The organism is Bradyrhizobium sp. USDA 4472 (genome assembly GCF_054058595.1).
In genome coordinates, this window is sequence record NZ_JBSSAM010000001.1 from 4817852 (window position 1) to 4872780 (window position 54929).

Consider the following 54929-nt stretch of genomic DNA (forward strand, 5'->3'; position numbering starts at 1 on the left):
GTGCGATCATCCGCGACGATGGCGCTGATCGTGTGCTCGGCCTCCGTCCAGGGGACATGATGAAGCAGCCAGGAGCCGGGCGGTTCCTGGGAAAAATCCGCGGTCGCCGCAGAAGGCACGGATGACAGATCGATCAGCCGATCCTCGACGGCGAACGGCACCTGGTCGGCACTGTGGCGGCAGGAGATCGCGACGACCTTGCCGGCCTTCTTGACGCCGAGACGTTCGCGGTCAGCAGCAGTCGCGGTGCGCTGCTTGCGGCTGATCAACTCGTAGCCATAGCTGCGGCCGAGCGCGGTGATCTCGGCGCGGATGTCGGCAATCTTGAGCACTGCCGACTGATGCTGCGGCCTTCGCACGAAGGAGCCGGCCCGGCGCCGCCGCTCGATCAGGTCGGCCTGCGCGAGCTCGGACAGCGCCTTGTTCACGGTCATGCGCGAGCAGCCGTAGCGGGCAACGAGCTCATGCTCGAACGGAATGCGATGGCCCGGCGGCCATTCGCCGGTCAGGATGCGCTTCTCGATGTCGGCGCGAATGCGCTTGTAGAGCGTCGGCTTATCGGCCGTCTCGGTCGAAAGGCTCATGCGACGAGCCTCCGCACTGCCGCCTTGAAGCGCTCGCGCGCAGCTTGGCGCCATTTATGCCGGCCGCCCTCGACGACCTTGTTGCCGCCGGCCCAGACGCAATCGATCGCGGTGCTACCAGCGGCGAAGATCCAGCCGTCAATCACGGCGTCGCGCGCCCGTCCTGCCAGCGACGGGTGCGAGCCGTCGAGCGTGACGATGTCAGCACGTGCACCAGGGGAGAGACCGACTGCTGGCTGTGCCATGGCCTGCGCGCCGCCTGCGACGGCAGCGTCGAACAGCGTGCGACCGGTCGAACGGCCCGCGCCGCCCGACAACACGTTGCGCGCGCGATGCTTGAGCCGCTGGCCGTATTCAAGCTGGCGCAGTTCATCGGCGGCGCCGACCAGCACGTTGGAATCGGTGCCGATGCCGAACGATCCGCCGGCCTCGAGAAATTCGCGCGCGGGAAATATGCCGTCGCCGAGGCTCGCTTCGGTGATGGGGCAGAGGCCCGCCACCGCGCCGGTCTTCGCCAATGCGCTGACTTCCTGCTCCGTCATGTGCGTCGCGTGAATGACGCACCAGTGCCGATCGACCGGCGCGTGCTCCAGCAGCCATTGCACCGGACGCCGCCCCGACCAGGCCAGGCAATCCTCGACTTCCTTCACCTGTTCCGCGGCATGAATATGCACAGGGCCGCCATTGGCGAGCGGAATGATCGCCGAGAGTTCGTCCGGCGCCACGGCGCGCAGGCTGTGCGGGGCGACGCCGATATTGGCGCCGGGCAGTTTTGCGATGGTCTTGCGTGACGCAGCCATGAGCTTGGCGAACTGATCGACCGAACAGATGAAACGGCGCTGGCCGTCATGCGGCGCGGTGCCGCCGAAGGACCCATGCGCATAGAAGCTCGGCAACAACGTGAGGCCAATGCCGGAGGATTCGGCCGCTTGCGCAATCCGCGCGGCCATCTCGGCGGGATCGGTGTAGGGCGAGCCGTCGCGGTCGTGGTGGAGATAATGGAATTCGCCGACGCGGGTAAAACCCTGCTCCAGCATCTCGACGTAAAGCAGCGTCGCAACGGCCGTCACGTCATCGGGCGTCATCGCCAGCGCGAAACGATACATCGTCTCGCGCCAGGTCCAGAAGGTGTCGGTCGAGTTGCCGCGCAACTCGGCAAGTCCCGCCATGCCGCGCTGAAAGGCGTGGCTGTGCAGGCTCGCAAGCCCCGGCAGCGCGATGTCGTGGCGCTCGTCGCCGCTATCAGGCGCCACATCAGGCGTCACGTCCGCAATCGCGCCGGCGGTGATCACCACCTGCACGTCAGTGGCCCAGCCCGAAGGCAGGAGCGCGGAGGCGAAATGCAGTCGGGACATGATGACACGCCGGCTGGACAGAACCGTCTTACGATTATATGTCTAGACATATAAGTCAAGCATCCCACGAAGGGACCGTCGCATGACACAGCGCTTCGACCGGATCTGGCATAACGCCCGGCTGGCCACGATGCGGGCCGATCGTCCCGATCTCGGCGAGATCGAGCATGGCGTGATTGCCATGCGCGGCGGCTACATCGTCTATGCCGGCGCGGCGGCGGATTTCCCTGACAATGCCGACGCCATCCAGCGGATCGATTGCGAGGGGCGCTGGATCACACCGGGGCTCGTCGACTGCCACACCCATCTCGTCTATGGCGGCAACCGGGCCCAGGAATTCGAGTTGCGCCTGAAGGGCGCGAGCTACGAGGAGATCGCGCGCGCCGGCGGCGGCATCGTCTCCACGGTCGCCGCGACACGCAAGGCCAGCGAGGCCGAACTCGTCGCAAGCGCGCTGCCGCGGCTTGATGCGCTGATCGGCGAGGGCGTCACGACGATCGAGATCAAGTCCGGCTACGGCCTCGACGTCGAGACCGAGATGCGGCAGCTTTCTGCCGCGCGCAGCCTCGGCCGTCAACGGAAGGTCGCGATCCGCACCTCCTTCCTCGGCGCGCACGCGCTGCCGGTGGAAGCCGATGGCGACAAGGATCGCTACATCGATCTCGTCTGCAAGGCGATGCTGCCTGCGGTGGCACAGGCGGGGCTTGCCGATGCCGTCGATGCCTTCATGGAAGGCATCGCATTCTCGGCCGAGCAGACCGCGCTTGTGTTCGAGGCGGCAAGGTCGCTCGGTCTGCCCGTGAAGCTTCATGCCGATCAGCTCTCGAATCTCGGCGGCGCGGCACTCGCTGCAAGATTCTCCGCGCTCTCGGCCGATCATCTCGAGCATACCGACGAAGCCGGCGCCGCTGCAATGGCGAAGGCCGGCACGGTCGCCGTGCTGCTGCCTGGCGCCTACTACTTCATTCGCGAGACGCAAAAGCCGCCGGTCGAGGTCTTCCGCAAGCATGGCGTGCACATGGCGCTGGCGACCGACTGCAATCCCGGCAGCTCGCCGCTGACCTCGCTGCTGCTTGCGATGAACATGGGCGCGACGTTGTTCCGGATGAATGTCGCCGAATGCCTCACGGGCGTCACCCGCGAAGGCGCGCGGGCGCTCGGCGTGCTCGACGAGACCGGCACGCTCGAGGCCGGCAAATGGTGCGATCTCGCAATCTGGGACATCGAGCGTCCCGCCGAGCTGGTCTATCGCATCGGCTTCAATCCGCTGCACCGCCGCGTCTGGAGGGGCCAGTGACGGAGCCGGGCGCCGCGATGGTCACCATCAAGGGAACGGTCAGCCTCGACGATCTCGCGCGCGTGCTGGAAGGCGCGCCCGTCGTGCTCGATGTCGCATTCTGGCCGCGTGTCGAGGCGGCTGCGGCGATCGTCGCGAACGCTGCTCAGGCGGCTGCCCCGGTCTATGGCATCAACACCGGCTTCGGGAAGCTGGCCTCGAAGCGCATTCCCCCCGAGCAGACCGCGCTGCTCCAACGCAATCTCATCGTCTCGCATTGCTGCGGCGTCGGCCCGGCGACGCCCGAGCCGATCGTCCGGCTGATGATCGCGCTGAAAATCATCTCGCTCGGGCGCGGCGCCTCCGGCGTGCGCCGCGACGTGATCGAGCAACTGCAGGCCATGCTGGCGCAACGCGTGTATCCGCTGGTACCGCAGCAGGGTTCGGTCGGCGCCTCCGGCGATCTCGCCCCGCTCGCGCATATGACCGCGGTGATGATCGGCGAGGGGCAGGCGATCGTCGATGGCAAGACGGTGTCCGGCCGCGAAGCACTCGCTGCAGCCGGTCTCGCACCGCTGACGCTTGGCCCCAAGGAGGGGCTCGCGCTGATCAACGGCACGCAGTTCTCGACCGCCTACGCCATATCAGGCGTGCTGCGCGCATTTCGCCTCGCCCGCGCGGCGCTCGTCACCGGTGCGCTGTCGGTCGATGCCGCGATGGCCTCGACCGCGCCGTTCCGTCCCGAGATCCAGGCGCTGCGCGGTCATCCCGGCCAGATCGCCGCGGCCGCGACGCTGACCGCGCTGCTCGATGGCAGCGACATCAGGTTGTCGCATCTCGAAGGCGACGAGCGCGTGCAGGATCCCTATTGCCTGCGCTGCCAGCCGCAGGTCGCGGGGGCCGCGCTGGATCTGATCACGCAGGCTGCGCGCACGCTGATCGTCGAGGCCAATGCCGCCACCGACAATCCGCTGGTTCTGGTCGAGACCGGCGAGATCGTCTCCGGGGGCAATTTCCATGCGGAGCCGGTGGCCTTTGCCGCCGACACGATCGCGCTGGCGCTGTCGGAGATCGGCGCGATCAGCGAGCGGCGTATCGCGACGCTGGTCGATCCGGCGCTGAACTTTGGGCTGCCGCCGTTCCTGACGCCGGACCCCGGCATCAATTCCGGCTTCATGATCGCCGAGGTGACGGCGGCTGCACTCTATGCCGAGAACAAGCAGCGCGCCGCGGCCTGCTCGATCGACTCGACGCCGACCAGCGCCAACCAGGAAGACCATGTCTCCATGGCGGCGCATGCCGCGCGGCGGCTGTCCGACATGGCCGACAATCTCGCCGCCATTTTGGGCATCGAGCTGCTGGTCGCTGCCCAAGGTATCACGCTGCGCGCGCCGCATGCGACCAGCGGGCCGCTCGCAGCCGTCATCGCCGCGCTCCGCGAGCAGGTGCCTGCGCTTGGCGCCGATCGATACATGGCCGGCGATCTCGCCGAAGCCGCCGCGCTGATCGAAGCCGATGCATTGCCGTCGGCGGCGCTCGCCAGGCTTTCAACCGATCCGTTTCCGAGACTGAGCTGAAGAGGTCCGCATGAACCGCCGACTGGACAATGACCGCACCGTCCGCGCCCCCCGAGGCAGCGAGATCAGCGCCAAGAGCTGGCTGACGGAAGCGCCGCTGCGCATGCTCATGAACAATCTCGATCCCGACGTCGCGGAACGCCCGAGCGAGCTCGTCGTCTACGGCGGCATCGGGCGCGCCGCGCGCGACTGGGAGAGCTTCGACCGGATCACCGCGGCGTTGCGCAAGCTCGAGAACGACCAGACGCTGCTGGTGCAATCAGGCAAGCCGGTCGGCATCTTCCGCACCCATGCCGATGCGCCGCGCGTGCTGATCGCCAACTCCAACATCGTGCCGCATTGGGCGACGCTCGATCATTTCAACGAGCTCGATCGCCAGGGCCTGATGATGTACGGGCAGATGACGGCGGGTTCCTGGATCTATATCGGCAGCCAGGGCATCGTGCAGGGCACTTACGAGACCTTCGTCGAGGTCGGCCGTCGGCACTATGGCGGCAGCCTCGCCGGCAGATGGATTCTCACCGCCGGCCTCGGCGGTATGGGCGGCGCGCAGCCGCTGGCGGCGACGATGGCCGGCGCCTCGATGCTCGCCGTCGAATGCCAGCCGAGCCGCATCGAGATGCGGTTGCGCACCGGCTATCTCGACCGCCAGTCCGCAACGCTCGATGAAGCGCTCGCGATCCTGGCCGAGGCCGCGGAGACGAAGAAGCCGGTCTCGGTCGGCCTGCTCGGCAATGCCGCCGAGATTTTCCCGGAACTGGTGCGCCGTGGCGTCAGGCCCGACATCGTCACCGACCAGACCAGCGCGCACGATCCGATCAACGGCTATTTGCCGAAGGGCTGGACGCTCGCCGATTGGGAAGCAAAGCGCGCCTCCGATCCGAAAGCGGTGGAGCGTGCGTCGAAGAGCTCGATGGTCGAACACGTCCAGGCCATGCTCGATTTCCACGCGCAGGGAATCCCGACGCTCGACTACGGCAACAACATCCGCCAGATGGCGCAGGACATGGGCCTGACAAACGCCTTCGCGTTCCCCGGCTTCGTGCCCGCCTATATCCGTCCGCTGTTCTGCCGCGGCATCGGTCCGTTCCGCTGGGCTGCGCTCTCGGGCGATCCCGAGGACATCTTCAAGACAGACGCCAGGGTCAAGGAGCTGATGCCCGACGACAAGCATCTGCACAACTGGCTCGACATGGCGAGAGAGCGGATCAAGTTCCAGGGCCTGCCGGCGCGGATCTGCTGGGTTGGTCTCGGCGATCGCCATCGCCTCGGCCTCGCCTTCAACGAGATGGTCGCGCGCGGCGAGTTGAAGGCGCCTGTCGTGATCGGCCGCGATCATCTCGACTCTGGCTCGGTGGCAAGCCCGAACCGGGAAACCGAGGCGATGAAGGACGGCTCGGACGCCGTGTCCGACTGGCCGCTGCTCAACGCGCTCCTGAATTGCGCCAGCGGCGCGACCTGGGTCTCGCTGCATCATGGCGGCGGCGTCGGCATCGGCTATTCCCAGCACGCCGGCATGGTGATCGTCGCGGACGGCACGCCGGATGCGGCCAGGCGCATCGAGCGCGTGCTCTGGAACGATCCGGCCTCCGGCGTCATGCGCCACGCCGATGCAGGCTACGACATCGCGATCGACTGCGCCCGCGACAAGGGCCTCGATCTGCCGAGCCTTTCGAAGTAGCGCCGCCTCACGCGACGACCTTGGCGTCGGCGCCGTCGAACCGCTCGCGTTCCTTCGCGAGATACTGCTCGATCGCCGCGCCGGGCATCGGCTTTGAGAAATAATAGCCCTGCACGAAATCGCAGCCGAGACGGCGCAGGCTGTCGAGCTGGGCGCGGGTCTCGACGCCCTCGACGACGCAGGCGATCTCCATGTCGTCACACAGGCCGGTGAGCGATTTGACGATCTTGTGGCTGACGGGATTGTCGTTGATGTCGGCGACGAAGCTGCGATCGATCTTGAGCTTGTCCAGCGGCAGGCGGTGCACATGGCTCAGCGACGAATAGCCGGTGCCGAAATCGTCCAGCGAGATGCCGCAACCCATCGCCTTGAGCGCGGCGATCGACTGCTGGGCGCGCACGAAATCGAAGGTGACGGCGGTCTCGGTGATCTCGAAATCGAGCCGGCGCGGAGCCACGCCGCTCTTCTCGATGATGCCGATCAGCGCGAGGATTCCGTCGGGCGAGCAGATGTCGTGGGCCGAGAGGTTGAACGAGAGGCGGGTGTGCTCAGGCCAGGCCTTGGCGGCCGCGAGCGCGCGCACCAGCAGCGACTGGGTCAGGGGGCGGATCAGCCCGATGCGCTCGGCGGCCGGGATGAAATCGGCTGGCGAAACCCAGCCGAGGCGGGGGCTCTGCCAGCGAGCCAGCGCTTCGAAGCCTGCAGTATGCTCGCTCATGGCGTCGACGATCGGCTGGAACGCCAGCTCCATCTCGGTGTCGAAGTCCAGGGTGCGCAGCAGGTTTTCGATCACGCCGCGGCTGCGGATCTCCGCCTCCAGCTCGCTCGAGAAGGTGACGGTGCGGCCGCCCAGACGGCGCTTGGCATGATTCAGCGAATAATCGGCGCATTCATACAGAGCCTCCGCCGTCGAGGCCGAGCGCGGGTACAGCGCAAAGCCGATCGAGCAGGACAGGCCGGTATGCGCCGTGTCGAGCTGGTAGGGCAGCTTGACCTGCTCGCCGATGCGCTCGCCGAGCCGCGCCAGATCGGCGTCCTCGGGATCGCCGCATACGACGACACCGAACTCGTCGCCGCCGAGCCGCGCAAACTCGACCCTTTGCGGCCCAAAGCCCTCGCAGACCTCGCGGATGCGGCGGCCGGCCTCGATCAACACGCGGTCGCCGACGGAATGGCCGTAATTGTCGTTGATCGGCTTGAAGTCGTCGAGGTCGATGATGCCGACGGCGATGCCGACGTGCCTGCGCTCGGCATCAGCAAACGCGCTCGACAACTCGGCGAAGAAGCGGCGGCGGTTCGGCAGCTCGGTGAGGGAATCCAGGTTGGCGAGGCGGAAGTTCTCGTCCGACAGGGCCTGCGTCGCCGCCTGCTGCGTCAGCAGCGATTTGCGACTGGCGACGAGATCGGCGAAGTCGCGATAATAGATGAACAGCACCGTCACCATCGCGCCGGAGACCAGCAGGTTGTTGACTGCGATCGCCTTCAACGTCGGTTCGCCCGTGGCCCAGAAGAACAGCACATAGGGAACGTCGACGACCAGAGTCACGATCAGGGCCGCCGAACGCAGATGCATCAGCGAGAAGATGCAGCCGATCACGGTCACCGCCATGTAGAAGGCGATCTGGCTCTTGCCGAAGGGATCTCCGTACGGGTAGAGCGCGAATGACCAGGCGGTGAATCCGGCGCCGATCGGCAGCGTCATCCAGTTCGTGGCGCGCAGATTGCGCAGGATGTCGGCATCGCTGCGCACCAGGTGGCGCTGGCGCAGCCACCAGAATGTCCGAAGCGCCGCGAGCAGCGTCAGCGCGCTCGGCACGATCATCGTCAGCCAGTCCGGTGCGACGTTGACGTAGCTGTAGGCGACCGCGATCGTGTTGCTGATCAGGATCAGGTACAGCAGCGGGATCTGCTTGGAGAAGGCATCGAATTGCGCACGCATCAGGTCCGGGTCATCAGACACGCGGAACAGCTGCTTCGCGGCGGTGAACTGGGCTTTCAAATCGACGGCAGGCATTGCAATACGCGCCCCAAATCCCTTCAAAAACGAAGGCAATCTTGCACGGCTGGGGTAAAGACCGCGTTAGATTGGTTCCACCCGGGGAACACCAGCGCTGGTTGCAAATTGCGGCGGGTTCCTCAATCGGCGCGCATCGGTGAGGGCCTGTTAAGGATGGAAGACGGGAGCGGCGGGGATTGTCACGAATGATCCCGCATTCCAGTTACGTTTTGCTCACCATAAGCGTCCGGACGGTCGTAGCGGCGATCGCCTCGGACGATCGCCGCCCCTCGCATCTTGCCGACCTGCGCACTGCTACTTCGCAATCTCCAGCGCCGCCGTCTGCTTGGCGAGCTGCTTGTCGAAATCCTTCGACAGGCCGCTGGCATAGGTCGCAAGCTCACCCGGCTTGACGAACGGATTCGGCGTCTCGCTCTTGATCTGCTGCGCGCGCTTGTCCTGCATGCCATAGACCTCCGGGTGCGGCCCGAGCAGCACGTCGATCTTCATGGCCTTGGCCTTCGCGAAGGTTGCGCGATAGTCGTCGACGATGCCGGGATAGGTCGGCTGTCCCACCAGCCGGTTCAGCGCGACGGTGCCGCTGCAGAAGAACAGCACCTCGCGGTCCTGGCCGCCGTCTTTCACCGTCATCTCCCAGCTCGTGCAGCCGGGCGAGTGGCCTGGTGTCGCGTGTGCCGTCAGCGTGGTCTCGCCGAGCGTGACCTTGTCGCCTTCCTTCACCGTGCGATCGACCTTGACGGGCGGAAAGCTGAGATCGGCGTTCCTCTCGTCGCCCGGATAGTAGCCGCCTTCGAGCAGCGGCTTGTCGCGCTCGCCAGCCACCAGCTGTGCGCCGCTCTCCTGCTTGATCTCGGCGAAGCCGCCGGTGTGGTCGAGATGGGCGTGGCTGTTCAGGATGTATTTGATGTCGGCAACCTTGAAGCCCAGCTTGGCGATGTTGTCCTTGATCATGCCTGTTGACTGCGGCATCGCGGTGTCCATCAGGATCAGGCCCTGCGAGGTCTTGATGATGTAGACGGCGATGCCGTCGGTGCCGACGTAATAGATGTTGTCGATCAGCTGGAACGGGTCGAACGGCGCGGTCCATTTCTTCATGACGACCGCCATGAAGTCCTTGATCGATTGCGCCTGCGCAGCTGGGTGCGAGGAGCGCCAGCGCACACAGCGCCGCCGCGAGCTTTTTCATGGATTGCCTCCCGATGTCATGTCGTTGCGACCGCGGCCGAGCTCCGCTGATCGACCGGCAGCACGCTAGTTGTTGCGTGGCGCGGCAGCAACCGCCTCGCGTTCGAAAAATTCCGCGTCATGCGCGGAATAACGGTCGCTGCCCGATGTGAGCATGACAGCTATTGGCGCCCGGCCCGAGCTTCGACCATCGCGCCGTTGAAAGAATCAGGCGAGAGCGGCCTGGCGTTCCCGCACCGGCTCGCGGGTGCGATCCGTGCCACGCGGCTCGGCGAGCCGGGTAAAGCTGCGCTGGCCGGCATGTACGGGGGCCTCGACGATGACGCCCTCGCAGACGATCTGTCCGCCCAACATCCTGAATTCGAGCTTGTCGTAGCGCGGCATGCTCTCGCCAGGCTCGGGCGGCAGCAGCCCGATGCGTCCCTGGATGTTCAGCGTCGCTTCGCCGGTGCCGTGAAGCCGCGGATTCCACATCCTGATCCCGGTCTCGGTCCAGCGCTGGCGGATCAGCGCGGCGCGATCGGCGGGCTCCACGATCTTTGCGCGACCCTTTGGCGCGCTGGAAATCTTCGGAGTGGGCAACGCAGGAGCCGGCTCCGGCTCGCCATGCATGACGACATCTGGCGCGCCGGCGGCCGCGTTCTCGGCTGCGATGAGCGGGAGATCGTTTGAGACGACCGGCTCGATCTCCGCCGCGACGCCGGGAGCGGGCTCGCTGTCGATGCTGGCTCCGATCACGACGGGTGCGGCCATCTCGGAACCGTCAATGTCGTCCGCGACGAGGGAGGTCTCCTCGAAGGCGTCCGGCTCGATCTCCACGGCAACGGTCGATAGCGGCTCATCGTCCGTGACGAGATCGGACGCCTCGATTGGAGTCTCCTCCATCTCGACAGGCGTATTCAAAACCTGCTCTGCGAGGACTGGCTCAACCTCGGCCGGCAGTTCCGCAGGTGGATCACTGCTGACGGGCTCATCGGCGTCGACGACTTCGATTGCGGCAGACAAGACCGGTGCCTCGTCCACGACCGCCTCGATGACTGCCGGCACCTCGGCGGAGGAATCTTCGGCAACGCTGACACCAGCAGGCGCTTCTGACAGGCCATCCGCGATCACCGCGATCACGGCGACGGCAGAATGCTCCCCGACCTCAGACGTCCCGGCTTCAAGGTCGGCCACGCAAGGCGGCTCGGCGCTGATTGTGTCACGTGCTGGAGTGGCTTCCGCGGCGACGGCCGGCTGTTCATCTGCGGCGCTGCGCGCCGCGTCGATGCTGCTGCCGTGCGGCAGGGGCCGAAGCCGGTTGAACGCCCATTTCACCGCGGGAATGCGGCTCAGCAACGATATCAGTCTCGAAAGCACCAGGAGTTGTCCAAGAGGTAGGCTGCCGTAGGCAATCGCTGATTCGCCAGCAATGTGAAAAACTGCCCCGCCCGTCACATCTCTGTCAATCTGGGCGAGACCAATTGCAGAACATCTGCACAGCCTCACGCGTCCCGAGCATTCATTCCCAATGCAACGATGCGAGCGGATCTTCGTCGCGTGTAGGCAAGCGCGTCGGCGCGGGGGGCATCGCAGCATGCTCGGTCTTGCGAACATGCGGATGCGGCAGCGCATGCCTCTGGACGAGGACCATCGTGAGCGCTTCGCCTGCGGCGGGCCCGCCGCCCCACGCGCAGGCGGTGCTCGAGCATTGTCCGGGCCAGGCCTGCGCCGGCCCGGCGATGGCAGGCGACAGCATGAGCCGCAGGGCGGTGATGATGATCATAGTCTTCGTCATGGGATGCTCCAAAACGTTCCATCCCCAAGGGATCGGCCCGGCGCTCACGATATTCCGTCGCCTCCCGGGATCAGGCGGCAACTCACGCGGGGTTCAACAGACGTGAGGCAGGCGTGAGAGGCCTCTTCAGGCGAAGGATGCCGCGGAAGCCGCCCTGATACGCGAGAGCGATGGCACCCACAGGGCGAGCACGTCCAACGTCGGGCTTCCCCGCGTCATTCGCCCCGCCTAGTTTGCACCACCCAGGGGATGAGGACCTCGCAATGAAGAAGCTTGCCGCCGTCGCAGCGATTCTGTTCTGGTCGACTTGCGTGATGGCTCAGGACCGCAGCATCACCGTGGCATCGACGACGTCGACCGAACAGTCCGGCCTGTTCGGCTATCTGCTGCCGCTGTTCACCCAGGCCGAGGGCATCGCGGTGAAGATCGTAGCGGTCGGCACCGGCCAGGCATTGGACATCGGACGGCGCGGCGATGCCGACGTGGTGTTCGTCCACGACACGGTCGCCGAAGACAAGTTCATGTCCGAAGGGCAGGGCGTGAAGCGGTTCGACGTCATGTACAATGATTTCATCATCGTCGGCCCGAAGAGCGATCCCGCGAAAATCGCCGGCGACAAGGACGTCGCCGATGCCCTGCGCAAGATCGCAGCGGCAAAGGCGCCGTTCATCTCGCGCGGCGACAAGTCCGGCACGCATGCGGCCGAGCTGAGATTGTGGAAAGAGGCGGGCGTCGATCCCGCTGACGGCAGGGCCGGCTGGTATCGCGAGATCGGGCAGGGCATGGGCCCGACGCTGAACATGGCCTCGGCGTCATCAGCCTATCTGCTGTCGGACCGCGGCACCTGGCTGTCGTTCAAGAACCGAGGCGAGCTTGCCATCCTGACCGAGGGCGACAAGCGGCTGTTCAACCAGTACGGCGTCATGCTGGTCAATCCGGACAAGCATCCCAATGTGAAGGCGAAGGATGGGCAGGCTTTCATCGACTGGCTGATCTCACCGAAGGGGCAGGATGCGATCGCCGGCTACAAGGTCGGCGGTGAGCAGCTATTTTTCCCCAACGCGTCCCACTAGCAGGAAGGCGACGGTCGAGACGGCGACGCTGAGCGCGAGCAGGATCAGCCCGAGCCCCAGCGCCAGCGGCAGATCGCCCTTGCTGGTCTCGAGCGCAATGGCCGTCGTCATCGTGCGGGTGAAGCCGCTGATGTTGCCGCCGACGATGATGATGGCGCCGACCTCGGCGATGGCTCGCCCGAAGGCTGCAAGAAAGGCCGTCAGCAAGGAGGTGCGGCCGAGCGCAAACAGCAGGCCGATGCTGCGCAGCGTCGACAGCCCGTCGATCCGCGCGAGGTCGCCGTATTCGGCCCACAGCAGGCTCGCCGGCCTATGTACCAGCGCGACCACGATCGGGGTCGCGAGCAGCGTCTGTGCGATCACCATGGCGGTCGGCGTGAACAACAGGCCAGCCGCGCCGAGCGGGCCGGAGCGCGACAGCAGAAGATAGAGCGCAAGCCCGACCACGACCGGCGGCAGCCCGAGCAGCGCGTTGGTCAACACGATGATGACCTGCCGCCCGCGAAAGCGCGTGATCGCAAGCAGGGCGCCGAACGGCGCGCCGATCAGCAGCGCGACGATGCCGGCCGTCAGGCTCACCCGCACCGACAAGCCCACGATGCCGAGCAGTTCGGGGTCGGCTTCGCCAATCAACGTGAACGCGGCGACGAGGGATCGTGCGAAGTCGCTCATCCGGCCTGATGCCTCAGAGCCGGGGCAAACCTGCCGGAATTATCGATCCCGAAGCCGCGAACTTGCTTCACACTGGTTTCCTGCCATCCGTCGGGGAATTCAAAGAATACAGCGGACGGGCAGTTTGGAAACTCCATTCATTTGTAAGCAGCAGCATGCTTTACATTCGCTGCGCCCCACAGCCAGCCTGCAAGCGGAATGGCGGCGACCGCCCCGATGAGCTGCGCGGCGATGAAGGCAGGCGCGCCCTGCGGGGCGATGCCTGCAAACGTGTCGGTCAGCGATCGGGCGAGGGTGACGGCGGGATTGGCAAACGACGTCGAGGCCGTGAACCAATAGGCCGATGTGATGTACAGGCCGACTGCGTAAGGAACGGCAGTCGAGGCTCGGGAGGCGACGCCCAAAATCGTCAGCAACAGGCCGAAGGTTGCCACCGCCTCGGCGAGCCATTGTCCGGCGCCGCCACGTTCCGTCAGCGAAATCTGGAGGACAGGAAGCCCGAACATCAGATGCGCGATCCATACGCCGATGATGGCGCCTGATATCTGCGCAGCGGTGTAGACCGCCGCATCACTCCAGGCCGTCTCTCCGCGCAATGCATAGGCCAGCGTCACCGCCGGATTGAAGTGCGCCCCCGAGACGGGAGCAAACATCAAAATCAGCACGACGAGGATCGAACCGGTGGCGATCGCGTTGCACAACAGCGCCAGCGCGACGTTCCCGCCCGCGAGCTTTTGGGCCATGATCCCGGAGCCGACCACTGCGGCGAGCAGGAAGGCCGTTCCCAGCCATTCGGCAATGGCTCGCGGCGCGATGTTCGGGATCACAAGGCCCGGCATCATCGGGCGCCACGGTCCAATCTGATACGCTCGCCGTCCTCCTTGACGAACTCGCCCTGCTGCGCAGGCAGGAGATCAAGCACCAGCTCGGAGGGACGGCAAAGTCTTGCGCCTTTCGGTGTGACCACGATCGGACGGTTGATCAGGATCGGATGCGCCATCATGGCGTCGAGAAGCTGGTGGTCGGTCAGATCAGGGTTGCCGAGCCCGAGCTCGGCATAGGGCGTGCCTTTCTCGCGCAGCAGCTCGCGCACCGAGAGTCCCATGCGTACGGCAAGTTGCTGCAACAGGGCGCGCGACGGCGGTGTCTTGAGATATTCGATCACGTGCGGCTCGATGCCGGCGTTGCGGATCATGGCGAGCGTGTTGCGCGAGGTGCCGCAGGCCGGATTGTGGTAGATGATCGCGTCCATCGCTGGCACCTTCAGCAGCAGGCCTGGGACGGCTTCGCCTGCGACGCGCAACAGGCGGATTGTTTTTCATTGGCAACACGAGCACGGTTCTCGCCGGTGCCGTTGCCGTAATCGGTGCTCTCGCCGGTGGTGTGGAACGTCTCCCAGGCGATGCCGGCGGGATCATTGATCCAGGATTTCTCCGATTTGGCGTAGCAGCAGGTCGTTTGCCCCTGCTCGATGATGTCGCCGCCGGCCTGACGGATCCGCCCATAGACCTCTTGCAGCTCATCGCCGGTCTCGACCTGGATGCCGAGATGGTCGAGGCCGGGCGTGCGCCCGCGCGTCGAGATCGCGAAATTCACGCAGGGGTCTTCGAGCATCCATTTGGCGTAGTCGGATTTCACCGTCGATGGCTCGCTTGCGAACAGCGCTGAGTAGAACCCAATGGAGCGGGAGAGATCGTCGACGGACACGTGAACGTGCAGGCGCTTCATGCTCTGTCCTTTCAGGTCAAGACTTTGCTGCGTTTCGCGCAGGTTTTGAAGGCGGGGTGGGCGAGCAGGACACCCCGCCGCAGCAGTTTTCGGTGAGGAAGCCGATCAGCGCATTCATGGTCTCGAATCGCGCCGCATAGATCATCGAGCGCCCTTCGCGCCGGACCGTGGCAAGGCCGGCCATGCGCAGCCGGTCGAAGTGAAACGTCAGCGTGTTGGGGGCGAGATCCAGCGCTTCCGCGATCGCGCCCGCGGCCATCCCGTCGGGGCCGGCCTGCACCAGCAGGCGGAACACGTCGAGACGATTGTCCTGCGCCAGCGCGGCGAGCGCCGTGACGGCATCTGTCTTTTCCATATTTCAACGATTATTGAAATGATGGCGGTGCGTCAACAGAAATTTGGCCGGCCCGCCCGGCGATACACCCGGACGAGCCGTCAAGCCCGGCCTGCAAAAACATTCTCCTTTACCGAAATTCGGAAATGGCGTATGTATCTCGTCACCTCACCCGGCACGAGGGACGGATCGCGAGTCGTCCGGTACGTGGGTGAGCCGCGGTGGACGCTGGCTTGCGTCGGCACGCAAAGGTTCGGGAGCAGGGCGAGGGAAGGATTGAGCCGAACCTCCTGAGCACCCGGCCGCGTGCGACGAACGCGCAAGCGGCGTACGGCAAAACCGTGTGGTCCTGGCTGTCGTCGCCACAGTCACGCCTTGCGGAGGCGGCTTGAGGCCAACCGGCCCTTACCGCCAACTTTTCGCAAGGCAACGGAGGCCAAAGGAATTCGGCTCCGGCGAGGGCACGGCATAAGCCGTCAAACCACTCGCGCAGGGAAGGTCGGGATGTCCTGGCTGCCCTGTACGTCGCTGTGCAGCTTCCTATTGCGATACACACGCACAGCGAACCGCGGGTGCCAGCCGGCGCCCGGCCTTCCCTGCGCCCTCGGCATTCCCCAGGGCGGGACGAGCCGCAAAACTCGGGCCGATCAGGCCGCGAGAGCGTGAAATCATGCCCTCTGCCAGCGGAAAGGCGACTTTATTCTCGCCACGGATGCGCTAAGGAAGGACCTGGATGCGGTGCAGCACTCTTGGCGCCCGCGGCTCGAAATTCAGGTCAAACCGGGACGCCGCCACAAGGCCGGCCCGCTCAACGAGAAGGACGTCATTCCATGATCAATACCGTTGGCATCATCGGAGCAGGGACCATGGGCAATGGCATCGCCCAGATATGCGCTGCCGCCGGGCTGTCGGTCGTGATGGTCGACATCTCCGATGCGGCTGTGAACCGCGGCATTTCGACCGTGGGCGGCAGCCTCGAGCGCCTGGTCAAGAAGGAGAAGATGTCGCCGGCCGATCGCGACGCGACGCTCAAGCGCATCACCGGCACGACTGATCGCACCAAGCTGTCCGATTGCGATCTCGTCATCGAGGCCGCGACGGAGAATGAGGAACTCAAGGTCAAGATCCTCAGGGATCTCTGCGCCACGCTGTCGCCACGCACACTGGTTGCGACCAACACTTCGTCGATCTCGATCACCAAGCTTGCGGCTGCGACCGATCGTCCCGACCGCTTCATCGGCATGCACTTCTTCAATCCGGTTCCGGTGATGCAATTGCTGGAACTCATCCGCGGCCTTCAGACCTCGGACGATACCCACGCCAAGGCGCTCGATTTCGCCCAGCGCGTCGGCAAGGTGGCAATCACGGCCAAGAACAGCCCGGGCTTTGCCGTCAACCGCATCCTGTGCCCGATGATCAATGAGGCGATCTTCGCGCTCCAGGAGGGCATCGCGACGGCGGAAGAAATCGACGCCGGCATGAAGCTCGGCTGCAACCATCCGATCGGGCCGCTGGCGCTCGCCGATCTCGTAGGACTCGACACCATGCTCTCGGTGATGGAGGTCTTTTATAAAGGCTTCAACGACCCTAAATATCGTCCAGCCCCCTTGCTCAAGGAAATGGTGGATGCCGGCCATCTCGGCCGCAAGACCGGGCAGGGCTTTTACAGCTACGGCGCCTGATCCTGGCGCGGGCGGCGGACTTCAATGCCCGCCGCTCAATCCCGCCATTTGCGCTACGACAAAGCTGTCGCGGCGCTTTGGCCCGACAATGTCGAACGGGCGGCTCGCGGGAACAACGAACGGAAAACCAAGGATATGTCAGATCGACTGAAGGCCGAGCGCGAAGCGGCGGCGACGCGGCGGAACCTGCTGACCCAGGATGCGATCGAGCGCACCGGGATTACCGAGGAGATGATCGGGGAACTCGTCACCCGCTTCTACGGGCGTGTCCGCGAGGATGCCCTGCTCGGGCCTGTTTTCGCGATCGTGCAGAATTGGGACGAACATCTCGCCAAGCTCAAAGACTTCTGGTCGTCGGTCGTGCTGATGAGCGGCCGTTATCATGGCTCGCCGATGCGAGCGCATATGCCGCTCAGCCTGGTCGGAGATCATTTCGACCGCTGGCTCGATTTGTTCGAACAGACCGCTCGCGAGGTCTGCCCGCCGCCGGCAGCCGCGCTCTTTATCGACAAGGCGCGTCGTATCGCCGACAGCTTTGAAATGGCGTCCGCCGGCATTGCCGGCCGCATCGCCGCGCCACGCCACCTGCTCAGGCCCTGACGGCGCACATCAACCAACGCTGCATCCTCATCCTCGCCAACGACCGCAACTTTCGTGCCTTCAACGCCAGGGGTCGGCGAGCTGTTGTGGGAGCAGAAGACCAACTCCGACATCATGGCATGCCGATGTCCTATGAGATCGACGCCACCCGATACATCGCGATCCGGTCCGCGCGGGGCGTGGACGCGCAGCGCACCCAGGACGCGCTCGCGACCAACAATATCGGCATCGAGTCCAGCGTGTCGCAAGGCGGCGTAATCTGGGTGTTCGCGCCGAAGAAATAGGCTCCGCAGGCGGATCGAGAGACGCGGAGCGACAGGGGGCAAATGCGGCGGACGGCAACGTCCGCCGCATCTTGCGTGTGCGACCGGGGCTTACTTCCCCTCGCGCTCGACCTTGTCCTTCGCCTTCTGATTCATCTCCCGGATGTTCGGATCGGTGCTGCTCTGCCCCGTGGTCTGGGTGGTCGAGGCGGGCGGGGCGCTGGCGTTGGGAAGCGAACTCTGGTCCGGTGCGGTGGGGCGCGTCGCTGTCGTTGGCACCGTGGTGTTGCTGCTCTGGGCGAACGCGGCTGCGGTGGTCAAGAGAAAGGCGCTCGACAGCAGCGAGACTGCGAGCGCCCTTGGGATATTGGTCATCGATCTGCTCCTGTCAGATCGATGCAAACGGCGCGGGGCCGCCGGATGTTCCGCCTCTATGCCTCCAATTGCTTGCCGATCGGCAGCGCCCGGATGCGCTTGCCGGTCGCCGAGAAAATGGCGTTCATCAGCGCCGGTGCGAACGGCGGCACTCCGGGTTCGCCGACGCCGCTCGGCGGCGTGTCTGGTGCGGGTGGTGCGATGTGGACATTCGTCACCAGCGGAGCCTCGTCGATTCTGACCACCTGGAAGTCGTCAAAGTTCTTCTGCTCCACCTTGCCGTCCTTGAAGCTGACCTCGCCATATTTGGCGAGGCTCAGGCCCATGATCGCCGCGCCCTCGATCTGCGAGGCGATGCGCTCCGGGTTGACATAGGTGCCGCAGTCGATTGCGGTGTCGACCCGTGGCACCGTAAGCTTGCCTTTTTCGTCGACGGCGACCTCGACGATGGTCGCGATATAGCTGACGAAGCTGCGGTGCACGGCGATGCCGAGGCCGTGGCCCTTCGGCACCGTCCGCCCCCATTCGCCCTTCTCGGCCACCAGCTCGACCACCTTGCGCAGGCGCGCGGTGTCGATCGGGTAGCTGTCATAGGGCTCGCCGTAGTTCCAGAGGTCCTTGACGTTGGGCTTGACGATGCGGGGCGTGCCGATCAGCGCCAGCAGCGTGTCCTTCTGGTCGCGGCCGGTCGCGTTCGCGATCTCGCCGACCATTGACTGCACCGCGAAGGCGCGCGGGATGTTCGAGACCGAGCGGAACCAGCCGATGCGGGTGAACGCGGCGGCTTCCGGGTTCTCGCAGGAGACGTTGGCGATCTCGAACGGCATGTCGACGAGGCCCATGCCGAGCTCGAACGGGGCCGCATGATTGGCACCGGCCGCAAAGGTCGAGCCGATCGTCGGCGCCACGCTACGGTGACGCCAGGCGATCACCTTGCCGTCCTTGTCGAGCCCCGCCTCGATCCGTTCCACCGAAACCGTGTGCAGGAAGTCGTGATGGAGATCGTCCTCGCGCGTCCACTGCACCTTCACGGGCGCGCCGAGCTCCTTCGACAGCAGCGCGGCCTCGAGCGCGAAGTCGCATTTCGACTTGCGGCCGAAACCGCCGCCGAGCAGCGTGACATTGACGGTGACATTGCCCTCGGGGATGCCGAGCGTCCTGGCGACGTCCTCGCGAGTGCCGCCGGGGCTTTGCACCGGCGCCCAGATCTCGGCCTTGTCGCCCTTGACGTCGGCGACCGCGACCGGCGGCTCCATGCTGACATGGGCGAGGTGAGGCAGATAATATTCGCCGATCACGACCTTGTCGGCGGCCTTCAGCGCTGAGTCGGCGTCGCCCTCCTGGCGCACGACAAGGCCGGGCTTGCGCGCGGCCTCCTCGAGCTCCTTGCGATAGGCGACCGAGTCGTATTTGCCGTTCGCGCCGTCGTCCCAGACGAGCTTCAGTGCGTCGCGGCCCTTGATTGCAGCGCCGGTGTTGCGTGCGATCACCGCGACACCGCCGAGCGGCTGGAATTTGGACGGCCACGGCCAGCCTTGAACCTTCATCACCTTCTCGACGCCGGGCACCTTCAGTGCCGCGTCGGGATCAAACGAACTGAGCTTGCCGCCGGTCACTGGCGGACGCGCGATCACGGCGTATTTCATCCCGGGCAGGCGCACGTCGGCTCCGTAGCGCGCTTTGCCGGTGGTGATGTCGTGCAGATCGACGATGCTGACCTGGCCCTTGCCGAGATAGCGGAAATCCTTGGGGTCCTTCAGCTTGAGGCCTTCGATCGCAGGCACCGATTCCTTGGCAGCGTCGGCCGCGAGTTCGCCGAAGCCGAGCTTGCGTCCGCTCGCGCTATGGACGATCTCGTGATTGGCGGCCTTCACTTCAGTCGCCGGCACGTTCCAGCGCTTTGCCGCAGCCTGCTCCAGCATGGTGCGGGCCGAGGCGCCGATCTGGCGCATTGGGATCAGATAGTGCCGCGTGCTGCGCGAGCCGTCAGTGTCCTGGTTGCCGTACTTGACCTCGTCGCCGTGGGCCTGCTCGACCTTCACCTTGGACCAGTCGGCCTCCATCTCCTCGGCGACGATGAGCGGCAGGCTGGTGCGTACGCCGGTCCCCATCTCGGAGCGATGAGCGAGGATGGTGACGGTGCCGTCAGGTGCGACCGCGACAAAGACGCGCGGATCGACCACGACGCCATGCGGCATCTTGCCGGCGCCGGTCTCGTAGGCAAAGGCCTGGCGCGACATGACGGGGGCGGAGAGCACGAAACCGCCGGTAACGCCGAGCCCCTTCAGGATGCTTCGGCGTGAGATTTTCTCGACCTTCAGATTCTTTTCAAAGCCTCGAAGCTTCCCCGGATTGTCGATGAAATTCATGTCACACCTCCATCGACGCGAGATGGATGGCGTTCTCGATGCGCTGGTAGCAGCCGCAGCGGCAGATATTGCCTGACATCGCCTCGCGAATCTGGTCGTGCGACGGCTTGGGATTCTCCGTCAGCAGTGCAGCCGCCTGCATGATCTGGCCGGCCTGGCAGAAGCCGCATTGGGGGACATTGACCTGGCGCCAGGCCTTCTGCACGGGATGATCGCCATCCGGATGCAGCCCCTCGATCGTGGTGACCTCGCGTCCGGCGACGTCGCTGATCGAGGTGATGCAGGAGCGCACCGCCTCTTTGTCGACGATGACGGTGCAGGCGCCGCACAGGGCCTGGCCGCAGCCGAATTTCGTGCCGGTCAGGCCGGCTTCGTCGCGCAGGAACCAGAGTAACGGGAGATCCGGGTCACCGTCCCAGCTCTGTTCCTGCCCGTTGATCTTCACCTTGATCATGATCGTCCTCGCTCTTCATAAGCTTGCTGAATTCAACATCGCCGATCTCGGTCGGCGCAATGTCGGTAGGGTCGTGTGACCGCGCTCCAGCCCGTCGTCCCACGCAAGCAGGTCCCGGCAGGGGGCTGGAAAGCGAATCGCAATGTCCGGATGTGCTCGATACCTCTCGTCTTGTTCTTGATTGATTGAACTCGCGGCATCGTGACGACGAGACCGTAGCAGAGATCGAGCCGCATCGGCATTCACAGCCGAGTGTTCTCAACGTGAACAGATTGCATCCGGGTTTGTCAAAAGCAGGGCGCGCCAACTCGTGGCGTCAAGAGCGAAGATGCAACGAAAAAAGCTTCGTCCGCCAGAGGGACTGTGCGGACGAAGCAGTTGTCCTCAGTCGAGGGAGGGAGAATCGCAGGGGCCCGCTGACTTCAAGGTGGAAGAAGGCGGCACTGCGCAGTCATTCAGAGACCAGGACTGAGGGAGCGGAAAGCGATCGCATACGCAACGTGCACAGGCGTCGATATGCCGAGATCGTTCGAGCTCGAGGCATCTTGGGACGGCCTTGTTCAGAAGGTCCAGCTCAGGCAGCCTTGGCACTCGCGACGTGGGTCGCGATCGCATCCATCAGCGCCGGCGACAGGCAGTCATAAGGCTCGAGACCGATCTCCTTCAGCCGCGACCGGATGCCGGCCATCTGCTCCGGCTTCACGCCCGACTCGATCACCGAGGAGACGAAGGCGGCGAATTGCGGCGCTTGCGAGCCCTGTTCCTGGAACAGCTCCGGATGGACGAAATCGAGGCCATGGAACGGATGATTCTTGTTTTCGATGCGGCCGAACATGTGGGTGCCGCAGGCCTTGCAGGCGTGCCGCTGGATCACCGCGGACGCGTCTACGATCTGGAGCTTGTCGCCGTTCTCGAGCACGGTGACGTTCTGGCGCGGCACGACCGCGACGACCGAGAAGGTCGCGCCCTGCGGCTTCCAGCACTTGGTGCAGCCGCAGGCGTGGTTGTGCGCCACGTCGCCCTTGATGCCGACCTTGACCTGATGGTCACTGCATTTGCAGGCGAGCGTGCCGCCGGCAAAGTGGCCGGTGCCTTGTTTGAGGCCATTGTCGATCGAGGGATGCAGTGAAGCCATAGGTAGATCCTCCTTGGTGTTACGCTTGCGAGCTAGAACACGACGACTGAACGAATCGATTTTCCCTCGTGCATCAGGTCGAAGCCCTTGTTGATGTCTTCGAGCTTGAGCGTATGGGTGATCATCGGATCGATCTGGATTTTTCCGTTCATGTACCAATCGACGATCTTTGGTACGTCGGTGCGGCCGCGCGCGCCGCCGAAGGCGGTGCCGCGCCAATTGCGGCCGGTGACGAGCTGGAACGGACGGGTGGCGATCTCCTTGCCGGCTTCGGCAACGCCGATGATGATCGAGGTGCCCCAGCCGCGATGGCAGGCTTCCAGCGCCTGGCGCATCACATTGGTATTGCCGGTGCAGTCGAACGTGTAATCGGCGCCGCCGTCGGTCAGGGTCACCAGATGCGGGACGATATCGCCGGTGATCTTGTTCGGGTTGACGAAGTCGGTCATGCCGAACCGGCGGCCCCATTCTTCCTTGGAGTCGTTGATGTCGACGCCGATGATCTTGTCGGCGCCGGCCATCTTGGCGCCCTGGATCACGTTCAGGCCAATACCGCCGAGGCCGAACACGACGACGTTGGAGCCCGGCGTCACTTTCGCAGTGTTGACGACGGCGCCGACGCCGGTGGTGACGCCGCAGCCGATGTAGCAGCTCTTGTCGAAGGGGGCGTCCTCGCGGATTTTCGCCACCGCGATCTCCGGCAGCACGGTGAAGTTCGAGAAGGTCGAGCAGCCCATGTAGTGATAGATAGGCTTGCCCTTGTAGGAGAAGCGGCTGGTGCCGTCAGGCATCACCCCCTTGCCCTGCGTCGCGCGGATCGCGGTGCAGAGATTGGTCTTCTGGCTCAGGCAGCTTTTGCACTGACGGCATTCCGGCGTGTAGAGCGGAATGACATGATCACCCGGCTTCACAGAGGTCACGCCTGCACCGATCTCACGGATGATGCCGGCGCCCTCATGGCCGAGGATCGACGGGAAGATGCCTTCGCTGTCGAGACCATCGAGTGTGTAGGCATCGGTATGGCAGATGCCCGTCGCCTTGATCTCGACCAGAACTTCGCCGGCCTTCGGCCCGTCCAGTTCGACCTCGACGATCTCGAGCGGCTTCTTGGCTTCGAAAGCGACGGCGGCACGTGTCTTCATCGGTAACTCCTCAGATTCTCTCTGGATGCCAAGTCTTAAGTCTCTGGCAGGCTGCAAACGTTCACTTCTTGCCCATGCACGAGTCTTCATCCCTGGTATAGGCGTCGTTCTTGTCCTCATGCTTGCCCGGACGTGCGCGGCCCCAGGCGTCGTTGGAGCGGGCACGCAGATAGACGTAGAGATCGTCCATGTAGCAGGCGACGTTCGGATTATCGCCGAAGGCTGGCATCACATTCTCTGCGGCGGTCGAGATGTTCTTGCGGCCGGAGGCGACGGTGCCCAAAAAGTCGGCGTAGCTCATGGTCTTGAGCGAATCCTTCAATGCGGGCGCATAGGTCGAGCCCATGCCATCCGGGCCATGGCAGACGTGACAATCCGAGTGGTAGCGGCGATATCCCGAATAGGTGTACCAGTCCACGGTGTCCCCGTTGATCTTGTAGGTCGGATTGCCGTCCTTATCGAGCCATTCGCCGGTTTCGTTCTGCTTTACGGCAGCCGGATCCCCCGAGCCGTCGGCAACGGCAATTCCCCCGGATGCAACGCAGATGATGGCGGCAATGACAGAGCAGATTTTACGCAAGGGGTGTTCCTCGAAAGGCATCTGACGAGCCGGCGCGTGGAGTTGATCCACGCGCCGGAGCGATGAGAACGTGAGGCTAGTTCGACGGCAGCGAGAACACGGTCAGTGTACCGCCGAGCGCGGTATAGTTGCTGAGCGCCGCATAGCCGCCGACCGCGCCCAGGCCCGCGTTCGGATCGGTCAGACCCGCTGCCAGACCGATGCCGGCCCAGCCCCCAACGCCGGAGAGAACGGCCACGTACTGCTTGCCGGCGTTCTCATAGGTGGTGACGTTGCCGATGATGCCGGAAGGAGTCTTGAACCTGTAGAGCTCCTTGCCGGTCTTGGCGTCGACAGCTTTCAGGTAGCCTTCGAGCGTGCCGTAGAACACCACGCCGCCGGCGGTTGCGAGTGCACCCGACCAGACCGAGAACTGTTCCTTGTTCGACCAGACGATCTTGCCGGTCTTGCCGTCCCAGGCGATGAAATTGCCCATGTTGGTATCGCCCTGCGGCGGATACATCGAGAGCGTCGCACCCACATAGGGCTGGCCGGCGGTGTAGCTCACCTTGAACGGCTCATAGTCCATGCAGACGTGGTTGGTCGGGACGTAGAATAGCTGCGTGTCCGGCGAGTAGGCTGCCGGCTGCTCGTCCTTGGTGCCGAGCGCGGCCGGGCAGATGCCCTTCACGTTGTGGTCTTCACCCGCCTTGTCGGTCGAAGCCGCGTCGAGCACCTTCGGACGACCATAGGTGGCCGAGTTCTTGTCCATGTCGACGCCGGAGGTCCAGTTCACCTTCGGATCGTACTTTTCGGCGACCAGGAGCTCACCTGTGGCGCGATCGAGCGTATAGCCGAGGCCATTACGATCGAAATGCGTCAGCAGCTTGCGGGACTGGCCGTTGATCGACTGATCCGAGAGAATCATCTCGTTGACGCCGTCATAGTCCCATTCATCGTGGGGCGTCATCTGATAGACCCATTTGGCGACGCCGGTGTCCGGGTTACGCGCCCAGATCGTCATCGACCATTTGTTGTCGCCGGGACGCTGCTTCGGATTCCAGGTCGAGGGATTGCCCGATCCGTAATAGACGAGGTTCAACTCCGGATCGTAGGAGATCCAGCCCCAGGTGGCGCCGCCGCCGATCTTCCATTGATCGCCTTGCCAGGTCTTCAAGCTGGAGTCCTTACCGATCGGCTTGCCGAGGGCGGTGGTCTTGTCGTCGACCAGGATCTGGTCATCCGGGCCTTCCGAATAGCCGCGCCAGGCCAGCTTTCCGGTCTTGATGTCGTAGGCGCTCATATGGGCCTGAACGCCGAACTCACCACCGGAGATGCCGATCAGCACCTTGTCCTTGATGACCATCGGCGCCGAGGTTCCGGTCTCGCCCTTGCTGGCATCGCCGTTCTTGGCGGTCCACGCAACCTGACCGTCGTTGGCGTCGAGTGCGACCAAGGTCGTGTCGGCCTGATGCAGGAAGATCTTGCCGTCGCCGTAGGCCAGGCCGCGGTTAACCGTGTCGCAGCACATCACCGGGATCACGTTCGGGTCCTGCTTCGGCTCGTACTTCCAGACGATCTTGTTGTCCTGCGAAAGGTCAATGGCATAGACCTTGTTCGGGAACGGCGTATGGACGTACATCATGTTGCCGATGATCAGCGGGCCGCCTTCGTGGCCGCGCAGCACGCCGGTCGAGAAGGTCCAGGCGACCTGGAGCTTGCCGACATTTTGCGCGTTGATCTGGTTCAGCTTGGAGTAGCGGTTGTTGGAATAGTCGCCCGTCGGCATCACCCAGTCTTTCGGGTTCTGCGACATCTTGATCAGCTCGTCATTGGCTGACGCACTCCCGACGGCGAGAGCCGCCGCAGAGCCAAGAAAGGTCGCCAGTAGCACCTTGCGCATAGTCATTCCTCCGTTGGTCGCGTTTATTGTTTGCGAAGCATTGTTTAGTCACCGGGCATTGCGTCCGGCGTCTGCTCGTGCAGGGCGGTCACGTTGGGGACCGGAAACGATGCTGTGCTGTTTCCTCCTCGTAATGAGAGCCATGGGCGCGTGCAGGAGCGGCCCGTTCTTTTTGTTCCTGCCGCAATCCCTAACGACTTCGTCAACGAGAGACTTGCCCAAGAGTGAACCCGCTTTGCTCGACAGCGCACGAAGGCGAAGTTTTTGGTTTTGCGGCAGCGAATTCAGCGGCTTCGGTGCGGCGCGGCGCTCAACGATCAGGTTTCCCTTGACGACGCTGCAACTAAGGCGGAGGATTAACATTCAGGGGTGGCAAAGGAACGATGGCGCTCGTTTCAAAGACCACACAAATTCGAGGTAAACGTCACGCGGTCATGGCTGAGGGCTCCAGCAGGCTCAGGCCGCGATTGGCGTCGAATCTCCGGGTAACGCCAGTGGCTGGGTCGATGTCCGACACAATTCACACGCTCTCGACGACCGGGTTGACGCCGAAGCGACAGGTCCAGAGCTGGATCGACGGACTGACGAGCCTGTGTGGTCACTTCGATGTCGATCCGCTGGAAGCCTCATCGCTCGAAGGCCGTATCGACTACACCACGGTCTCGCGCCTGAAGCTCTGCCAGATCGAAGTGAGCCAGCATCGCATCGCGCACACATTGGCGCGCGCCAAGGCCAACGAACACCCTTACATCAAGATCCACTTCCAGACCTACGGCGTGTCCTATTTCGAGCAGGAGGGCCGCCACATCGAGCTGAACCCGGGCGACATCATCGCCTATGACGTCTCCTGCCCGCACTTGATCGTCAGCCCCGCCTTCACGCGCCACGACGTGGTGATCGTGCCGAAGGCGTTGTTGCGCGATCGAGGTTTCCCGTCGCAGCGCATGCCGGCTTGCAAGCTGACGGCGAAGACGGGGACGGGACGAATCGCCCATGATTTCGTCCATGCCACGTTCGACGAGGCGGCGAAGCTGTCGGCCAACAGCGCAGCCGGTGTTGCCGATTCGTTGATCGATCTGTTGCTGCTGCCGCTGCGCGAAGCCGACACGATGTTCGATCGGGTCGGGCCAGAAGCGATGTATGTGCGCGCCCAATTTTTCATCCGCGAGCATCTGCGCGATGCCGATCTGTGCATCGACCAGATCTCCGCCGAGCTCGGCTGCTCCAAGCGCTATCTGCACATGCTGTTCTCCCAGCGCGGTACGACGGTGAGCGACTACATCTGGCAGGCGCGCCTGCAGAACTGCCGCCAGGAGCTCGAGGCTCACGGCGGCAAAACCATCACCGACGTCGCGTTCTCCTGGGGCTTCTCCAGCTCATCGCATTTCAGCCGCGTGTTCCGGAAATATTTTGGCGTGGTGCCGTCATCGATCCACAAGGGACAGCATGGCGTGGTCGCGGCGGACGAGACCTAGGCCGCACTCGAGTCGCTCACGGCATTCCGCTCCAGCGTGGCGGGGAGAACCGCGAGCGCATGACAGACGCGGTTTTGCGTCAGGGCTAGGCCGGCGAGGAAGCCCAGGGGCACGCCGACGAATGCGCCGATCGCGCCAGCGCCGCTGTCGGCTCGTCCCGGACCGAAGAGCGTTTCCGCTCATCGCTGAATGATCCTGGTCCAGACGTCGCCGAGGATCGCAGGCTCATGCGGCGGCAAATAAGTCAGGCCGGCCTGCCGGCCGAACTCGGCAATCTTGCCCTCGGCGGCAAGATCCGTCAGTGCCTTGTCGACGGACTCGATCAATGCCGGATCGCTGCCAAGCCCGACATAGCCGCGATTGGCGCCGATCGGATAGTAGTAACCGGAGGCGGTGATGGCCGTGTCAGCATGCCCGGCGCGATACGCGTCGAAGCGAGCGAGGTCGATCAGGCTCGCGTCATAGTCGCCGCGATCGAGCGCACCCATGAGATTGTCGCGGCCGGGGACGAGATGAGTAATGTTGTCGATCAGCCGTCCCTTGTCGAAGGTCATCAGGATGGCGTCACCCAAAGATCCGCTTTCGATCGCAAGGCGAAGATCGGCGAGATCGCCGATATCGCCGATCTTGCGGTCGCGCGCCTTCGGCCCAAGCACGACCGTCATGGGCGAATAGACATAAGGCTGGCTGGGCGCGAGCACCCCGAGTGCGACGCGGCGGCGCCGGTCGTCGCGCGTGGCGCCGGAAAAATCCGGCAAGCGAGCCGTCTTCATGCCGGGCTTGACCAGGGAATCCGTGGTCAGCGCGTAGCCGCCGATCAGCGAGCAGCGCCCGTCGGACAACAGGGCGTTGGCCTCGAGCTGGGGGCTGGAATCCTCATCCAGCTTGCTCTCGAACCATTGTATCCTGAGCGGTCGCCCCAAGCGGTCCGCGATCGCGTGCGCCAGCAGCACGTCGAAGCCCGAGTCGGGCTTGCCCTTGTGATGCGCCGAGAGCGGCGGGCGATCCTCGTCGAGGCAGACGCTGAGGGGATCAGCCGCCCGGGCCGCCGTCGCTGGCGCTGCAAGCATCGCAACGAGACCAAGCGCCGCCAATCGGCTCCTCATGGCTTCCTCCGACTTGAAATGAAGGCCCAGAGATTTCCGATATCATCATCGCTCAGAATGTCGCCCCAGGGCGGCATCTTGTTGTTCTTGCCATTCTTTACGGTGGTGACGAAGCGCGTCTTGTCATCAGGGAAGGCGCGCAGGTCCGGCGTGATGGTGCCGGAATTCATCATGTTGGGGCCGTGGCAGTGCGAGCACTTTTCGGCATAGGTCGATTTGCCATGGTCGATCTGCGCCTGCAGCGGATTGCCATTTGAATCATCCGCGGCACGAGCGGTCGCCGCAAGCGCGACCGTCAGCACCGCGACGGTGGCGAGGATCGCCACCGTCTTGTGAGATGTGTCTCTCAACGTATCTTGCCGTTACTGCTTCACCGCAAAGACCCAGAGCGAGCCGCCGGGTGGCACCTTGGCCAACCGCTCGTCGCCGGAGAACAGCGAGTAGACGCCGCCGTAACCGGAGGTGACGGCCACGTACTGCACGCCATCCTGCTGCCAGGTCACCGGCTGGCCCTCGATGCCGGAGCCGGTCTGGAACTGCCAGAGCTTCTTGCCGCTGTCGGCGTCGAAGGCCTCGAACTCGCCGGTCAGCGAACCCGTGAACACGACGCCGCCGGCGGTCGACAACACGCCGGAGAAGCGCGGAATGTCGCTTGCCGCTTCCCACTTCGCCTTGCCGGTCATCGGGTCGATCGCCTTCAGATGGCCGCGCGCACCGTCACCCCATTCCCAGGGATCGGTCAGGTCCATGCCGAGATACCATTCACCCTGCTTGAATGTGACCGGTTCCGACTTGTACCTGCCGCCAAAGGCGAGCGTGTTGGCGTAGGCGAGGCCGGTTTGAGGATTGAACGACATCGGCTCCCAGTTCTTGCCGCCGAGGATCGACGGATAGACCGTGACCTTCTTGCCGTCGCGCGCGTCCTTGACGACGTAGGTCTCGATCGGCTTGCCCGTCTTCAGGTCGACGCCGCTCGCCCAATTCACCTTCACGTAAGGATTGGCGGCGAGCACCTTTCCGTTGGTGCGGTCGAGCACGTAGAAGAAGCCGTTGCGGTTGGCGTCCATCAGCACCTTGGTCGGCTTGCCCTCGACGTTCATGTCGGCGAGGACCATCTCGGCCACCGCGTCATAGTCGAACGGATTGTTCGGCGAGAACTGGTAGTGCCACTTGATCTTGCCGGTCTTGGGATCCATCGCCAGCACGGAGCAGGTGTAGAGGTTATCGCCGGGGCGCACGGCCGCGTTGAACGGGCCGGGATTGCCGATGCCCCAATACACCGTGTTCAGCTCGGGATCATAAGACCCCGTGATCCAGGTCGAGCCGCCGCCGAGCTTCCAGGTATCGCCCTTCCAGGTGTCGCCGCCGGGCTCGTCCGGCGAGGGGATCGAATGGGTGCGCCAGAGATGCTTGCCGGTGGCCGGATCCCAGCCGTCGATGAAGCCGCGGGTGCCGAACTCGGCGCCCGAGATGCCGGTGATGACGACGCCGTCGGCGACCAGAGGCGCCACCGTCATCGAATAGCCTTCCTTGATGTCGGCCGCCTTCTGCCGCCACAGCTCCTTGCCGTCCTTGGTGTCGATCGCGATCACGTTGGCGTCGAGCGTGGTGCGAAACAGCTTGCCTTCGTAGAGCGCGCCGCCGCGATTGATGATACCGCAGCAGACGATGCGTGGAGTCTCGGCCGGATATTCGATCTTGGATTTCCAGATCTGCTTGCCGGTCTTGGCATCGACCGCCATGGTCGCATTGTGTGAGGTCACGTAGATCACGCCCTGGTACACCAGCGGCTGCGATTCCTCGCTGCGATCGTCGTTGAAGGAGTAGTTCCAGACCGGGACGAGGTTCTTGACGGTGTCTTTGTTGATCTGGTTCAGCGTCGAGAACCGCTGGAGATTGTAACCCATCCCGTAGTTGAGAACGTTCGATGTATCGGTTGCGCCCTTGACCAGTTGATCGGTCGTCTGTGCGCTCGCAACCGAGCATGCGGATATGACGAGGCTCGCGGCCATCGCAAAACGTTTCATCCGTTCCTCCCAATAGGCGCGCCTTTTGGCGCTGCAGGAACAACACTCCGTTGGAAAGCAAAACACGTCAATACGAAAGTCGAGAGTGCACTGCCGATATTTTGGCGCCGGAAGCCGGTCACCTGACGGAAACCTGACGATCAACCCTCACTTGCAACTCTCACTTGGCCCCCCACTTGCAACTCCCACTTGTGTGCAGGCGCTGAAAAAATTCCGTGGCGTGATGCAGGGCTTGCGACGGGCGCGCGCTGGAGCCGTAGGGGTTCGCCAGTCGTGCACTGAACGGCCAGCGGTTCCGGACTTGAACCGCGGCATCCTTGTGGACTTATGTCATTCCATGCCCGCGCGAATCGGCTCACGATCAGGGAGGTCCAAATGATGGCGCGTCGCTCAATTGCGCTTGCGCTTGCGCGAACCCCGCGGACGGTTAACGGCGAAAGAGCTCGCCGCTGCCGACGACCCCGATCACGACGGCACGCTCACGCTCGACGAATACCTGGCCGTGGTCGAGCAGCGTTTCAACGCGGCCAATCCCGACGGGGATGGAACGCTGGATGCGAAGGAGTTGAATTCGCGCGCAGGTCGCGCGCTTCTCCGGCTGTTGCGTTGAGAGCCACCACGTTTGACTGGGAGCGAAGGCGATTTGCCCGAGAGCGAAATTTGCGTGTGTTGCGCGATGGTTCGCTGTGTCTGCGGTCCAATTCCAGACTTGCGCCGTGCCTGACCCAGCCCTAGGTTTTGGCCGGCGCGATGTCGCGCTCAATACTTGGGGAGACCCCGAATGGCTTGGAAAGCTCCGAAGATCGTGGAAGTGCCGGTCGGCATGGAAATCAACATGTACGCCTGCGCTGCGCGCAAGTAGGACTGACGACCTGCCGCGGCTTCGATGGCAGATGCCGTCGAAGCCGTGGTAGTGTCAGGGATGCGCACGAGAGCCCACATCCTCTGGACCCTGGCCTGCACGGCTGCGCTCGCGCCGGCATGTGCGAGCGCCGAAGAGGGCTTCGATACCGAGCACATCTTCGGCTTCATGATCGGCAGTGACGTCGGTAATCCCGGCGAGCGCGAATTCCAGACTCAGACGACAGGACGCTTCGGCAAGGGCAGCGGCACCTATCGCGCGCTCGGCGAGGAGGTCGAGATCGAGATCGTGCCGCTGCCGAACTTTCGCATCGAGGCCGGCGGCACGGCGACGATGCACGACATCACCGGCGTCCCTGATGTCGACGACCGCCGCCAGTTCAACTTCCAGGGTTTCTCGCTCGACCTGCGTTATCGCTTGCTGGATCACGTGACCGCGCCGTTCGGCTTCACGATCGCCTCGGAGACCCATGGCGATCGCATCGACGAGGTCAGCGGCGCGAAAGGGCGGATGTACGGCACCGACTTCACGCTGGCCTTTGACCGCGAGCTGATCCCGAACTTTGTCGTCGGCGCGCTCAATCTGGTCTACCAGCCGGAATGGGCGCGCTTCGAGGTGTCGCGGCTGTCCGAGAAGAGCTCGACGGTTGGCGCCGCGTTCGCCGGCATGGTGCGCGTGAGCCCAACCATGCTGCTCGGCGGTGAGATGCGTTACTTCCGCCAATATGACGGCATCGGTCTCGGCGCGCTCTCGGGGCAGGCGCTGTTCGTCGGACCGACTGCTTATTTCCAGCTCTCGGAGCAATCGCGGCTCACCTTGAGCTGGAGCATGCAGGCCTGGGGCCGTCCCGCGGGATCAGCGGCCAATCTCGACCTGGTCAATTTCGAGCGCCATCAGGCGCGGCTGGTGTTCGGGATCAACTTCTAGCTACGCGGCTTGCCGGCCCGTCTCGCACCGAATGAAACTACCCGCAGCCCGGAGCGTAGCCTATTGTGCTCGTCTCAATCGCTCCCGCGCGAGGATCCCGGCATGAACCCGATCGACCTGGTGGTGACTGTGTGTGTGGTGCTCTCGCCTGCGACCTGCGAGGAGCTGCATCTGGTGTTCGACTTCGGCGGCTCACCGGCGCAATGCTCGATGGCGGCGCCGCCCCATATCGCGCAATGGATCGGCGAGCATCCGAAATGGCGGGCGGTGCGCTGGCGTTGCGAATATCCGCACACACATGACAAGGCGTGAGGCGCGCCTGCTACTTCGTGCAGTCCTTCAGATCCTTGTCCGCGATCGAGAACACCGCATCGGCCTTGATCTCGATGTCGCGGACGACGCATTGCCGGGAATTGGGATAGGTGACCTTGGCGTCGTAGCGGCCGGGTTCGACGCCGGTAATGCGCAGCCGCTCGTCGTGATCGACCTCCTTGTCCTTGTCGTTCAGGCACTGGTTCGGGCCCCAGTCGGTCTTGCCTGATGGCGCAAGCTGGAAGCCGGAGATCGTCTCGCTCGTGAGATTCCAGAGACGGATGCCTTTGCCCTTGGTCTGCGCGAGCGCTGTGCCTGGCATAGCCAACAAAATGCCAATCGCGATCAGCTGACGGCGCATTGGTGACCTCCTCGGGACGATCTCATTGATGCAGTTGACCACGAGTTCTCATGTCGATTCAAGCGGCAACGCCGCGAGCTCCGCCTTGATCCTCGCAAGCTCGGCTTCGCTGCGTTCGGCGCGCGGAATCGAGATCGGCACGTCCTGCACGATGCGCGCCGGGCGCAGCGAGAGAAAGAACAGGCGGTCGCCGAGACGGATCGCATCCTCGAGGCTGTGGGTCACCAGCAGCGTCATCACCGAGCGACTCGCGACGAGCGTCGCGATCTCGTCGCGCAGGCGGCCGGCGAGCGCGTCGTCGAGCGAGGCGAGGGGCTCGTCCAGCACGAGCAGATCGGGCTCGACTGCAAAAGCGCGCGCCAGCGCAACACGCCGGGCGAGGCCGAGCGACAATTCGCCGGGGAAGTGGCTGCGATGCGCCTCGAGCTCCAGTATCCTGAACAGCTCGGCAAGCCTGGCATCGGAAACATCAGGCGCCGCCAGCCGTACGTTCTGCTCGACGGTGCGCCACGGCAATAGCCGCGGCTCCTGAAACACCATGCCGATTCGCGCTTCCGCGGGGCGCCTGACACGGCCGCCGAAATCGCGGTCGATCCCGAGGATGATGCGCAGCATCGTGCTCTTGCCGCAGCCGGACGGACCGATCAGCACGCCGACTTCGCCGGATTGCAAGCCAAATTTCAGGGGCGAAAGCACCTCGTGCGTTCCGCCCGCGGCACTTCTGTAAGTCTTGCCGGTGATCTCGACCTCAAGCCGCACGGGGCCGCCACCGCGTTGCGCGGGCCTCGAACGGCTGCACCAGCGCGGTCTCGATCACGAGCACGACGGCCGCGAAGGTCAGGGAATAGGCGAGCAGCCGCGGCGTGTCGAACAGCTGGAAGGCGACACCGATCTCGAATCCGACGCCGTTCGGCCGTCCGAGCAGCTCGGCGACCAGAACGATCTTCCACACCAGCGAGAGGCCGGAGCGGGCGGAGGCCGCGAGATAGGGCGCAAGCTGCGGTAGCACGACGTGGCGGAAGGCGCGCCAGCGGGGCATTGCGAACACGGTCGCCATCTCATCGAGCGAACGGTCGAGCGCGCGCGCCCCCTCGCGCAACGTGACGACCGCGGTCGGCAGCTTGTTGATGGCGATCGCCCCGATCGCCGCGGCCTCGGTGAGGCCGGCCCAGATATAGGCCAGCACGATCACCACCAGCGCCGGCAGGTTGAGCAGCAGGATCAGCCAGGGATCGCCGAGCCGGTCCGCGAGCTTCACCCGGCCCATCAGATAACCGATGGCGCTGCCGACGGACATCGCGAGCACGAAAGACAATGCGACGCGCGCCAGCGTGGCGCCGAGATGCAGGAACAGCGCGCCGCTCGCGGCGTCCGCGATGATGACGTTGAGTACCGCAGGCGGAGAGGGCAGCTTGGCACCGCCGACGAACAATGCGGCGGTCCACCAGATCGCAACGAAGAGGACGAACGAGAGAAGGCGCAGCACCTCAATCTCCGGGAGCTGCATGATAGAACGTGCCGGGATCGAGCTCGGCCGCCGGCCCGACAAGGTCACGGCCGCCGATCCCGGCCAGCACGCGGTACAGCACGCGCGCATCCGCCTCCTCATCATTGATGGTCCGGCGCGGAATGCCGTCGCGATAGCGATCGCGGTAAGTCTTCAGCATAGCCGGACCGGTCGCGCCGGTGAGCGGCGCAATCTTGTCCCAGGCTGCGTCCGAGGTGACGAGCAACTGCTTGGCCTTGCGCGTCATGGCGACGAAGCGCGCCACGGCGTCGCGATGGCTCGCGGCCCAGCTCTCGTCGAAGACGTAGCCGACGGCAGAGACAGCGCCCTCGACGCCCAGCTTCGGCAGAATCTCCTCGATGCCGGCGAGGCGGCGAAAGCCCTTGGCCTCGAGCTGGGCGCAGAAATTCCAGAAATTCAGGGTCGCATCCGTCTCGCCTTCGAGCGCCTTGGCGGCGATCAGCGGCGGCGCGCCATAGACGATGGTCGCATCCGATTTCAGGTCGATGCCGTCCTGCTTCATACGTGCTTGCAGCAGCAGCCAGCTCTTGTCGATCGGACCGCCACCGACGGCGAGCTTGCGGCCTCTGAGGTCGGCAAGCGTCTTGATCGGGGAGGAAGCGGGCACCATCACCGCGCCGAGCGCGCTCGAATAGGGATAAAAGGTGAGCTTGGCGCCGAGCGCGCGCTCGCGCGAAACCCACAGCCAGTCCGACAGCATGATATCGGCATTGCCGGCGCGGAGCGCGATCTTGCCGGCCTCCGGGCTCGCAAGCTCGGTCACTTCCAGCGACAGATCGGCCTCCTTATCCAGCCCGGCCTCGCGGATCGTCGCCAGTTCCCAGGCGAACGTTCCGGTCTTCTGGACCGCCAGGCGGATGACATCAGCTGCCTGGGCCCGCAGGCCCGGCGTCAGTGCCAGCATCATCGCGAGCGCCAATATTCGTGCCAAAACTCTCATCACCTTGTGAGCCGCTTCCTCTGAAAGAGTGCTTTTCAGGACAATACGCATAGCATAGCTTCCATCGCAACCAGCGGGAGGACGCTCATGAGTCTTGCGGGACAGGTACGACCGATCGTCGCCGCCGTGGTCGTGCTTGCGGCGACCGCCTATGCCTCCCGGGCCGAGGAGGCCAATGATTATCCGACCTCGGCGCGCGCGGAATATGTCTATGGCTGCATGAAGGCCAATGGCGAGACGCGGCAGGCGATCGAGCAATGTTCTTGCTCGGTCGATGTCGTCGCCTCGATCGTCCCCTATGACCGTTACGTCACCGCCGAGACTGCGCTCAGCATGTCCCAGGTCCGCGGCAATCTCGGCGCCCAGTTCCGGACGTCAGAGCAGGCGAATTCGGCGGTGAGTGATTTGCGCCGCGCGCAGGCCGAGGCCGAGGTGAGGTGCTTCTGATCAAGGCGCCGTGCCAACCGCATTCGTCATGGCAGGGACAAGCCCGGCCATGACGGTTGGGAGACCTACGTCCCCGGCTTGTCCACGTCCCATTCATTGCGGAACACGTGACCATCCGTGTCCTTGGCCTCCGCGCGAAAACGCTTGGCGCCGTTGGAGACACAGGTGAAGCGCAAATTAGGATGCCAGCAATTCCTCGCCCTCGCGCAAGCTGCCGCCGGTGTCGATGACGGCCACCGCTTCCGTCCCGACGATGAAGCCGACATGGGCAATATCGCCCTCGTTTTCGCGCGTCATCAGGGTGATTGTCCCCGAGTGCACGAAGATTCCCGGCGCGACTTCGCTTACAGGCAATTCGGCAGTCCCGGCGCGTGCTAACTCCCAGCAGGCACAGGACTGCGATCCTTGACGCGAGACGAGACACGTTTTCGCCTCAGTTTCAGGGCTTGCCGCACTGCGCTGCAACACGACGAAGCCAACACAAGGCTTGGCGGACATGGCGCATCCCGCGTTGCATGGATTGCATTCGAATGGAATGAGGAGGAAGCGCGATGGAAGCCGATCGGCATCGTCGCTGGTTGATTTCAGTGTGTATGATGGTGGCGGCTTGTGGGATGGGCGATGTCGCCAGCGCGCAGACGACTGACGGTGGTGACCTTTCGTTCGAGCTGGTCGATCCCAAGGTGCTGCGTGTCTGTGCCGATCCGCGCAACATGCCGTTCTCCAACGAGAAGGGTGAGGGCATCGAGAACAAGCTTGCGGAGCTGTTCGCGAACAAGCTGCACAAGAAGCTGGACTACGTGTTCTTCCCGCAGGCGACAGGCTTCGTCCGCATGACCCTGGGCGCGCACCGCTGCGACGTCATCATGGGCTTCCCGCAAGGCGACGACGTCGTGCAGGGCACACCAATCCCTATTACCGCACGACCTATGCGCTGGTCGCGAAGGCCGGTGGCGGACTCGAGGATGTCGATACGCTCGAGGATCCCAGGCTCAAAGGCAAGCACGTCGGTATCATCGCCGGCACACCGCCGGCGACCAACATGGCGATCGCCGGGCTGATGAGCGACGCCAAGCCCTATCCGCTGATGATCGACACGCGCTACGACAATTCCGCACAGGCGATGATCGACGATCTCACCGCCGGCAAGATCGACGCCGGCGTGCTGTGGGGACCGATGGCAGGGTACTACGCCAAGAAGGCCGGCTCGCTGCACATCACGCCCTTGGTGAAGGAAACCGCAGGGCCGAAGCTGGTCTATCGCATCGGCATGGGCGTGCGCCCCGCCGACCAGAACTGGAAGCGGCTGCTCAACAAGCTGATCCAGGAGAACCAGGGCGAGATCAACAAGATCCTGATCGATTTCGGCGTGCCGCTGCTCGATGAGAACGACCGGCCGCTCGGCGCGGAGGCGGCCAGGAAAGCGCCATGAGATGGCCTCTTGCCGCTGCGCTCGTCGCCGTCGCGCTCCTGGCGCCGGCATCGGCGCAGCAGCAGAAGCCGTCCGAGCCCGACGGCTACCGGACCGACAATGACCGCGCGCCCGTGCGGCGACGCTGCAAGGTGCGCGCGTGTTGACGACGGCGCAGGCCGAGGCGATCTGGCGCGCGAAGAACGGTGCCTTCATCGACGTGTTGCCGCGACCGCCGAAGCTCAAGAACCTTCGGGCAGGTACCGTGTGGCGAGATGCACCGCGCAAAGACATTCTCGGCAGCATCTGGCTGCCGGAGGAGGGCGCAGCCCGAGCCGCGGCCGGAGCAGTGAGCCCGGCTTTCTCCACGTCATCGCGAGCGTAGCGAAGCAATCCAGAATCGTCCTGTGGAGGAACTCAGGATTGCTTTGCTGCGCTCGCGATGATGGTGTGGGTGCAGTATCGCAGCCCTCGACGGGTGATCCGCCTACTGCTTCTGCAGCTTCGTCAGCGTGCCCGACCCGTCGGTGTTCGTTGCGGTGTAGGTCACCCTGTCACCGGCGTGAACGGCATCCAGCATCGCAGCGTCCTTGGCCTTGTACTGCTGGAGCGCGCCGACGCCACCGGCACTGCCGCCGACCGTGCCCGTCTGCATCTGCTGGATCGAGATCGTGTTGTTGAGACGATCGATTCGAGTGACCATTCCGGTCATATCGTCAGCAAAAGCGCTGGATGCGAGCATGGTGACGGCTGCAGCGCCCGCGAAGATGAATCTTGCTGTTCCCATCGAGGCCTCCCGTTTCCAGAGATTCACATCGACAAGCCATCCTAGATCGATTTGGTTCCCGCAGATAGCGCGCCAAACATTAACGATGGTGTTGATATCCGGGAACTTTCATGAAGCCGTCAGGAAGGCTGACGCTATTCGATTTCCTGCTGGATGACGCGGCCGAGCGCAAACAGGCGCTGGTCGATCGTGGTCGGAACCTCGCAGACGAAGCGCACCACCTTGCGGCGGTCCTCGAAGATACGGGTCTCCCAGATCAGCTGGTTGCTCATGGCGTCGACCTTCGCCTCGTCGCGCGGCGTCGCGTCCTGCAGCGCCTGGAGCTGGATGGTCTCCTCGCGGATCTTGTCGGCAGCCTCGCGCTGCTTGCGGCTGACGCGTTCGAGTCCGCTCAGGACCTGGGAGCGCTGGGCGTTCAGCGTGTCGAACAGGCCGGCGAACAGCAATTTTGCATTGGTGGTCTTGTCGGTGGAGCCGGTCAGAAAGTCCTTCACCGACTTCTCGGCCTCGTCCAGCGGCGTCTTGCGCGCCGCGAGCTTCGAGACCAGCGCGCTGACCCGGCTGTCGTCCTTCCATTTGCTCTCGGCGTCGTCGAGCGCGGGGCCTGCCCAGACGGCGGCGACGGAGATCTCCGGCACCTTGGCTTGCGTACAAGGCCAGTCGGGATAGCGCGGATCTGCGGCGCGTGCGGCTGCCATCGAGACCGCGAACGCAAGGGTTGCCATGGCATATGTCCGGACCCTCATCCTTCGCCTCCCGCCGGCCCGCGCCGCGCCAGCCCGCGTGAGGGATCATAGGCGAAAATCGCGCCGGTCATGAACACGATTGTGCAAGCTCCAACCACGGCGAGCGAGATCCAGCTGATCTGCCCATACAGCGCGAACCGGATCAGCTCGACCGCATGAGTGAACGGATTGGCCTGACAGACATAGTAGAGATAAGGGCTACCCTCCTGCACCCGCCACAGCGGGTAGAGCGCGGACGACGCAAAGAACATCGGGAAGATGACGAAGTTCATGACACCCGCAAAGTTCTCCAGCTGCTTGATGCCCGAGGAGATCAGCATGCCGAGCGAGCCCAGCATCAGCCCCGACAGTATCAGCGCCGGCAGCACGGTGAGGTAGCCGATCGGGGGCGGCGTGATGTCCCAGAACCAGGCGATGATCAGGAATGCATAGACCTGGAGCAGCGACACCGCAGTGCCCGCGAGCAGCTTGCAGAACAGCAGGAAGCCGCGCGGCAACGGGCTGACCAGCAGCGTACGCATATTGCCCATCTCTCGGTCGTACACCATCGAGAGCGAGGACTGCATGCCGTTGAAGAGCTGGATCATCGCCATCAGCCCGGGCGCGATGAAGACCTCATAGAGAATGTAGGTCTCGTAGGGCGGGATGATGGAGATGCCGAGCACCTGGCGGAAGCCGGCGGCGAAGATGAACAGCCATACCAGCGGCCGCACCAGCGCCGAGACGAAGCGTTCGCGCTGATGCAGGAAGCGCAGACCCTCGCGCCAGACGATGCCGGTAAGGCAGGTCATGTACTCCGAGGTGGAGAAGCCGCGCGGTGCGTTGCGCGTGGCGATGCTGTTCATGTGCCGCCTCCCGGCATCACTTGCGCGCCCGTCAGGCGCATGAAGGCGGTGTTGACGTCCTGTGCGCCGGCCTCTGCGAGGACGCGGTCCAGCGGGCCCTGCGCCAGCACCTTGCCCTGGTGCAGCACCACGAGATCGTCGCCGGCCATGGTCTCGTCGAACAGATGCGTCGCCCAGAGCACGCCGATGCCCTGCTCGGTGACCAGCTGGCGGACATGGCCGATGATGTCGGCACGCGCCTTGACGTCGAGCCCGACGGTCGGCTCGTCCAGCAGCAACAGCCGCGGCCGGTGCAGCAGCGCGCGGGCAATCTCCAGCCGCCGCATCTGCCCGCCGGAAAGATCGCGCACCTTGCTGCCGGCGCGCTCAGTGAGGCCAATGCGCGCAAGCAACTCGGCGCTGCGCGTGGCCGCCTCGCGCCGGCTGATGCCGTGAAGAGCGGCGTGATAAAGCAGGTTCTGCGTCAGCGACAGATCGAGGTCGAGCGTGCGCGGCTGGAACACCACGCCGAGCAACCGCAGCGCCTCGCCGGGCGTGCGGGTGATGTCATGGCCGAAAATGGCGACGCGACCGGTCTGGATGCCGAACAGGCGGGTGATCAGCGAGAACAGTGTACTCTTGCCGGCGCCATTGAGGCCGAGCAGCGCGGTGAAGCTCGCCGGCTGCACTTCGAGGGAGACGTCGATCAGCGCCCGTCGCGGGCCGTAGGAATGGCTGACGCCGTCGATCGACAACGCCGGCATCGCGGCCGGATCACGCTTCAATGTCTCGCGTTGTTCTGCGATAGGGGCGGGGCTGGTCATGGCGCGATCGTGATGCCCCAGGGCAGCTCGCCCACTTGAATGGTCTTGATCACCTTGTGGGCGGCGACGTCGATCACGGAGACGTCGTTGGAGACGCCGTTGGTGGTGAGCAGATATTTTTCATCCGGCGTGAACGCCATATGCCAGACGCGCTGGCCGACCAGCAGATATTTTGTGACTTTGCGCGAGGCGGTGTCGACAACGGCGATGCGGTTGGCGGGACCGAGCGCGACGAAGGCGGTCTTGTCGTCCTTGGTCATGCCGATGCCGACAGGCTGGATCGCCTCTTTCCGCAGGCCCGGAATCTCGAAGGTGATTTTGCCGGTCACCTCATGCTTTCCGGGATCGATGACCGATACCGTGCCGCCGATCTCGGACGACACCCACAATTCGGACGCGTCGTGCTTGAACTGGGCAAAGCGCGGGCGCGGATCGACCAGCACGTTGGCGACGATCTGGCGCGACGAGGTGTCGATGAAATGCGCCATGTTGGTCGTCTCGGAGGTGTTGATCAGGGTCTTGCCGTCGGGGCTGATGGTCATGCCCTCGGGCTCGACGCCGACCTGGATGTCGCCGAGGCGCGCGCGCTTCTCCAGATCGATCACGGTGACGGTGTTGTCGTTCTCGTTGGCGACATAGAGCGTCTTGCCGGCGGCATCCTGGGTGAACAATTCAGGGTCGGGTCCGGAGGGCAGCGTGTCCACCACGGCTTGGGTCTTGGCGTCGATCACCTGGATGGTGTCGTCGTCGCCGACCGCAACCATGACGAATTTGCCGTCACGGGTGAACTCGATGCCGCGCGGGCGCTGGCCGACCTTGATGGTCTCCGTCACGGTCCAGCTGTCGGTGTCGATGACAGAGACCGTGTTGCTTTTCTCGTTCGAGACATAGGCGATGACGGCATGCGCGGGCGTTGCTGCCAGCATCAGTCCGGCCAGCAATCCCGCACGCGACATTCGACGCCTCATTTCAGCTTGCATTTGCTCTCCGGGCGATCGTAGCCGAGCGTGTCGAGCTCGGAGACCTGGTGCAGGAAACCTTCCTGCGGCGACACCGACACTACCATGCGGCCATCGACCAGCAGGATCGGCTGGCGCAGCTGGAGATTCCAGTCGCGCACGGTCAGCCGCGTGCCCTTGAAGGCGGCGATCTCGAAATCCGGTTCCTTGATGAAATCCGAGACCTTCGTGACGTCGCCGGATTTGGTCCGCGAGGTGGCCTCACCGATCATGCGCACGGCGGTCCAGGCCTGCATGTCGAGCGCGGTCATCCGTCGCGCGTTCAGCTTGATGAAGCGGTTCTGCATCTGCGTCGCGCCCCACTGGTCCTGCGCCGCATCCCAGCTGCGCGGCACGAGGCCGGCTGAGCCGGCGACCGGCCGCGGGTCCCAGGTGCGATAGGGTAAATAGGCTGCGAACACTTCGCTTTCGTCGGCGGCCACCAGTACGTCGTAGGCCGGTGCCTGTTGCGTGACCACCGGCATCTGGCGTTGGATCAGCGTCACGCCGGAGTCCGTGCGGCGCGCGCCACCCTTGTCCTCGAAGGTCCGCTCCTGCACGATCTTGGCGCCGAACCGCGTGGCGGCGCGCCGCAGCGCATCGGCGTAGAGCTTGTCCTCGTCATGCGAGCCGACCACCAGCAGCCAGCGCGACCACTTCTTCCACACCAGGTATTGGCCGAGCGCATCCGCCAGCATCGAGCGCGTCGGCGCGGTGTGGATCACGTTGGCGCGGCAATCGGCCTCGCGCAGCCGCTCGTCGATGGCGCCGGCGTTGAACAGCAGCGTGCCGCGATCGCGCAAGGCGTCGGCCACTTTCAGAAGCGTATCGGCCGGCAGGTCAGCCACGATGAAGCCGTTCCTCTCGGCGAGCGCGGTCGCAGCCAGGACCGGGTCGTCGCCTTCCTTGATCCGGTGCTCCTCCAGCGTGAAGCGCTGGCCCGTGAATTTTCCGGTAGTGTTGTTGTCTTCGATCGCGAGCTTGGCGCCGGCGACCCCGTCATTCTCGGCGGGCTGCTCGACCAGCGACAGTGTCGATTTGGCACCGGCAACGCGGAGATAGCCGACGTGGATTTCGACGGGGTCCGCCAGCGCCTGCGTCGTCGCAACAGCGAGGCCAATCAGGCCGACCAACCATCGGATCATGCTTCCTCCAAACATCCCCCCGGCTTGACCGCCGGTGGAGAATTGTTTCTGCTGGAAGCATGACCGATTTGGCAAGGCTTGCAACCCCGCATTTCGTCCGCGCGCGCGCGAGCGCTGGAATCACGATCGTGCGAGCGTTGCTGTGTTTCGCAGCATTCCTGTTGACGGAATCAGCCGCGCTCGCCGATCCGCCTGCTGACGCCGAATGACGGCAAGCCGGAGTAGCTGGGAAGGCTCATCCCTTCAGTCTCTCCGCGTGCCAGTGCAGATGATCGCCCATGAAGGTCGAGATGAAATAATAGCTGTGGTCATAGCCCGGCTGGCGCCGCAGCGTCAGCGGGATGTTGGCTTTGGCGCAGGCCGCTTGCAGCAATTCAGGCTTGAGCTGTTCTTTCAGGAAATTATCGGCCTCGCCGACATCGACCAGGAAGCCGGAACATCTTGCGCCGTCCTCGATCAGCGCCACCGTGTCATGGCTGCGCCAGGCATCCTTGTTCGGCCCGAGATAGCCGGTCAGCGCCTTGATGCCCCACGGCGCCTGCGACGGCGCCACGATCGGAGCGAAGGCGCTCGCCGCGCGATAGCGGTGCGGATTGCGAAGCGCCACCGTCAGCGCGCCGTGGCCGCCCATGGAATGGCCCATGATCGTCTGCCGCTTGGCATCCACGGGAAAATGTCCCGCCACGAGTTTGGGCAGCTCGTCGGTGACATAGCTCCACATGCGATAGTTGCGCGCGAACGGCTCTTGCGTGGCGTCGACATAGAAGCCGGCGCCGAGGCCGAAATCATAGGCGTTGTTGGCATCACCGGGCACGTCGGGCCCGCGCGGTGAGGTATCGGGGGCGACGAAGATCAGGCCGAGCTCGGCGCAGGCTTTGCGGAATTCGCCCTTCTCGGTGACGTTGGCATGGGTGCAGGTCAGACCGGAGAGATACCAGACCACGGGCAGCTTCGCGCCCTCGGCATGGGGCGGAACATAGACCGAGAACACCATGTCGGTTCCCGTCGCCGCGCTCCCATGGCGATACACGCCCTGCACGCCACCATAGGATGTATTGGTCGAGACAGTCTGGATCGTCATGCCTGATGGCTCCGTGGCATCTCACCACATCGAGAATGCAATGCTCGTGTGACCGAGATTTGTCGCGCGCTTTTAGGCCACGCCGCTGTCGATCGCCAGCCGCACCAGCTCGATGGAGGTCCTCACCCCGAGTTTCTGGCGCATGATCGAGGAGGTGTTGGCGACCGTCTTGTAGGATGATTGCACCAGCCACGCGATCTCGGACAGGCTTTTTCCAGCGCTCAGCAGCCGCAAGATCTCCATCTCGCGCGCGTTCAGCTTCGACAACGGGCTCTGCGCCAGCGTCGGCCCTGCGAAAGCGATGCTGCGCGCGATCGCGCTGGGAAGATAGGTGCCGCCGCCGCCAACGGTGCGGATCGCCTCGACGAGGTCATCGGGGTCGCCGGTCTTGGAAACATAGCCCTTGGCGCCGCATTCGATGGCGCGTGCGGCGAAGGCCGGGTCGTCGTTCATGCTGAACATGATGATGCAGGCCTCCGGCGCGCGCTCGAGGATGCGGCGAGCGAGCTCGAAACCGGAGACGGTCGGCAGGTTGATGTCGATCACGCAGAGGTCCGGGCGCTCGACGATGAAAATGCTCTCGCCATCCTCGGCGTCCGCAGCCTCCAGAATCTCGATCTCGCCTTCGTCGGCCAGCACGGCACGGCAGCCGGAGGCGACAATGGGATGATCGTCGACGATCAGAATGCGCATAGGCGTTCCCCGCGGCAGCGCGTTCCCGTGACAGGATTTACCTTCATTATCGCGCCGCATGATGCCGAACGAGACAGCGCGTCGGGTCATGCAACCCGGCCGGGATTGCTGTACGTTCCGATTAGATATCGGGCGCTTCGCCTCTGTCAACGCTATCGGACAGGTGTGAACGATCCTTCGTGGGACAGGCGAAAGCAATGTGGCAAAATCTTTCCTTGCGCGGGCGCATCAACCTTCTGCTGGCGCTGCTGCTGGCGCTCGGGCTTGCCGTCAACATCGCCCGCGAGCTCGCGGAGGCCGGTCCCCGCGTGCAGGCCGAGGACCAGAGCGTGATCCGGCTGGCGCGCGAGTTCATCGAGATGATCGTCGCCGATCTCAACGAGGCGCCGGATCCGGATGCCAGGTTGGACCAGATCGCGCGCGACCTCAATCGCCTCCGCCATGTCAGCATCGCGCTTCGGGACGCCGGCGGCAACCCGCTGACGTCGCCGCGTGCCCATAGCGATGACGACACGCCCGGCCCACCGGCCTGGTTCGTCAGCCTGGTTCATCCCGACCAGACTGCCGTCAGCGTGCCTGTTTCGGTGCATGGCAAGCCCGGTTCGCTCGTCATCATCTCGCATCCCAATGACGAGATCGCCGAGATCTGGGACGCCATCGTCACGCAGCTCGAGGTCGGATCGGTCATCGCGCTGCTGCTGTTTCTCGTGATGATGACGGTGGTGGGCCGGGCGCTCGCACCGCTCGAGTCCCTGGGGCAGACGATGAGCGAGCTCGAAGGCGGCCGCTACGACGCGCGCGTGATGCCGGGCGGCGCGCCCGAGCTTGCCGCGATCTGCACCAGGCTCAATCATCTGGCGGCAACGCTCGGCGAAGCGGTCGAGGACAAGCGGCGACTTGCCGAGCGCGCGGTGTCGCTCCAGGACATCGAGCGCAAGGAGATCGCGCGTGAGCTGCATGACGAGTTCGGGCCCTATCTGTTCTCGCTGCGCGCCCATGCCAGCGCGTTGACGAAGCTCGCCGACGGGCGCGGGCCCAGTGCAGAGGCCGTGCGAAAGCACGGCGGCGCGCTTCTCGAGCAGATCAATGCGCTACAGCAGTTCACCCGTCGCGTGCTGGAGCGCTTGCGGCCTGTCGGCCTCGCCGAGCTTGGCCTCGGCAAGGCGCTGGAATCGCTGTGGCGGCTATGGCGTGAATCGCATCCCGAGGTGACGATCGAAACCACGATCTCGCCGGCGCTCGGGATCACAGGGGAGACCGCCGATCTCACCATCTACCGCGTGGTGCAGGAGGCGCTCACCAATGCCTTCCGCCATGCCGGTGCGACCGCGATCGATGTGGTGATCGAGCCGGCGGAGCGGCCGGGGCGCGACGGCCGTGGCTACGCCCGGGTGCGCGTCAGCGACAATGGCCGCGGCATGGAGCCGGGCCAGAAACTCGGCTTCGGCCTGGTCGGCATGCGCGAGCGGATTCTGGCGCTCGGTGGCACGCTCAACGTCGCGTCAGGCGAGGGCGGCGTCACCGTCGAAGCGCTGGTTCCGACCGCTTCGGCCTGATCGCATCAGGGAAATCTCCCGGTCGGGAAGAATTCCCGATTTCGTCGGGAAAACGGGTGCGGAGAATGCCGGACCTTTTGTGGCTAGTGCCACCCCAAGGACCGGCTACACTTCTCTGTGCAATCGGCGGCGTTCAGAACGGCCGATGCCTGGGAATGGGACGGCAGGGGATGGGCGCGCGAAAGCTTTTGATCGTCTCGATCTCGACGGGGCTGGTGCTTTGGACCGATGCTGGCCTGGCCGCGCAGGACGAGGAGACCAATGTCCAGAACCTGCCCGCGGTCGAGGTGGTCGCGCCGCAGCGGACGACGCGGCGTCCTGCGCCCCGAACGCCGGCGCGCGTCGTGAGTTCCGGCAAACCCAACAACCGCATCTACGTCTACCCGGCGGCGCCCGGCAATGCGAAGGGCGTCGACGTCGACAAGGTTGCCTCCAGCATCAGCGCGATCGATGCCAACCAGATCAAGCGTACCGGCTCGATGAACGTGAGCGACGCGCTGCGCGACAACGTCGCTGCGGTCAACATCACCGAGGTGAGCGGCAACCCGTTCCAGCCGAATGTCGAGTTTCGCGGCTTCGTCGCCTCACCCATCGTCGGGACGCCGCAAGGGCTTGCCGTCTACCAGAACGGCGTGCGCATCAACGAAGCGTTCGCCGACAGCGTCAATTGGGACCTGATCCCGACCGCCGCGATCCGGTCGGTCACGGTGGTGACCAACAATCCCGCCTTCGGCCTCAATGCGCTGGGCGGCGCGGTCAATCTGCAGATGAAGGACGGTTTTACCTACCAGGGCGCCGAGGTCGACACGATGGGCGGCTCGTTCGGCCGCATCCAGAGTTCGGCACAATGGGGCAAGCAGGTCGATGCCAATTACGCCGTCTACGCCGCGCTCGACGGCCTGCACGACAACGGCTTCCGCAATCTCTCGCAATCGGACGTGCGGCGCTTCTACGGTGATGTCGGCTACAAGGGCGGGGACAGCGAATTCCACGTCAATATGGGGCTCGCCGACAACAATTTCGGCGCGACCGCCACCGTTCCCGCCGAGCTGTTGCAGCAATATTGGGGCGCGGTCTACACCTCGCCGCAAACCACCAACAATCGCGTCGGCTACGTCAACCTGACCGGCAAGGTCGAGGCGACGCCCACGTGGACCTTCGAAGCGACCGCGCATGCGCGCGTGTTCGAGCAGCGTGTGCTCGACGGCAACCCCACCAGCGTGCAGGACTGCGCGACGGCCGGTTTGCTCTGCTTTGGCGACAACACGGCGCCGGCGAACGGCCTGGATGGCGCGCAGCTTGCAAACCCCTTTGCGTCCGGGAGCCTGCTCGGCGAGCTGGATCGGACCTACACCCGATCGACCACCTTCGGCGTCTCCGGCCAGGCGACCAACACTGACGAACTGTTCGATCATGAAAACCGTTTTTTGCTCGGCGCCAGCTTCGATGCCAGCGTCAACAGCTTCAACGCGTCGGCGCAGCTCGGGACCATCGGCACCGACTACGTCGTCAGCGGCAGCGGGATCTTCCTTGGCCAATCCGGCACCCCCGCGACCGGCGAGATGGGCCCGGTATCGCTGCGCACGCTCAATCAATATACCGGCCTCTATGCACTCGACACCTTCAACGTGACGGATGCCTTCGCCATCACCGGCGGCGGCCGTTTCAACCACGCCCGCGTCACGCTGGAGGACCAACTCGGCACCGCGCTCAACGGTGATCACGCCTATGACCGCTTCAATCCTGTGATCGGCGGCACCTACAAGATCACGCCGGAGCTCACCGCCTATGCCGGTTACTCCGAGGCCAACCGTGTGCCGACGCCGCTCGAGCTCGGCTGCGCCGACCCGAACAATCCGTGCCTGATCGCATCCTTCCTGGTCTCCGACCCGCCGCTGAAGCAGGTGGTATCCAAGACGCTCGAAGCGGGGTTGCGCGGTACGAAGGAGCTGAACATCGGCACGCTCGGCTGGAAGATCGGCGGCTTCCGCGCCACCAATTACGATGACATCATGGGCCTGCCGGTGGCCGGACGGCAGGGCTTCGGCTTCTTCCAGAACGTCGGGGCGACGCGCCGGCAGGGTCTCGAGGCCGAGGTCAACCTCAAATCGGATACGCTTCAGTTCCATGCCGGCTATGCGCTGGTCGACGCGCGCTTCCTCGATGCGCTCGAGCTTTCGTCCAACAGCCCCTTTGCCGATCCTGGGACGGGGACCATTCAGGTCGTAGCGGGCAACCAGGTCCCGGCCGTGCCGCGTCACCGCATCAAGGCCGGTATCGAATATGCCGCCACCGACGCCTGGAAGGTTGGCGGCGATGCGCTGTGGGTTTCGAGCCAGTATCTGGTCGGCGACGAATCCAACCAGGCTTCGAAGCTGCCCTCCTATGCCGTGTTCAACCTCCATACCTCCTATCAGTTCACCAGGAATGTCCAGCTCTACGGCAAGGTCGACAACATCTTCGACAAGCGCTATGCGACCTACGGTACGTTCTTCGACACCACCGCGGTCCCGAACTTCGCCAACGGCGGCAGTCCCTTCACCGATCCGCGGTCGCTGAGCCCGGCAAGACCCCGCGCGTTCTATGCGGGTATGCGGGTGACGTTCTGAGACGGCTCGATGGGCGCCCGCCTGGTATAATGCCGGCGCCTCGCGCGGAGCCCGGATTCGCACGGGCCGCGCGATTAAGGGTTTCTTAGCGCTCATTGTGCGGATCATCGGTGCGGGTAGATCAGCGGAGACTACTCCCATGCTGAAGGACGGTACCTACGCGGCGTGGTACAAGACGCCACTCGACCAAGGCACCGGCATCGTCCATGTCGCGGACGGCCAGATTTGGGGCCGCGACAGCCTGATGACGTATCACGGCTCCTGTAAGGTCGATGGCGATCGCTTCACCGCGACCGTGTCAACGAAGCGTCATACCGATGGGCGTGTCACGGTCTTCGGCGTCTATGATGAGCTCACGCTGGAGATCGAGGGGACATGCCCCGACAAGATCGCGACCTACACGGCAACGGCAGGTCAGGCGCGCGGAGTCGTTCTGCAGGGTACTCTCATTCTGACGGAACAGCCCGCGGCACTACCTGAACGGACCGGACAGGTCCCTGCGTTCGATCCCAACGCGCTTCCGAAGCTGCCGAAACCCCCGCGCTGAAAACTTTCCCTGCCGGCGCTTCTCAAATCGCCCGCGCCCCGTCATTGTGCCGCCGCACCCATCATCCCGGAGCGGCATCAATGTCGGATAAGGTCTCGCGTCGCCAGTTCGCGAAAATCGCGGGAATGTCCGCAGCCGGCATCGCGGGTCCGCTTGAATCCGCCGAGGCCAGGCCGGCAGCGGCGCCGCGCGGCACCAGTAGCTTCCCGCCTGGCTTCGTCTGGGGCACGGCGACGTCGTCCTATCAGGTCGAGGGTGCGGTCAGTGAGGACGGCCGGGGGGCCTCGATCTGGGACAAGTTCGTCCGCATCCCCGGCAAGATCGAGGACGGCACCACGGGCGATCGCGCCAACGAACATTATCACCGTTACAAGGAGGACATCGCGCTCATCAGGGAACTCGGCTGCAAGGCCTATCGCTTCTCGGTGGCCTGGCCGCGGGTGTTTCCGGATGGCGACGGCAAACCGAACCCCAGGGGGCTCGACTTCTACAATCGCCTGGTCGACGAACTGCTGAAGAACGGCATTGAGCCCTGGCTCACGCTCTATCATTGGGATCTGCCGCAATCGCTGCAGGATCGTTTCGGCGGCTGGCGCTCGACCGAGACCTGCAAGATCTTCGGCGACTACGCGGCCTATGTCGCCGGGCAGCTGACCGATCGCGTCAGATGCGTATTCACGCTGAACGAGAGCGGCCGCTTCGTCTATTTCGGCTACGGCATCGGCATCGATGCGCCGGGCCTGACCTTGCCGCAGGCAGAAGTAAACCAGATCAGGCACAACACCGCGCTCGCGCACGGACTTGCGGTGCAGGCCGTGCGCGCCCACGGCCGCCGCGGCACGCGCGTGGGCCCGGCCGAGAATATCGATGCCTGCATTCCCGCGATCGAGACGCCCGAGAACGTCCGCGCCGCCGAGATCGCGTTGCGCGAGCTGAATGCCGGCTATCTCAACGTCATCATGACCGGCCGCTACACCGACGCGTTCCTGAAATACGCCGGCGGCGACGCGCCGAAATACACCGACGCCGAGTTGAAGATCATCTCCTCGCCGGTCGATTTCCTCGGCCTCAACATTTACGCGCCGCAGCACTACATCGTGGCGTCCGACCAGGGCGCCGGCTTCATGCCGGTGCCGATCCCGAAATCATTCCCGCACATGAACTCCGACTGGCTGCGCGTCGGCCCCGAGACGATCTACTGGGTTCCGAAGCTGGCTGCAAAGATCTGGAAGACGGATGCGATCTATATCAGTGAGAACGGCGCCTCCGGCGACGACCAGATGACGCAAGACGGCAAGATCTACGACACCGATCGCATCATGTACCTGCGCAACTATCTCGCCCAGCTCCAGCGCGCCACCACCGAGGGCGTGCCGGTGCGCGGTTATTTCCTCTGGAGCCTGATGGACAATTTCGAATGGGTGTTCGGTCTCAACAAGCGCTTCGGCCTCTACCACGTCGATTTCGACACCCAGGTCCGGACGCCAAAACTCAGCGCGAGCTTCTATCGCAACGTGATCGCGAAGAATGCGGCGGGGGCGTGACCCGTTCGGCTCTCCCCACCTGCGCGGCCCCGAGCGGGGAGAGGTGAAGAGAGGCGTGTCACATTGACTCCATTCTCCCTCTGATTCAAAACCGCCCTCAACACTCATAACCGGAGGACAACGCCCATGACCGACGCGCTGATCATCGATGCCTGCCGTACGCCGCGCGGTATCGGCAAGGCCGGCAAGGGAGCACTGTCAGGCATTCATCCGCAGCAGTTAGGTGCCACTGTGTTGCGCGCGCTCGCCGAGCGGACCGGTATCAACACGGCCGATGTCGACGACATCGTCTGGGGCTGCAGCGCGCAGGTTGCGACGCAAAGCGGCGATCTCGGTCGCATGTCGGCACTCGATGCCGGCTATGACGTGCGCGCCAGCGCCGTGACGCTCGATCGCTTCTGCGGCTCCGGCATCACCAGCGTCAACATGGCGGCCTCCTCGATCATGGCGGGCGCAGAAGACCTCGTCATCGCCGGCGGGTGCGAGATGATGTCGATGGAAGGACGTCGCGGCGGAGGTCCGATGATGATGGACTCCGGCAATCTGCGCCTGCGTGCGCGGCATCCGCAGTCGCATCAAGGCGTCTGCGCCGACGCGATCGCGACGCTGGAAGGCATCACGCGGCAGGACGTCGATGCGCTCGGCCTCGAAAGCCAGCAGCGCGCCGCACAGGCGATCGCTGGCGGTCACTTCAAGAAGAGCCTCGTGCCTGTTCATCGCGAGGATGGCAGCCTGGCGCTCGACCGCGAAGAATATCCGCGGCCGCAGACCACGATGGAAGGTCTCGCGGCGCTGAAGCCCGCATTCCCCGCTGTCGCCGATTATGCGCTGGACGACAAGGGCACGACCTATCGTGGCCTGATCCTGCAGAAATATCCGGACCTCACCATCGACTTCATGCACCACGCCGGCAATTCGTCCGGCGTCGTCGACGGCGCGGCGGCGATCCTGTTGGCCTCGCCGTCCTATGCCAGGGCGCATGGCCTGAAGCCTCGGGCGCGCGTCGTCGCGATGGCCAATATGGGGGACTCGCCGACGCTGATGCTGAACGCCCCGGTGCCGGCGACGCGCAAGGTGCTGGCCAGGGCCGGGCTCACCATCGACGACATCGATCTGTTCGAGATCAACGAGGCCTTTGCGGTGGTCGCGGAAAAATATATCCGGGATCTCAAGCTCGACCGCGCCAAGGTCAACGTGAACGGCGGCTCGATCGCGCTCGGCCATCCCATCGGCGCGACCGGTTCGATCCTGATCGGCACCATGCTCGATGAGCTCGAACGGCGCGACCTCAAGCGCGGTCTCGTCACCATGTGCGCCGCAGGCGGCATGGCGCCGGCCATCATCATCGAGCGCACATAACTCTCCGCGGCCCGTAAAAGACGGGGAGAAACGCCGCAGAGCGACGATCCAGCCTTATTTTTCAGGGTGAATCGTGCTTCCCCTCCGGCAAAGAGGCCGGTGGTCGCTTGTCGAAAGCCTCGAATCAGCTTTAGCAAGGCTGCTTGCGGGCCTTTGAAACAAGGCAAAAACCGCTGCCCGAGGCATCTTCCGCTCTGGAAGCCGCTAAAATGCAGGGGTTTTTGTCGCAGGGGGCCAAAAAAGCCCGTAAAACCGCGACAAAACTGTGCAGAGGGCTATAGGCCTTCGCCGGTTGGTCTAATATGCAACCGGCAACGAATCAGAGGAGACACGATGCCAACCCAAATGTCGAAATCGCAGTTGATCGAAAAGATTGCGACCGCCACCGAGCTTTCCAAGCGCGACGTCAAGAACGTCATGGAGACTCTGACCGACGTCGGCCACAAGGAGCTCAAGAAGAACGGCCTGTTCCTGGTGCCGGGCTTTGCCAAGTTCGTGGTCATCAAGAAGCCCGCGACCAAGGCGCGCAAGGGCACCAATCCGTTCACGGGTGAAGAGATGATGTTCAAGGCCAAGCCGGCCCGGAAGATCGTCCGCGCCCGCCCGGTCAAGGCCGCCAAGGACGCTGTGGGCTGATAACGCAAAGGCCCCCTCGCGGAGAGGGGGCCTTTTGGTTCGACGAAGTGGCTGCGAGGGCTGGAGCGGAGGGGGTTCAGCCCTTGCGGCGCTTCACCCGGACCGGGATCGGCGCAAGCCGTGGCTCGGGTCCTGCGAGCGCATCGCGCACCCGGTCGATGGCACGACCAAGCAGCTGGCGCAGCCGCTGCGTTGTCCGGGATCGCTTCGTCTCTTCCAGCAATTTTTTCATTGCATCACTCCGCCGCTTCCACCTTGGTTTCCATCGGCTCGAGCGCTGCGGCGATGGCGTCGTCGACGCGCTCCAGCCAGATGAATTCGAGGTTGTCCCGCGCGCTCTTCGGGATGTCGTCATAGTCCCGCTTGTTGCGTGCCGGCAGCATCACCCGCTTCAGGCCGGCGGCGGCCGCAGCCACCACCTTCTCCTTGATGCCGCCGACCGGCAGCACCAGCCCGCGCAGCGAGATCTCGCCGGTCATCGCGGTGTCGCTGCGTACCGTGCGATTGGTGAGAAGGGACGTCAGCGCCGTGAACATTGCCACCCCCGCGCTCGGGCCGTCCTTCGGGGTCGCACCCGCCGGCACGTGAACGTGGATGTCGCTCTTCTCGAACACCGACTGATCGATGCCGAGCTGCGTCGCCTTGCTCTTCACCAGCGTCAGTGCCGCCTGCACGCTCTCGCGCATGACCTCGCCGAGCTGGCCGGTCAGGATCATGCTGCCGCGGCCGGGGACGCGCGAGGCCTCGATGAACAGGATATCGCCGCCCACGGGCGTCCAGGCGAGGCCGGTAGCCACGCCCGGAACGCTGGTGCGCTGCGCGATCTCGCCTTCGAAGCGCGGCTGGCCCAGCACATCGGCGATGTCCTTTGCCGTCACCACGACCTTGGCAGCCGTGCCTTCGGCGACCCGCACCGCCGCATGGCGGAACACCTTGCCGATCTCGCGCTCGAGGTTACGCACGCCGGCCTCGCGGGTGTACCCCTTGACGACCAGCTTCAGTGCCTCCGGCTCGATCTCGGCCTGTTCGGCCGTCAGGCCGTTGGCCTCCAGCTGCCGCCGCACCAGGTAGCGCCGCGCGATCTCCAGCTTCTCCTCTTCGGTGTAACCGGCGAGGCTGATGAGCTCCATGCGGTCCAGCAGCGGACCCGGAATCTGGTCCAGCATGTTGGCGGTCGCGATGAAGACCACGCGCGACAGGTCGAACGGCACGGCCAGGTAATTGTCCCGGAACGTCCCGTTCTGCTCGGGGTCGAGCACCTCCAGCATGGCGGCAGAGGGATCGCCCTGCACGCCGCGGCCCATCTTGTCGATCTCGTCGAGCATCATGACGCAGTTGCGGCTGCCTGCCTTCTTGATGCCCTGGATGATGTTGCCCGGCAGCGCGCCGATATAGGTGCGCCGGTGACCGCGGATCTCGGCCTCGTCATGCACGCCGCCGAGGCTGACGCGCACGAAGGGGCGATCCATCGCGCGTGCGATGGATTGTCCGAGCGAGGTCTTGCCGACGCCGGGCGGGCCGACGAAGCACAGGATCGGGGCCTTGCCCTGCGGAGCGAGCTTGCGCACCGCCAGATATTCGATGATCCGGCTCTTGATCTTCTCCAGGCCAAAGTGATCCGCATCCAGGATGCGGCGCGCTTCCTTGATGTCGATCGGCTTCTCCGCGGGGAGCGCCCAGGGCAGCTCGATCAGCCAGTCCAGATAGGTGCGGACCATGCCGGCTTCGCCCGCAGCCTCAGGCATCCGCTCGTAGCGGCGCAGCTCCTTCCTGGCATGCGCATCCGCTTCCGGCGGCATGTTGGCCTTGGCGATCGCTGCCGTCAGCTCGGCGACTTCGGCGGCCTTGCCGTCGCCTTCGCCGAGCTGGCGTTGAATGGTTGCCATCTGCTCGCGCAGGATCGCCTCGCGCTGCCGCTCATCGAAGCTGGCGCGGGTCTGCTGGCCGATTTCGTTGCTGATGCGCAGCACCTCCAGCCGTTCGGCCAGGTGCTTCGACACCTTCTCCACGCGCAGAGCGAGGTCGATGGTTTCCAGCACCTCCTGCTTGTCCTGCGGCTTGATGTCCATGACCGAGGTCGCCAGATCGGCCAGCGCGCCGGGCGCGCTGGTGTTCTGGAACATCGCGATCAGCTCGGGCGGCGCCTGCGGCAGCAGCTCGATTGCCTCGATGGCCTGGCGCTGCAGGTTCAGCGCCCGCGCCTCGATCTCGGGCGAGGACGTGGTCGGCTCGGGGATCTGCTGGATGCGCGCAGCCGGGAACGGCGTGCCCGCCAGGAAGTCGAGGATGCGCGCGCGCTGCACGCCCTGGCAGACGATGTGATGCGTGCCGTCGGGTGCGGTGATGTAGCGCACGATGTTGGCGATGGTCGCGACCCGATAGAGATCGTCCGGGCCGGGCTCCTCGATTGCGGGGCTGCGCTGCAGGACGATGCCGACCGGCC

At 64.4% G+C, this 54929-nt stretch carries 52 protein-coding genes and 6 pseudogenes (2 of these 58 running past the window's edge); 21 read left to right on the forward strand and 37 right to left on the reverse strand.

Annotated features, from left to right (window positions below; genetic code table 11):
• Together hutC and ACVWZ4_RS22400 are read right to left on the reverse strand one after the other, a co-directional pair.
• Positions 1–584: the 5' portion of a histidine utilization repressor gene (gene hutC / locus ACVWZ4_RS22395; protein WP_456741217.1), read on the reverse strand. Its footprint begins 145 nt before the window's first position; 584 of the gene's 729 nt are visible here — the first part of the coding sequence; its start codon is at positions 582–584; the stop codon falls past the left edge of the window.
• A complete protein-coding gene (locus ACVWZ4_RS22400; RefSeq protein WP_456741218.1) occupies positions 581–1939 on the reverse strand; it encodes a formimidoylglutamate deiminase in 1359 nt (452 codons plus the stop codon). The genes hutC and ACVWZ4_RS22400 overlap by 4 nt, the downstream gene beginning before the upstream one ends.
• Positions 1940–2021: 82 nt before the next feature.
• Here ACVWZ4_RS22400 and hutI point away from each other — a divergent pair, with 82 nt between their 5' ends.
• The 3 genes from hutI to hutU are packed head-to-tail and all read left to right on the forward strand — an operon-like array spanning position 2022 to position 6473.
• On the forward strand, positions 2022–3236 hold the full coding sequence (gene hutI, locus ACVWZ4_RS22405) for an imidazolonepropionase (protein ID WP_456741219.1): 1215 nt from the start codon (positions 2022–2024) through the stop codon (positions 3234–3236).
• On the forward strand, positions 3233–4792 hold the full coding sequence (hutH, locus tag ACVWZ4_RS22410) for a histidine ammonia-lyase (protein WP_456790335.1): 1560 nt from the start codon (positions 3233–3235) through the stop codon (positions 4790–4792). The genes hutI and hutH overlap by 4 nt, the downstream gene beginning before the upstream one ends.
• 10 nt (positions 4793–4802) lie before the next feature.
• Positions 4803–6473 (forward strand): urocanate hydratase, encoded by a 1671-nt coding sequence (gene hutU, locus ACVWZ4_RS22415; RefSeq protein ID WP_456763724.1) that lies wholly within the window; start codon positions 4803–4805, stop codon positions 6471–6473.
• Positions 6474–6480: 7 nt separating this feature from the next.
• Here hutU and ACVWZ4_RS22420 read toward each other — a convergent pair whose 3' ends face one another.
• From ACVWZ4_RS22420 to ACVWZ4_RS22435, 4 genes and pseudogenes are all read right to left on the reverse strand, one after another.
• Positions 6481–8487, reverse strand: coding sequence for a putative bifunctional diguanylate cyclase/phosphodiesterase (locus tag ACVWZ4_RS22420; protein WP_456741221.1), 2007 nt, complete (start codon positions 8485–8487; stop codon positions 6481–6483).
• Positions 8488–8784: 297 nt separating this feature from the next.
• Positions 8785–9676: pseudogene (blaBJP, locus tag ACVWZ4_RS22425) on the reverse strand (BJP family subclass B3 metallo-beta-lactamase).
• A 206-nt stretch (positions 9677–9882) separates the two neighbouring features.
• Positions 9883–11034, reverse strand: coding sequence for a hypothetical protein (locus ACVWZ4_RS22430; RefSeq protein ID WP_456741222.1), 1152 nt, complete (start codon positions 11032–11034; stop codon positions 9883–9885).
• 142 nt (positions 11035–11176) lie between these two features.
• On the reverse strand, positions 11177–11452 hold the full coding sequence (locus tag ACVWZ4_RS22435) for a hypothetical protein (protein WP_456741223.1): 276 nt from the start codon (positions 11450–11452) through the stop codon (positions 11177–11179).
• A 263-nt stretch (positions 11453–11715) separates the two neighbouring features.
• Between ACVWZ4_RS22435 and ACVWZ4_RS22440 the strand changes: the two genes are divergently transcribed.
• A complete protein-coding gene (locus tag ACVWZ4_RS22440) occupies positions 11716–12525 on the forward strand; it encodes a substrate-binding domain-containing protein (RefSeq protein ID WP_456741224.1) in 810 nt (269 codons plus the stop codon).
• Here the strand turns inward: ACVWZ4_RS22440 and ACVWZ4_RS22445 are convergent.
• The 5 genes from ACVWZ4_RS22445 to ACVWZ4_RS22465 form a co-directional block, all read right to left on the reverse strand.
• Positions 12499–13197, reverse strand: a complete 699-nt coding sequence (locus ACVWZ4_RS22445; protein ID WP_456704833.1) for an ABC transporter permease — start codon at positions 13195–13197, stop codon at positions 12499–12501. The two genes, ACVWZ4_RS22440 and ACVWZ4_RS22445, sit on opposite strands and share 27 nt — an antisense overlap.
• A 137-nt stretch (positions 13198–13334) precedes the next feature.
• Entirely contained in the window at positions 13335–14039 is a 705-nt protein-coding gene (locus ACVWZ4_RS22450; protein ID WP_456704832.1) for an aquaporin, read from the reverse strand.
• A complete protein-coding gene (gene arsC, locus ACVWZ4_RS22455) occupies positions 14036–14449 on the reverse strand; it encodes an arsenate reductase (glutaredoxin) (RefSeq protein WP_456704831.1) in 414 nt (137 codons plus the stop codon). The genes ACVWZ4_RS22450 and arsC overlap by 4 nt, the downstream gene beginning before the upstream one ends.
• Positions 14450–14460: 11 nt before the next feature.
• Entirely contained in the window at positions 14461–14925 is a 465-nt protein-coding gene (locus ACVWZ4_RS22460; RefSeq protein ID WP_456735871.1) for an ArsI/CadI family heavy metal resistance metalloenzyme, read from the reverse strand.
• Positions 14926–14941: 16 nt separating this feature from the next.
• Positions 14942–15280 carry an ArsR/SmtB family transcription factor gene (locus tag ACVWZ4_RS22465; protein ID WP_456741225.1) on the reverse strand — a complete coding sequence of 113 codons (339 nt, stop codon included), beginning with the start codon at positions 15278–15280 and terminating at the stop codon, positions 14942–14944.
• 809 nt (positions 15281–16089) lie between these two features.
• On the opposite strand from ACVWZ4_RS22465, the gene ACVWZ4_RS22470 reads away from it, so the two are divergent.
• The 3 genes and pseudogenes from ACVWZ4_RS22470 to ACVWZ4_RS22480 form a co-directional block, all read left to right on the forward strand.
• On the forward strand, positions 16090–16941 hold the full coding sequence (locus ACVWZ4_RS22470) for a 3-hydroxybutyryl-CoA dehydrogenase (RefSeq protein WP_456735870.1): 852 nt from the start codon (positions 16090–16092) through the stop codon (positions 16939–16941).
• A gap of 135 nt (positions 16942–17076) precedes the next feature.
• Positions 17077–17541, forward strand: a complete 465-nt coding sequence (locus tag ACVWZ4_RS22475) for a group III truncated hemoglobin (protein WP_456704827.1) — start codon at positions 17077–17079, stop codon at positions 17539–17541.
• A gap of 38 nt (positions 17542–17579) precedes the next feature.
• Positions 17580–17825: pseudogene (locus ACVWZ4_RS22480) on the forward strand (PQQ-dependent dehydrogenase, methanol/ethanol family); the annotation flags it as partial.
• Positions 17826–17915: 90 nt separating this feature from the next.
• Here the strand turns inward: ACVWZ4_RS22480 and ACVWZ4_RS22485 are convergent.
• The 7 genes from ACVWZ4_RS22485 to xoxF5 form a co-directional block, all read right to left on the reverse strand.
• Positions 17916–18179 carry a hypothetical protein gene (locus tag ACVWZ4_RS22485; protein ID WP_456735869.1) on the reverse strand — a complete coding sequence of 88 codons (264 nt, stop codon included), beginning with the start codon at positions 18177–18179 and terminating at the stop codon, positions 17916–17918.
• 56 nt (positions 18180–18235) lie between these two features.
• Entirely contained in the window at positions 18236–20548 is a 2313-nt protein-coding gene (locus ACVWZ4_RS22490; RefSeq protein WP_456763723.1) for a molybdopterin cofactor-binding domain-containing protein, read from the reverse strand.
• Between the two features lies 1 nt (position 20549).
• Entirely contained in the window at positions 20550–21002 is a 453-nt protein-coding gene (locus ACVWZ4_RS22495) for a (2Fe-2S)-binding protein (RefSeq protein ID WP_456704824.1), read from the reverse strand.
• Between the two features lie 574 nt (positions 21003–21576).
• Positions 21577–22137 (reverse strand): S-(hydroxymethyl)glutathione synthase, encoded by a 561-nt coding sequence (gene gfa, locus ACVWZ4_RS22500; RefSeq protein WP_456741227.1) that lies wholly within the window; start codon positions 22135–22137, stop codon positions 21577–21579.
• A 32-nt stretch (positions 22138–22169) separates the two neighbouring features.
• Positions 22170–23279, reverse strand: coding sequence for an S-(hydroxymethyl)glutathione dehydrogenase/class III alcohol dehydrogenase (locus ACVWZ4_RS22505; RefSeq protein WP_456741228.1), 1110 nt, complete (start codon positions 23277–23279; stop codon positions 22170–22172).
• A 61-nt stretch (positions 23280–23340) separates the two neighbouring features.
• A complete protein-coding gene (locus ACVWZ4_RS22510) occupies positions 23341–23829 on the reverse strand; it encodes a c-type cytochrome, methanol metabolism-related (protein WP_456705342.1) in 489 nt (162 codons plus the stop codon).
• 106 nt (positions 23830–23935) lie between these two features.
• Complete coding sequence (xoxF5, locus tag ACVWZ4_RS22515) at positions 23936–25741, reverse strand: lanthanide-dependent methanol dehydrogenase XoxF5 (RefSeq protein WP_456704821.1); 1806 nt, start codon at positions 25739–25741, stop codon at positions 23936–23938.
• Positions 25742–26247: 506 nt separating this feature from the next.
• Between xoxF5 and ACVWZ4_RS22520 the strand changes: the two genes are divergently transcribed.
• Positions 26248–27216, forward strand: a complete 969-nt coding sequence (locus ACVWZ4_RS22520) for a helix-turn-helix domain-containing protein (protein WP_456704820.1) — start codon at positions 26248–26250, stop codon at positions 27214–27216.
• Between the two features lie 179 nt (positions 27217–27395).
• Here ACVWZ4_RS22520 and ACVWZ4_RS22525 read toward each other — a convergent pair whose 3' ends face one another.
• The 3 genes from ACVWZ4_RS22525 to ACVWZ4_RS22535 are packed head-to-tail and all read right to left on the reverse strand — an operon-like array spanning position 27396 to position 30349.
• Positions 27396–28322 carry a substrate-binding periplasmic protein gene (locus tag ACVWZ4_RS22525; protein ID WP_456741229.1) on the reverse strand — a complete coding sequence of 309 codons (927 nt, stop codon included), beginning with the start codon at positions 28320–28322 and terminating at the stop codon, positions 27396–27398.
• Entirely contained in the window at positions 28319–28672 is a 354-nt protein-coding gene (locus ACVWZ4_RS22530) for a c-type cytochrome (protein WP_092237969.1), read from the reverse strand. Before ACVWZ4_RS22530 ends, ACVWZ4_RS22525 begins: the two co-directional genes overlap by 4 nt.
• A 12-nt stretch (positions 28673–28684) precedes the next feature.
• Positions 28685–30349 carry a methanol/ethanol family PQQ-dependent dehydrogenase gene (locus ACVWZ4_RS22535; RefSeq protein WP_456741230.1) on the reverse strand — a complete coding sequence of 555 codons (1665 nt, stop codon included), beginning with the start codon at positions 30347–30349 and terminating at the stop codon, positions 28685–28687.
• 400 nt (positions 30350–30749) lie between these two features.
• Here ACVWZ4_RS22535 and ACVWZ4_RS22540 point away from each other — a divergent pair.
• The 4 genes and pseudogenes from ACVWZ4_RS22540 to ACVWZ4_RS22555 all read left to right on the forward strand — a co-directional run.
• Positions 30750–30959: pseudogene (locus tag ACVWZ4_RS22540) on the forward strand (calcium-binding protein); the annotation flags it as partial.
• 171 nt (positions 30960–31130) lie between these two features.
• A complete protein-coding gene (pqqA, locus tag ACVWZ4_RS22545; protein ID WP_012029362.1) occupies positions 31131–31211 on the forward strand; it encodes a pyrroloquinoline quinone precursor peptide PqqA in 81 nt (26 codons plus the stop codon).
• Positions 31212–31235: 24 nt separating this feature from the next.
• Complete coding sequence (locus ACVWZ4_RS22550; protein ID WP_456735865.1) at positions 31236–32138, forward strand: hypothetical protein; 903 nt, start codon at positions 31236–31238, stop codon at positions 32136–32138.
• Positions 32139–32240: 102 nt separating this feature from the next.
• Positions 32241–32450 carry a hypothetical protein gene (locus ACVWZ4_RS22555; protein ID WP_456704816.1) on the forward strand — a complete coding sequence of 70 codons (210 nt, stop codon included), beginning with the start codon at positions 32241–32243 and terminating at the stop codon, positions 32448–32450.
• Between the two features lie 10 nt (positions 32451–32460).
• On the opposite strand, the gene ACVWZ4_RS22560 is transcribed toward ACVWZ4_RS22555, so the two are convergent.
• Genes ACVWZ4_RS22560 through ACVWZ4_RS22575 form a run of 4 tightly spaced genes read right to left on the reverse strand, consistent with a single transcriptional unit; the run spans position 32461 to position 35246 of the window.
• Positions 32461–32811: a hypothetical protein gene (locus ACVWZ4_RS22560; protein WP_456735864.1), complete on the reverse strand. Its 351-nt coding sequence runs from the start codon at positions 32809–32811 to the stop codon at positions 32461–32463.
• Positions 32812–32859: 48 nt separating this feature from the next.
• Positions 32860–33570, reverse strand: a complete 711-nt coding sequence (locus ACVWZ4_RS22565) for an ABC transporter ATP-binding protein (RefSeq protein ID WP_456735863.1) — start codon at positions 33568–33570, stop codon at positions 32860–32862.
• A complete protein-coding gene (locus ACVWZ4_RS22570) occupies positions 33560–34297 on the reverse strand; it encodes an ABC transporter permease (protein WP_456735862.1) in 738 nt (245 codons plus the stop codon). Before ACVWZ4_RS22570 ends, ACVWZ4_RS22565 begins: the two co-directional genes overlap by 11 nt.
• 1 nt (position 34298) lies before the next feature.
• Positions 34299–35246, reverse strand: coding sequence for an ABC transporter substrate-binding protein (locus ACVWZ4_RS22575; protein WP_456738203.1), 948 nt, complete (start codon positions 35244–35246; stop codon positions 34299–34301).
• Between the two features lie 120 nt (positions 35247–35366).
• On the opposite strand from ACVWZ4_RS22575, the gene ACVWZ4_RS22580 reads away from it, so the two are divergent.
• A complete protein-coding gene (locus ACVWZ4_RS22580) occupies positions 35367–35726 on the forward strand; it encodes a hypothetical protein (RefSeq protein WP_456735861.1) in 360 nt (119 codons plus the stop codon).
• Between the two features lie 65 nt (positions 35727–35791).
• Here the strand turns inward: ACVWZ4_RS22580 and ACVWZ4_RS22585 are convergent.
• Positions 35792–35908, reverse strand: a pseudogene (locus tag ACVWZ4_RS22585) (quinoprotein dehydrogenase-associated SoxYZ-like carrier); the annotation flags it as partial.
• A complete protein-coding gene (locus ACVWZ4_RS22590; RefSeq protein ID WP_456738336.1) occupies positions 35904–36224 on the reverse strand; it encodes a hypothetical protein in 321 nt (106 codons plus the stop codon). The pseudogene ACVWZ4_RS22585 and the gene ACVWZ4_RS22590, both read right to left, overlap by 5 nt.
• Before the next feature lie 95 nt (positions 36225–36319).
• On the opposite strand from ACVWZ4_RS22590, the pseudogene ACVWZ4_RS22595 reads away from it, so the two are divergent.
• Both ACVWZ4_RS22595 and ACVWZ4_RS22600 read left to right on the forward strand, forming a co-directional pair.
• Positions 36320–37158, forward strand: a pseudogene (locus ACVWZ4_RS22595) (substrate-binding domain-containing protein).
• Positions 37155–37462: pseudogene (locus tag ACVWZ4_RS22600) on the forward strand (PQQ-dependent catabolism-associated CXXCW motif protein); the annotation flags it as partial. The pseudogenes ACVWZ4_RS22595 and ACVWZ4_RS22600, both read left to right, overlap by 4 nt.
• A 162-nt stretch (positions 37463–37624) precedes the next feature.
• Here ACVWZ4_RS22600 and ACVWZ4_RS22605 read toward each other — a convergent pair.
• From ACVWZ4_RS22605 to ACVWZ4_RS22640, 8 genes are all read right to left on the reverse strand, one after another.
• Entirely contained in the window at positions 37625–37924 is a 300-nt protein-coding gene (locus ACVWZ4_RS22605) for a copper-binding protein (RefSeq protein WP_456704811.1), read from the reverse strand.
• Between the two features lie 134 nt (positions 37925–38058).
• A complete protein-coding gene (locus ACVWZ4_RS22610; RefSeq protein WP_456704810.1) occupies positions 38059–38670 on the reverse strand; it encodes a hypothetical protein in 612 nt (203 codons plus the stop codon).
• Positions 38667–39515, reverse strand: coding sequence for an ABC transporter permease (locus ACVWZ4_RS22615; protein ID WP_456738772.1), 849 nt, complete (start codon positions 39513–39515; stop codon positions 38667–38669). The genes ACVWZ4_RS22610 and ACVWZ4_RS22615 overlap by 4 nt, the downstream gene beginning before the upstream one ends.
• Positions 39512–40318, reverse strand: coding sequence for an ABC transporter ATP-binding protein (locus ACVWZ4_RS22620; protein ID WP_456704808.1), 807 nt, complete (start codon positions 40316–40318; stop codon positions 39512–39514). Before ACVWZ4_RS22620 ends, ACVWZ4_RS22615 begins: the two co-directional genes overlap by 4 nt.
• The gene (locus tag ACVWZ4_RS22625) at positions 40315–41298 is read right to left on the reverse strand and encodes a YVTN family beta-propeller repeat protein (RefSeq protein WP_456741232.1); all 984 of its coding nucleotides are present in this window, start codon (positions 41296–41298) and stop codon (positions 40315–40317) included. The genes ACVWZ4_RS22620 and ACVWZ4_RS22625 overlap by 4 nt, the downstream gene beginning before the upstream one ends.
• Complete coding sequence (locus ACVWZ4_RS22630) at positions 41283–42461, reverse strand: ABC transporter substrate-binding protein (RefSeq protein ID WP_456735859.1); 1179 nt, start codon at positions 42459–42461, stop codon at positions 41283–41285. The genes ACVWZ4_RS22625 and ACVWZ4_RS22630 overlap by 16 nt, the downstream gene beginning before the upstream one ends.
• A gap of 235 nt (positions 42462–42696) precedes the next feature.
• Complete coding sequence (gene fghA, locus ACVWZ4_RS22635) at positions 42697–43542, reverse strand: S-formylglutathione hydrolase (RefSeq protein WP_456735858.1); 846 nt, start codon at positions 43540–43542, stop codon at positions 42697–42699.
• A gap of 72 nt (positions 43543–43614) precedes the next feature.
• Positions 43615–44235, reverse strand: coding sequence for a response regulator (locus ACVWZ4_RS22640; protein WP_456704804.1), 621 nt, complete (start codon positions 44233–44235; stop codon positions 43615–43617).
• Positions 44236–44432: 197 nt separating this feature from the next.
• Here ACVWZ4_RS22640 and ACVWZ4_RS22645 point away from each other — a divergent pair, with 197 nt between their 5' ends.
• The 6 genes from ACVWZ4_RS22645 (at position 44433) to ACVWZ4_RS22670 (ending at position 52486) form a co-directional block, all read left to right on the forward strand.
• Positions 44433–45791 carry a histidine kinase gene (locus ACVWZ4_RS22645; protein ID WP_456735857.1) on the forward strand — a complete coding sequence of 453 codons (1359 nt, stop codon included), beginning with the start codon at positions 44433–44435 and terminating at the stop codon, positions 45789–45791.
• 170 nt (positions 45792–45961) lie between these two features.
• Complete coding sequence (locus ACVWZ4_RS22650) at positions 45962–48400, forward strand: TonB-dependent receptor (RefSeq protein WP_456741233.1); 2439 nt, start codon at positions 45962–45964, stop codon at positions 48398–48400.
• Positions 48401–48539: 139 nt separating this feature from the next.
• Positions 48540–48947, forward strand: a complete 408-nt coding sequence (locus tag ACVWZ4_RS22655; protein WP_456741234.1) for a hypothetical protein — start codon at positions 48540–48542, stop codon at positions 48945–48947.
• An 80-nt stretch (positions 48948–49027) separates the two neighbouring features.
• Positions 49028–50491, forward strand: coding sequence for a GH1 family beta-glucosidase (locus ACVWZ4_RS22660; RefSeq protein WP_456741235.1), 1464 nt, complete (start codon positions 49028–49030; stop codon positions 50489–50491).
• 126 nt (positions 50492–50617) lie between these two features.
• Entirely contained in the window at positions 50618–51850 is a 1233-nt protein-coding gene (locus ACVWZ4_RS22665; protein WP_456741236.1) for an acetyl-CoA C-acetyltransferase, read from the forward strand.
• 333 nt (positions 51851–52183) lie between these two features.
• Positions 52184–52486, forward strand: coding sequence for an HU family DNA-binding protein (locus ACVWZ4_RS22670; protein ID WP_018320691.1), 303 nt, complete (start codon positions 52184–52186; stop codon positions 52484–52486).
• 76 nt (positions 52487–52562) lie between these two features.
• Here the strand turns inward: ACVWZ4_RS22670 and ACVWZ4_RS22675 are convergent, their stop codons facing one another.
• Positions 52563–52718 carry a hypothetical protein gene (locus tag ACVWZ4_RS22675; RefSeq protein WP_456735854.1) on the reverse strand — a complete coding sequence of 52 codons (156 nt, stop codon included), beginning with the start codon at positions 52716–52718 and terminating at the stop codon, positions 52563–52565.
• 4 nt (positions 52719–52722) lie between these two features.
• Positions 52723–54929: the 3' portion of an endopeptidase La gene (gene lon / locus ACVWZ4_RS22680; protein ID WP_456741237.1), read on the reverse strand. It continues 187 nt past the right edge of the window; the window shows 2207 of its 2394 coding nt (coding positions 188–2394); its start codon lies beyond the right edge, outside the window; it ends in the stop codon at positions 52723–52725.

Coding starts and splice junctions, on each gene's coding strand:
- ACVWZ4_RS22400 (WP_456741218.1), bottom strand. CDS start 1,939: ATGTCCCGACTGCATTTCGCCTCCGCGCTCCTGCCTTCGGGCTGGGCC.
- hutI (WP_456741219.1), top strand. CDS start 2,022: ATGACACAGCGCTTCGACCGGATCTGGCATAACGCCCGGCTGGCCACG.
- hutU (WP_456763724.1), top strand. CDS start 4,803: ATGAACCGCCGACTGGACAATGACCGCACCGTCCGCGCCCCCCGAGGC.
- ACVWZ4_RS22420 (WP_456741221.1), bottom strand. CDS start 8,487: ATGCCTGCCGTCGATTTGAAAGCCCAGTTCACCGCCGCGAAGCAGCTG.
- ACVWZ4_RS22435 (WP_456741223.1), bottom strand. CDS start 11,452: ATGACGAAGACTATGATCATCATCACCGCCCTGCGGCTCATGCTGTCG.
- ACVWZ4_RS22440 (WP_456741224.1), top strand. CDS start 11,716: ATGAAGAAGCTTGCCGCCGTCGCAGCGATTCTGTTCTGGTCGACTTGC.
- ACVWZ4_RS22445 (WP_456704833.1), bottom strand. CDS start 13,197: ATGAGCGACTTCGCACGATCCCTCGTCGCCGCGTTCACGTTGATTGGC.
- ACVWZ4_RS22450 (WP_456704832.1), bottom strand. CDS start 14,039: ATGATGCCGGGCCTTGTGATCCCGAACATCGCGCCGCGAGCCATTGCC.
- arsC (WP_456704831.1), bottom strand. CDS start 14,449: ATGGACGCGATCATCTACCACAATCCGGCCTGCGGCACCTCGCGCAAC.
- ACVWZ4_RS22460 (WP_456735871.1), bottom strand. CDS start 14,925: ATGAAGCGCCTGCACGTTCACGTGTCCGTCGACGATCTCTCCCGCTCC.
- ACVWZ4_RS22465 (WP_456741225.1), bottom strand. CDS start 15,280: ATGGAAAAGACAGATGCCGTCACGGCGCTCGCCGCGCTGGCGCAGGAC.
- ACVWZ4_RS22470 (WP_456735870.1), top strand. CDS start 16,090: ATGATCAATACCGTTGGCATCATCGGAGCAGGGACCATGGGCAATGGC.
- ACVWZ4_RS22475 (WP_456704827.1), top strand. CDS start 17,077: ATGTCAGATCGACTGAAGGCCGAGCGCGAAGCGGCGGCGACGCGGCGG.
- ACVWZ4_RS22485 (WP_456735869.1), bottom strand. CDS start 18,179: ATGACCAATATCCCAAGGGCGCTCGCAGTCTCGCTGCTGTCGAGCGCC.
- ACVWZ4_RS22490 (WP_456763723.1), bottom strand. CDS start 20,548: ATGAATTTCATCGACAATCCGGGGAAGCTTCGAGGCTTTGAAAAGAAT.
- ACVWZ4_RS22495 (WP_456704824.1), bottom strand. CDS start 21,002: ATGATCAAGGTGAAGATCAACGGGCAGGAACAGAGCTGGGACGGTGAC.
- gfa (WP_456741227.1), bottom strand. CDS start 22,137: ATGGCTTCACTGCATCCCTCGATCGACAATGGCCTCAAACAAGGCACC.
- ACVWZ4_RS22505 (WP_456741228.1), bottom strand. CDS start 23,279: ATGAAGACACGTGCCGCCGTCGCTTTCGAAGCCAAGAAGCCGCTCGAG.
- xoxF5 (WP_456704821.1), bottom strand. CDS start 25,741: ATGCGCAAGGTGCTACTGGCGACCTTTCTTGGCTCTGCGGCGGCTCTC.
- ACVWZ4_RS22520 (WP_456704820.1), top strand. CDS start 26,248: ATGTCCGACACAATTCACACGCTCTCGACGACCGGGTTGACGCCGAAG.
- ACVWZ4_RS22525 (WP_456741229.1), bottom strand. CDS start 28,322: ATGAGGAGCCGATTGGCGGCGCTTGGTCTCGTTGCGATGCTTGCAGCG.
- ACVWZ4_RS22535 (WP_456741230.1), bottom strand. CDS start 30,349: ATGAAACGTTTTGCGATGGCCGCGAGCCTCGTCATATCCGCATGCTCG.
- pqqA (WP_012029362.1), top strand. CDS start 31,131: ATGGCTTGGAAAGCTCCGAAGATCGTGGAAGTGCCGGTCGGCATGGAA.
- ACVWZ4_RS22550 (WP_456735865.1), top strand. CDS start 31,236: ATGGCAGATGCCGTCGAAGCCGTGGTAGTGTCAGGGATGCGCACGAGA.
- ACVWZ4_RS22555 (WP_456704816.1), top strand. CDS start 32,241: ATGAACCCGATCGACCTGGTGGTGACTGTGTGTGTGGTGCTCTCGCCT.
- ACVWZ4_RS22560 (WP_456735864.1), bottom strand. CDS start 32,811: ATGCGCCGTCAGCTGATCGCGATTGGCATTTTGTTGGCTATGCCAGGC.
- ACVWZ4_RS22575 (WP_456738203.1), bottom strand. CDS start 35,246: ATGATGCTGGCACTGACGCCGGGCCTGCGGGCCCAGGCAGCTGATGTC.
- ACVWZ4_RS22580 (WP_456735861.1), top strand. CDS start 35,367: ATGAGTCTTGCGGGACAGGTACGACCGATCGTCGCCGCCGTGGTCGTG.
- ACVWZ4_RS22590 (WP_456738336.1), bottom strand. CDS start 36,224: ATGTCCGCCAAGCCTTGTGTTGGCTTCGTCGTGTTGCAGCGCAGTGCG.
- ACVWZ4_RS22605 (WP_456704811.1), bottom strand. CDS start 37,924: ATGGGAACAGCAAGATTCATCTTCGCGGGCGCTGCAGCCGTCACCATG.
- ACVWZ4_RS22610 (WP_456704810.1), bottom strand. CDS start 38,670: ATGAGGGTCCGGACATATGCCATGGCAACCCTTGCGTTCGCGGTCTCG.
- ACVWZ4_RS22615 (WP_456738772.1), bottom strand. CDS start 39,515: ATGAACAGCATCGCCACGCGCAACGCACCGCGCGGCTTCTCCACCTCG.
- ACVWZ4_RS22620 (WP_456704808.1), bottom strand. CDS start 40,318: ATGACCAGCCCCGCCCCTATCGCAGAACAACGCGAGACATTGAAGCGT.
- ACVWZ4_RS22625 (WP_456741232.1), bottom strand. CDS start 41,298: ATGCAAGCTGAAATGAGGCGTCGAATGTCGCGTGCGGGATTGCTGGCC.
- ACVWZ4_RS22630 (WP_456735859.1), bottom strand. CDS start 42,461: ATGATCCGATGGTTGGTCGGCCTGATTGGCCTCGCTGTTGCGACGACG.
- fghA (WP_456735858.1), bottom strand. CDS start 43,542: ATGACGATCCAGACTGTCTCGACCAATACATCCTATGGTGGCGTGCAG.
- ACVWZ4_RS22640 (WP_456704804.1), bottom strand. CDS start 44,235: ATGCGCATTCTGATCGTCGACGATCATCCCATTGTCGCCTCCGGCTGC.
- ACVWZ4_RS22645 (WP_456735857.1), top strand. CDS start 44,433: ATGTGGCAAAATCTTTCCTTGCGCGGGCGCATCAACCTTCTGCTGGCG.
- ACVWZ4_RS22650 (WP_456741233.1), top strand. CDS start 45,962: ATGGGCGCGCGAAAGCTTTTGATCGTCTCGATCTCGACGGGGCTGGTG.
- ACVWZ4_RS22655 (WP_456741234.1), top strand. CDS start 48,540: ATGCTGAAGGACGGTACCTACGCGGCGTGGTACAAGACGCCACTCGAC.
- ACVWZ4_RS22660 (WP_456741235.1), top strand. CDS start 49,028: ATGTCGGATAAGGTCTCGCGTCGCCAGTTCGCGAAAATCGCGGGAATG.
- ACVWZ4_RS22665 (WP_456741236.1), top strand. CDS start 50,618: ATGACCGACGCGCTGATCATCGATGCCTGCCGTACGCCGCGCGGTATC.
- ACVWZ4_RS22670 (WP_018320691.1), top strand. CDS start 52,184: ATGCCAACCCAAATGTCGAAATCGCAGTTGATCGAAAAGATTGCGACC.
- ACVWZ4_RS22675 (WP_456735854.1), bottom strand. CDS start 52,718: ATGAAAAAATTGCTGGAAGAGACGAAGCGATCCCGGACAACGCAGCGG.